Here is a 57,671-nt window from a genome sequence, read left to right as displayed (position 1 = left end):
CAAGGTTCTGCGTACTGGGATGCGCGCGCTGAGCGTCGACAATATCGCGGGTGCCTATGACCACTGCCCGGCTGCGCTGGAGCATGTTCTGGGCGGGCATTATTCTGCGGATAACCGGGTTGCGGTCTCTCTGTTTCTGGATGCCCTGACTGTTCATGACCGCGAGCTGAGCCGCGTCCGTCGCGTATTGGGTTTGGACTAAGTCACCAACAGCCCGAATTAACATATCGGAGGAGAAGACACATGGCCTTTCAGGTTTATGCACTCGTACATACCCGCTCTGGTCGGTTTCTGATGTTTCGTCGACCTATCTTGACCTTTTTCCAGCGCGGAAATGGGGGTCAAATTTTCCCCGAAGGTCAGAAACTGCAGGGCGGCGGGCGCTATGCTCTGCCATATGCTCAGGTTGATCCTGAAATCGCGATTGAGCTTTGGGAGGATGATAATTTCATTGCCGAAGCCGGGCAGCAAATTCTGATTGATTGTTGCGGTGCGCTGATCGAGTTTCTTCCCCCAGAAGCGGCAGACAAGGGGCCTTTTTCAATCGAGGGTGAGCATGAGATATTGCTCGCCCCGGCGACCGAAGTCGTGACCCGTTTCGACGAAGATGGCACGCGATCCGCGGTTTATTTCGCCGAAGTGTCCGACGCGGATCTAGACCGCATTCGCGACTATATGGTTGAGGTGTTGGCCGAGGCTCGCGCGGCGATGTTGGCCGTGATTCAAGACAACCTGTATGAATACACCGAGATCGAGGCCTTCTTTCCGCATGCGCCTTTTGACAATATCCATACCGGTGTTGATGTCTGGCAACTCGACATCGAGCGTCTGGAAATCAGTGGCTTGAAATCCAGCAAGCTGACCAAGGGTTCACTGCAGGCGATCAGCGAGCTTGAGGTCGTGTTGGCGGTGGAAGACGCTTAACGGGCATGACCAGCCAGGACCCCAAACTCATTTGGATGGATGCGCCGTTCGAGGATCTGCGTAACCAGTTGGTGGCCAATTTCGAAACCCATCCGCATGGTGCCGATCCCCCGGAATTCGTGACCGTCCAGTTCTTTTTCACCAAAACACCGGGCAAGGCCGTGCGCGGCCCTGTTCTGAGGTACAAGGAAAGAACGCCGCTGAATGTGCTGTTCGAAACCGGTGAGCGGTTGACCGGTACCCTGACCTGGCAAAGCGGGTTGAGTACACCGTTGTCTCAGCAGGTCCTTGGGGCATTGGCTCTGCAAGAACCCGAGACCGGTCGTGTCTGGCGCTTTCAGGGTTTCATGTCTGAATTTGGCAAGCCAAGCCATATTCCATCGCCCGATTCCGGGGCAGGGGGCGGGGCCGATGATGGCGGGAACTCTGGCACCGGGCAAAACGGTTCAGGCGGACATGACGGGCATGACCCAGATCAGCCAAGCCACAATCACGCCGGAGATGGCAGTGATCCCTTCAGCGATGATCCAGATTCCGAAGGGCTGAGCCCGATCACCCAAGGGGCCAACCTGCGCTGGGATGAGCTGTTCCCCTTCATCTATATGAAACACTGGCCGTCGATAGCGCCGGGCGCGCTGGATGCGGGTTTCATGGAGGTTCCGCAAAAGATCCTGGTGAACAGCGTGTTCCTGCAAAGCCTTGTTTCAAAATCCCGGGACAGGTCAGGGCAGGAGGCTTTGGCGGTTACTTACGTGGATCCAAGCTCGAACACCGACAAAACACCAGGTGGGGATAGTTCGCCCAATCCGGCATCGGATGCGGGGCAATCCGGCAAGGCTCAGCCTGCGGCTGAACCGAACAAACCCAAAGGGTACATCTCCTCGATTGAAACGCTTGGCCCGCCATTCAGTTCTTACCCTGAACTGTGGCCGGCTCTGCGAGAGCTGCCGGAATTTTCGCTGGCCCAGATCACAGATCTGATCAAGGCCCGTCTGGGCGGATGGGCCGCATTCAAGGTTCTGGCAAATGCACCGGATGCGCAAAAGGAACTGGCCCGCATCTGGGAAAGCATTATTGCGCTGAACCTTCTGGCTGGCTGGCAAAAAGACGAACTTGCAGTTCTGATTCAGGTGTTGACTACCCATCACGTTCTGACCCGTGCGTTGGCTGCAACCGAAGGAGGGCAGGCCAGTTTGATGACCGATCCGGTCACCGGGCAACAGATCAAAGCTTGGATGCATGCGACGCTGGTTTTGCCTGGCTCCATATTCGAGCCGAAAAAGCCTGCGCCGGTTGCGGCAAAGGATACAGATCATCAGATCCCTTTGAAATTGACAAAGCCCGGCTGGGTGCGCGCCTATTCATACGGGCTTGCCCGTTCGATCCGGTATCAGCCACTTGGGTATGAATTGGGCGACGTGCAGCGTATCGAAAATGTCTTGCGCGGTGAAATGCGCGAGACGCGAAACCGGAGGTTGCAGCGCCGCGAAAGCCATGAGGCACATTCCGATGTGACCACCAAAATTGCACGGCGGGACGAGGATACCTCGGTCTCGGACCTAATCAACCAGGTGCAAAAGACGTTGGCCGACCATGTCTCGACCACGCATGTCAACTCCTACGACACCCAGTACGGAATGCCGACAGATGGCAATAAGATGAGTGTTACCGGGAATTGGTGGGTGCAAGAGCAGCCCGCCGGGGGCTTTGCGAAAAACGACCTGAAATTCGCCCGCGATATCGTCGAGAAAACGGTGCGAAACCTGTCGCGCGAAATGCGCCATACGCGCGAGGTATCCGAAGTTGAAGAAACCGAATACTCGGATGTGACTCGCTTTGACAATCGGCGGAACGGCACGGATATCCGCGGCATCTATCGCTGGGTGAACAGAAGCTTCCGCCTGCGCACGAAAAGCCTGGGCGAGGTTCTGATTTTTGAGATCATGGTCCCCAGCCCGGGCGAGAATCTGGTCAGGCACATCCGCCGGTCCTGGCAGCTTGATCTGCGCCCACCGAAATCGCCAGCTGAGTTCGGGATTGCCGGGTTTCAGAATCTGACGGACACGGCAGGCTCGACTGACGATGGCAAGGTTTTTTACCTTGATGCCTTTCAGGAATTCGGGGTGGAGGCGACCCGCATGGCGCCGCCATCCCAGCTTGTGGTGAGCCAAACGGTGCAAAGCCACACGCCAGTGGCAGAAGGCGCCCTGTTGATCCCAGGCGGCTTTGAGCCGATCAGTGCAACAGCCTCGGTGATGAGTGTCGGAACCCCCGCAGAAACCCATGTCATCGTCGGGTCGGTCGCCCTGCAACCTCAGCAAGCGGGGGGCAAATCCGCCCCGCCCGGTTCAAACGGCCATGCGGACAAGTCACCGCAGCCACTGCGCCTGCCTGTCAGCCAAGCCTCGGGCGCGCAGGTGCTGAGCGCCCAGCTGGATAAAGGGTTCGGAACCGGAACCTCTCCGGCGGATGAAGGCCATCCGCTTGGGTTCACCATTCTGTGCAGCCTCAAGCAAACCGCAGCCACACAATCGTCCGAGCCCAACTCTCCGCCGGATATGCCGGTTCCCGATCCTGCACCAATGCATCTGCAATCCGAATTGACCGGTTTCTTTGCGGCAACTCTTGAAGTGACGTGCCAACGGTCGGCGCAGACTTATTCCGATTGGCAATTCGAAACCTATAGGCTGATCAAGGAAGCGTATGCGCGGCAGCTAGAGGGATACCGTCGCAAACTGGAACAACAGGTGGCTGCGATTGAGGCTCAGAACCCTGCGTTCCTGAACAAGGCGGTGACGACGGAAATCCTTTCAGCGGCCCAGGAGCAAATCTTGACCCTCAGCGGGTCCGAGAAAGATGCCGTGGCCCCGGATTATGCCAAGCCGCGTATCCGGCACTATCTGCAACAAACGGTCGGGTGGTCCGACATCGCCACATTCATGGATATCGAGGACGAAGTCAGCGATCTGACAGGCGACCCCGCGGATCTTGCCCTGCGCGAGACCGTACCCGACCTGCGGTTCCGAGATTTTCTGCGCGCAGACCGTGTGCGCATTCTGGCACCGGTCGACAGAAAGCACGCGCGCAGTTTCCTGTATTTCCTGCGCACCGGTCGGATCTGGTCGGATGCAGACCATCTTGCCCCTTGCTTGCCCGAAGACGCCGAGATTGTGGCCCGGATTAAATCGGAACATACACAAGACGATGAAGGCAATGCGCAATCCTGGACGGTTCAGGTGCCCACGCATATGTGCATGCTGAGTGCGGATAGTGATCTGCCAGGTCAGGTGGATTCAGAATGAGACCGCCAGGCTTTCCGACCCCGCCCCGACCAAATGCTCCTGGCGGACCGCTTGAGCCGCAACAAGGCTGGGGTCCGTCTCCGGGCCGGGTATTGGGGATGCCGGTTGGCGCGGTGATCGCTTTTTCCGGGGAGCTTCTGGGACAATCCAAAAAGCTGGCGGGCGGGACCACTGATCTGCAACATTATGGCTGGAAGGTTTGCGACGGCTCACCTCTGTTGATTTCCGCTTATCCGGAATTGTTTGCCGCCATCGGATATCTGTTTGGTAAAGGCAAGGACGGAGAGTTTCGACTGCCTGATTACCAGGGCTATTTTCTGCGCGGCGTCGACCCCGGCGGGAAAGTCGATAAGGATCAGGACCAGAGGTACCGAACCGACAAAAAGAACCAGAAATATGCCGGGGTAGGGTCGCTGCAACTGTCTGCGCTCCAGCAACACCAACATGTGCTGGAACAAAGCGACAGCACGGTTTCAAACGGAGTGTTAGGCCCGGAACCGGTTATCGCCCCCACACCCCAATCCAATTCGGGCAACGTCGTTAAAGGGTCGGCCCTGACCAGCGAGACCGAGACCCGCGCAATCAACATCTCGGTCTATTGGCTGATCAAATGTCGGTTGGATGCGGTGTTATGACAGATAGAAAAGGCCGATCTGATGGCATGTAGGCTGGGCAGAATTGTAAGGTCGTTTCGCAAACCATCGGGTCAGATTCCCAAAGCGGCGCCAGATAAGGCGCAGGCAAAAGGGATAGATGTCAGTGATCATCAGCGGGATATCAACTGGCCGCAAGTCGCAGCCTCGGGTGTTTCTTTTGCGCTGATAAAGGCGACCGAAAGCGTCAGCATCAAGGATGCGTATTTTCAGCCAAATGTACTGGGCGCGAATGAGGTGGGTATCCTGTGCGGCGCCTACCACCTGCTTCACATCAGCCACCCGGCCAAGCCACAGGTCACGAATTTTGTCGATGCAGTGCAGGCTGTTCTTTCGAAAGGCCCGGTTGGAAAACCCGGCCTTCTGCACCTGCCATTTACACTCGATCTTGAAGGCGTCCCGACGGCACAGGGGGCGACCTATCGAAGCCTCGCGCTGGAATGGCTTACCAGCGTTCAGAGGGCTTTCGGAACGGTTCCGATGGTATATGCCAATCTGAACACCTGGGAGACCGAGCTGACCTCGGGTTTCGGGAACTACCCGGTCTGGCTGGCAGAATACGCAGCCAGACCCGCACCGAATGCTCCGCAATGGGAGTTTTGGCAGCACTCTACGAACGAGCGAGTGTTCGGTATTGCCCCAGAGGTTGATTTGGACGTGTATTGCGGATCGGTTCAGCAACTGAAGGCGCAGTACGGGGTGCAAAGTCGAAACTTATAATTGTCACAGTTCGATTCACCAAAATGTTCAGTTGCTAACTTGGGCAAACCCAAAAAACCGTAGTGCAACTCTGCAAAGGATTTGTGTGATCCCGGTTGGTTAGGATTGTTTTTGACCTGTCGTATGCGTCGAACAAAATGGCCCATCTACCTTATGAATCACCAGTTCTGGCTCGGTTTGGGTGACGTGGCGTAAGTCCCGAAATCAACACAATTTGATCTTGGGCGTTCCACATTGCCACCTGAAAGAAGAGGTCACGTTCGAATGTGGTGGGTTAAATGTGAACAGGGGTAAGGTTAACTGCAATGAGAATGAATCGACGAGTCTTCGTTAACTGCGCATCAGTCGCGACAGTTGCGACATTATTGCCAGTGGGGGGAAATGCACTGGCAATGGCCGCAGGTCAGGTAGCACACCGTATACTGGCCGCGGATAAGCTGAGTTTCCTCACAGAGAAGGTCGCCAAAGCCGTTGTGCTTTTGAGCCTCGGTGCTGAGGTGGAAAAAGATCTTGCAGAGCTGCAACATGCTCATGATGAGTTCGACAACATCCTTTTGGGGTTCCGCGAAGGCAAAGGGTCTTCGGGTGTGGATCGCGAAAGGTTTGTATCCGTCAACAATGCTCTGAAAGAGGTAGAGACGCTTTGGGCGCCCTATCGTACAGCAGTTGAAGAAATCATCGCGGCCGGGTCGGTTGATGACGAACATCTTCATATGATTGTCGACAATGACGAGGTTCTGGAAAAGGCCTGTCACCATGTTGTTCGCAAGCTGGAAGAAGCTTACGGGGACGTGGACATTGATCTGGCGCTTGCGATTGCGCTGGACTTTGCGGGTCGCCAACGAATGCTGACGCAGAAAATCTGCAAAGAGATCGCTCTGGCTGCCACAGGCAAAGACACTGTTGAGCACCACGAGAAGTTCAAAAAGAACGCCAAGAAGTTTGGTAAGATCGTGGATGTGCTGATCGAAGGTGGTAGCAGTTCGATAACAATCGCCAAACCGCCAAGCAAAGCTGCGCGTGAAGCATTGACCGAAGTGCAGACGCATTGGATCAAGTTGCAGCCCGTCGTCGAACAGCTGGACGGTGCTGATGTTCCGAATGTCGCGGATGTAACCCATTTCTGCGCCGAGATGGACGTTCTGGAAATCGAAGCCGAAAGGGCCGCGCTTCTGTACGAAGAGGCCATCAAGCTCGATTCCTGATCACCATCAGGGGCTTGGGCAACGCCTGGGCCTGAGTTCGGGGATATTCGCAATCCAAGGCATTGCAATCACCGAGAAACTGTAAATCGCGCGATTTGGCTCATTCACCTCTGCAACGCATATCCACAAACCGCAGTGCAGCCACATTCGCGTCTTTTGATGCACAAAAACATGCATCAAAAAAACACCAAATGAGTGCTAACTCGAGGAGTTAAGATGTTAAATTCGACATTCCAGCGGCTGTTCGCCGCCTCTGTAATCACAGGTTGTATCACCACAGGTTCACTCGCGCAAGAGGTGCGTCTGGTCGGGAAAGACAGCAATATCGATGTTATTGGCAATCTTTTGTCGTCGAAAGACGGGAAATATCTGGTCGAAACCGATATTGGCGAGTTTGTGATCAACCAAGATCTTGTGACCTGTGAGGGCGAAGCCTGTCCGACCGAGCAGACATACGTCTATGATCTTGAGATTTCCGCACCGGACGAAATCGCCGAAGTTCTGGTTCCGATTATTGCCGAGGGCTATGCCGCGGTCGCGTTGGAAGCCGAAGCCCAGCTGTATGACGAAAACGGTGAACCGGTTGATACCGAGACTGTCGATGTGGGCGACCACAAGTTTGGCGAAGAACATGACTTTGCCTTGGTGCTGAGCGATCTGGAAGGCGACGACGTTGCCACGTTCGGCATTCATACGGCGAATGGTGCGCGCTTGTTCGAGCGGATGGCCAAGAAAGACGCGTCGATCATCTTCTCGGAAACACCGGCCGGTAAAGCGGATCGTTCAATCGTATCCGAAGGCGGCGGTGGAAATCTGCGCGATTTCGACCAGGAACGCGTCATTGCCGTGGACGGATTTGCGATGATCGTGAACCCTTTGAACCAGATCCCTGATCTGAGCGTTAAGCAGGCGCGCGATATCATGTCCGGCGACATCACAAACTGGTCCGAGGTTGGCGGGTCCGATGCACCCATTCACGTGTATTCCTTCGACCCTGACACCGAGGCTTATCACCACATTGAAAAGCTTCTGTTCAAAAAGTCGGACAAATCTCTGACAACTGAATCCAGTATCGTCCATGACAGAACCGAATTGACGACCGCGATCATGGAAGATGTCGCTGGCTTTGGTATCGTGAACTATGCGGCCAAGCGCTCGGCGCGCGCTGTTCCGCTGCGCACAACCTGCGGGATCATTCAGGACCCGAGCACCTTTAACCTCAAGACCGAAGAATACTATCTGCAGGAACGGGTTGTGGTCTACAACCGCGCGGATATCGACGGCTATGCGCGTGAATTGGTTGATTTTCTGGACACTGACGGGCTGGATGGACTGGTTGCAAAGGCTGGATATATCGACCTGTCGATCACAGCGGACAGTCAGGAGCGAGCTTCTGAACGGCTGGCGGCCGAGCTTGAAGAAGGTGAAAATGAATACGAGGCCGAACTGGTCGAGAGCCTTCTGAAAAACATGAATACCCATGATCGTCTTTCGACAACGTTCCGTTTTGCGCCCGGCTCTAAGCGTTTTGACAACAAGGCCGAGCGGGATTTGGCACGGATGATCAAATACCTGGGTGAGAGCAAACCAACCGAGGTCGTTATCGTTGGGTTTACAGATAACAAAGGCCCCTTTGACTCGAACCTGCTGATTTCGCAGGAGCGCGCCGAAGCCGCATTGGATCATCTGATCGAAGTGGCAACGGGTGGCGAGCTTGAAGGCATAACGCTGAAGGCATCCGGATACGGCGAGCTGGAACCCGTGGCCTGCAATGACAGCCCGCGTGGCCGCGCAATCAACCGCCGTGTTGAAGTGTGGATCAAAGAATAATCACATGATTGGAAGCCGCGGCCATTGTGCTGCGGCTTCCGCGTCACGCGTTAAAATTTATCCGGGGTTTTAGACGAGTATGATGAGTTTGTCCAAATACGCAGCTGCAGCAGGCTTTGTGGTCATTGCTTCTTCGGGGCACGCGCAGGATGTCACGCTGACCGCGAAAAACGGGTCCAGGTCGGTGACAGGTGAGCTGGTAGATATCCAGCCAGGGAAATTCATTGTCCGTTCCAATGTTGGTGTGCTTTCTCTGAACACGTCTGAATTTCTTTGTCAGGGTTCAGGCTGCCCGAAAAGTTTGCCTTCGGATACCGACATGGTGGTTTCTGGCGCAGGAGGTCTGGCGGATATCCTCCTTCCTCTTGTCGTAGATGGGTTTGCCTCCGAACGGGAACTGTTCTCGGACACTTTTGATCTGCAGGGTGTACCACTGGGAGAGCAGCACGGATTTGACACAGATGCCGGCAAGGTTTCGACGATCGAAGGACGAAAGGCCTTTGATATCCTGATCACCGATGACTCGGCTGAACCAGTTCACAATATCCTTGTCAAAGAAGCGACCGGGCAGGACTTGTTCGAGTCTCTCATTGCCGGTCAGAGCGATTTGATTATCAGCGAGGAGCCGGTTTCAGCTGAAATGTACCGAAAGGCCAGGAAGAGTGGTCTTGGCGATCTTACAGCTTTGCAGCAAGAGCATGTGCTGGCGGTTGATGGCTATACGGCTTCGGTCAATCCTGCAAATGGCACGAAGGCTCTGACGGTTGATCAGATTTCGCAGATATTGTCCGGTGAAATTACCAACTGGAAACAGCTCGGCGGGCCAGATCAAAATATCAACGTCTACTCGCTGCCCAAATCCTCTGGGGCGTTTCACCGAATTGAGGGTTTGATCCTGTCTCCATTTGGGCGTGAGTTGTCCCCCGGTGCCGAAATCGTAAATTCTGATCGCGCACTTTCCCGTGCAATCGAATCCGACCGGTATGGCTTTGGTGTCATGCGGTATTCTACGATCCGCGATGCGAGGGCGGTGCCTCTGCTCAGCGAATGTGGCATTGTCCATCTGCCAAACCAGTTTTCGATGAAAACCGAAGAATATGGGCTACAAAATCGGGTGACCGCCTATAACGGTCGCGATTCCGGAAGCTTTACCACAGCCTTGGTGTCCTTTTTGGATAGTCCTGAAATTGACGGGCTGGTTTCAAAGTCCGGGGTCACAAGCTTGTCTGTTGTCGAACAGGAAGAGGATGCAAAGTTCGAACAGCTGAAGGCGAGCATCGAAGCCATGGCGGCTTCGGCAAATTCGGCTGAGATACGGTCCTATGTTGCGGAAAAATTAGCGACCAGGCGCCTTTCAACGACGTTCCGTTTTGCGCCCAGCTCGTCCAGCCTGGACAACAAGGCGAAGCGGGATATCGCCCGAATTGCTGAATATATCCGGGATGTCGAACCCTATAAAATCGTTTTGGCCGGTTTTGCCGATGCCGGCGGCAGCTTTGGCAAAAACCGTCAGCTTTCGTTGGCGCGCGCCAAAAAGGTGCTTCAAGAGCTGAACAAAACCATCGAACCAAATGGCACTTTGGTCGAGGTGCGTGGTTACGGGGAAATGGCCCCGGTCGCGTGCAACACCAACTCGATTGGCCGTGCCAAAAACCGTCGTGTCGAAGTTTGGAGCGAACTAGAACGGCCCTATGCCGAAGTAACCGCATGGGGAGAGTAAAGCATCATCCCCAGGTTCCTGACACCACTTTTGTACAGATTTTGTGAGCAACAATCGGCCGGCACCGGAACCAGCTGACCAAGGTAGGGTAAATATTTCCAATGGTACAACCAGTCCACTCAAACGAACATTTCCCGGACGAACTCGCTCCGGGCACCCGGCTATTGGCCGGCCAATACACGATTATTCGATTTCTCAACAGCGGCGGTTTTGGCATCACCTACTTGGCCAAAGACAGCCTTGAGCGCACGGTCGTGATCAAAGAGTGCTTTCCCGAGGCAATCTGCAGACGGAGTCAAACGGCCGTTCGTCCCCGTTCACAGTCTCATACGTCTTCCTATGAGGCACTTGTCAGGTCGTTCGAAACAGAAGCGCGCAATCAGTCGAAGCTTGTGCATCCGAACATCGCGGGTGTGCACCAGGTGTTCCGGGACAACGAAACCGCCTATATGGCGATCGATTTCATCGAAGGAAAAGACCTTCTGGATACGATCGAAGAGCGCGGCATCCTACCTCAGGAAGAAGTGAAAAACCTGCTGCGCACCACGCTCAAGGCGATTGGATTCATACACAGTAAGGGCATGCTTCACCGGGATATCTCCCCGGATAATATCTTGATCGACAAGGATGGCGAGCCCGTGGTGATCGACTTTGGTGCCGCGCGCGAAAGTGCAGCTAAATCCGACCGGGCCATGTCGATGTTGCGTGTCGTCAAAGAAGGGTATTCACCGCAGGAGTTCTATCTGCAGGGCGGTGAGCAGGATCAATCCAGCGACCTTTATGCTTTGGCAGCTACGTTTTACCATGTCATCAAAGGGTCCGCTCCGCAGGATAGCCAAACCCGTCTTGCTGCCTTGGCCCAGAACGGAACGGATTGTTACGATCCACTAGAAGGCGCCGTAGAAGGTTATCGCCCCGCTTTCCTCAGGGCGATAGACCGCGCTCTCAGCATCCCACCCGAAGACAGATTCAAGTCCGTGCAGGAATGGCAGGACGCGATGGAAGAAAAGATGCCGATCGAAGCAAAGCCCGTTTTGGAATCTGCTGTCGAATTCAACGATACGGTCTCAGTCAACAAGAAGCCATCGCGTGGTCGGTCGGGTCCCATTGCCCTGGTCGCGCTTATCGCCATCGGACTGGTCGGAGGCGCCGGCTATTATTTCAGTCAGGGTGGAGAATCCGGGCAGGGTGAAACGATGGTCGCTGAAACCAATGCGCCAGTAGTCGCCGAACAGGCCAAAGAAACTGTGGTTGCGATGGCGGTCGAGGCCACGCCTGCCGCTGTCGAGCCCGTGGCAGAAGTTGAAACTCCGGCCCCGGCTTCGCCCGGCGTAAATTGGATCAGTTGGACTGGCCCCGCCGTTGATTTGCCTTTCACGACTGTCACAACAGCGCAGCCACAGGGAAGCTTTTCCATGGTCACACTTGTGCGCTCTGATCTTGATCAAGCGGCAACGGAATGGCTGAAATCCGGAACAATCATTTATGTGGTAAATGGCAATCTGGTAGTGGATGACGCCTCAATTATTCGTGCGATCCAGTCCAGTCAGACCGCATCGGATAGCGGTCAAATATCTGTGGACATGCGGATTAGAACCGACGCGGACAGTCCGGTTACCGAACAGACCTTAAACGTCCAGATCGGACATGTGGTCGAACTGGCCAATGGCACTCAGTTCATTACCGTCAGTCAGGGAAATGGGAAGTGGATCACCAAGGTTCTGCGCGCACCATCATCCGTCGTGCCTGTCCGCGTCGGCGACATTGTTGTGTCCGAAGCCGCTTCGCAAATCGCGGTTGAAGGTGAAAACGACATAGCGCGCGTATTTGAGGAACTGACCAAAAATGGTGTGGAACTTGCGCAGCTGACAATTGCCCGAGATGGAGAGTTGCAGGCTGTGGATCTGCCGCTCAATCCCTGATGCCTTCATGACCTGTGGTATCGGGTGGTGCCTGATCCGCCAGTAGCGGTCGCATTGGAGCTTTGATTGTCGCCTTTCATGTTTTGGTCCTGATCATTGAGAAGCCCCAGCACTGCAGGAAAGTACTGAATTTATTTGGAAGGGTTTTCTTCTTTCACTTTCGGAGAGATTTCTTATGCAGATTGGAAATGCCTTAAAACATCTGGTACGGGAACGTGCAGTCGAATTGTTTGACGTTGCGACAGCGACCAACCAGGGCGCACGTGACTATCAGGAAGATGCCATTCTGACCGAAATCCCGGCCGGATCCGATTTCGGAATTATTGTTCTGTCCGACGGTATGGGGGGGCACGCAGCAGGTGATGTTGCATCGAACCTCATCGTCCATGCAGTGATGAACTGCTGGAGATCCGCCGGCCTGAGCTGTGAGTCATCGAATGCTGAGGTCACAGATTTCCTTCATCGCGCGACCCAAGAGGCAAATAGCCAAGTTCGCCTCGCCAGCATCAAAGAGCAAAAAACCAAAGGCATGGGGGCGACTTTGGTTGCGCTGGTCTGCATCCAAGATCGTGTGTATTGGCTTTCGATTGGGGACTCGCCGCTCTATCTCTGGCGTGACCAAAAGCTGATGCAGCTGAACGAGGATCACTCGATGGCGCCTCAGATAGATATGATGGCGAAACTGGGAATGCTGGACCCCGAAGCCGCGCGCTGTCATCCCGACCGGAACACGCTTATATCTGTCGTTTATGGCGGGGATATTGCCAAATTGGATTGCCCCGCTGATCCGCTGATACTTTGTGCCGACGATATTCTGATCGTCGCCTCCGATGGCCTTCAATTTCTACGCAATGATGAAATTTTGGATGTTGTCACGCAAGATTGCGAAAAGCGCAGCGCTGCTATCGCGCAGAACCTGATGGAGGCTTTGACAAAGTTGAACCATCCTGATCAGGACAACGTGGTATTTTCGGTGGTGAAGTTCGGCGCGCCGTAAGGCCCAGCAGCTTTGGCGGTGAAGATGGGCCTAGGCAATTTTCGGGCGCTAAATTCGTGTTTCCGATGCACTTTGGCTGCCGACTATTCTCGGGACTATTTCATGTCCAGGCCTGAACCGAAACCACAACTCTGCCGCCGGATTCATCGCTTACCTCAACGCCCAATGCCTCTCCGACGCTCACCAATCCAAGACCGGCTTCTGCTAGTGTGTTTGCGTGCAAAAAACAGTCCCTGCCGTCATTGAAAACATTGACGAACCCATAGTTCTTTTCCTGACTAAACCACTTGACCCTGGCCGGCAGAACCGAGGTCGAGGCTATCTGCCGGGAGGCATTGCCAATCTGCTTTGTCGCTGCGGGGGATGCTTCTGACTGAATGCGCAGGATTTCGACAATTTGAAACCCCTTTGGCGCTTCGCGTGTCAGTGCCTCTACCGTGCATCCAGTGGCGATTGAGGTCTGGCCGAAATCGTGCAGCGCACTTTGATGCAGCAAAGCATCCTTGCCGGTCACAGAGCAGGTTAAAAAGCCATAGCCTTTTTTAGCCGAAAACCACTTCAATGTTCCTGTGATGTGCCCCAGTGAAACATCACCTAGTCTTGATCCGTCCATAACCGTTTACCATTAAGCGTCACAACCTTCGCCTGCAAACCTGATCAGTAAATGTGGTATTTATTAGTCATGTTTAAAAATATCTGCCTGACGCAAAGTCAAATTTGCAGTTGGTATTCCCGGGCGCCGAGTCGGGTGTGATCTGAGTGTCCGAGCCAGAGCAAGCGGTGCAGATATACCGCTCTAATTGGCTCAATCCGATCCCTCGCGGGTTTCAAATGACTCTCTCGCTCCCGGGACACGCAAGGTCATAGAAACTTGCGGCGGTTTCTCTGAAAACCGCTGTGTATAGGTAATTGAGAACGACCCCATTGCTCGGATTACAAAGAAAGTCTCCGGCGTCGAGGTGGCGTGAGGGTCTGGATTTCTGAAGGTGTTGTGCAGAACTGGGCGTCACCTCGACGCAAGTAAGCCGATCCCCCTCGTAGTGGACACCACGGGTCTGAAAATGCGTAGCGGCGACGGTTGGCATGAAGAAAAGCACGGCACCAGGAAAGCCCGCAAAGCCTGGCGCAAGCTGCATATCGAGCTTGATCCGGAAACCGGCGATATCGCCGCAGCGAAGGTGGCCACGGAATATGTGGGCGATAAAACGGCGGCCAGATTTGCTCACCGATGTTGATGCCGATGTGAGCCGGTTTCTGACGGATTGTGCCTACGACGGCCATGGAAATCCGAGAACAACAGCAATCCCTGCATCGAAATTCGCGAAGAAATTGAGCAATAGCGATGAAAACAAACCATAAGAAGCTGGAAGACACCGCAAAATGGTTTGGTAGCAAAGCGTTGTGGCTACACGAAGAAGCATCGTAAGCTAATTTGTGTTTAAATATCGAGATAAGCTGGTGCTTCTCAGTTTCCTGTTTGCAGCCGTACCCAGTTCTTTTACCGAACAGTTACGTGACAACTGATTTTTTCAGTACCAAAAATGTCATCATCTCCAGAGGTGGAAGGGTTCTTTGCTCCTCTACGGCAAGCGCATCCTCTTGCAGAACTGTTTCAATATCGAAATCAGAATGCCAGCCAATCGTATTTGCGACCGGAGCAATCGCGCGTTCCAAGGATGCGAGCAACCCCCGCTTTCGTTGGAAATGGTTGGTAATCACTACTTTTCCACCCGGTTTACAGACCCGCGCTATTTCCGCCATTACCCTTTCCGGTTCCGGTACGACGGATAGCACGTGCATTGCTGCAACCGTATCGAAATAGTTGTCGGGAAAATCAAGCGTGCGGGCATCCATTTGCCTCAGCTCGACAACATGGTCCAGCGATAGGTCTTTTGCTTTGTCGCGCGCCTTTTGCAGCATGTCCTCACTGAAATCGATTCCGGTCACTTGCGTTTCGGGCCCGTAATGTTCCAGCGAAAGTCCGGTGCCGACGCCAACCTCCAGAACTTTGCCTGGACGTCTATTGATAAAATCAACCGCCTGCTGCCGCCCGACATTGGTAACTGCCCCAAACGTTTTGTCGTAGATGGGGGCCCAGCGAGCATAGGAAGTTTGAACGGCTTTGATGTCCATATCGAGTCCTTAACGGTTAGAAGGTATTCCCCTGTCGAGCCACGCCCAGGCGACCGTGCCCACATATCCGAAACAAAGCACAATCAACGTAGCCCAGGCGAAAGTCAGCAATGCGGCCCCCGCAACAGCGACACCGATGAGAAAAAACTTTGCGTTCTCGCGCGAGATTCGCGTCGTCTTGAATGACCAGGTCGGTATTTGGCTGATAAGCAGAAGACCGATGATCACCATATAAAGACAAATCAATATACTGGGCAGCAAAGGGGCATCGGCGAAGGCGAAGGACAGATACATTGGCAACATGACAAGCAGCGCCCCTGCAGGGGCGGGTACTCCTTCGAAATAGGCCCCATCTTGATCGGAGGTTTCGGATTTGCCGCCCACATTGAACCGGGCAAGTCGCATGACGCAGCACACCGCAAAAAACAGAACCGCAATCCAAGCCGCACTGCGTATATCCTGCAAGGCCCAGAAATAAAGAACGAGCGGTGGGGCGACCCCGAAGTTCAAGAAATCTGCAAGTGAGTCCAGTTCGGCCCCCAGTTTGCTGTCACTGCTGAGAAGGCGCGCAATACGGCCATCCAGCCCATCCAGCACACAGGCGGCAATTATCAACTGGACAGCGAGCACATAATTGCCCTGAACGCCAAATCTGATTGCTGACAGGCCCGCGCATATGGCCGTTATGGTCAATGCATTCGGCAACAAATGGATCAGCGCAAACTCGGTCTCTTCCTGTTTGGGTGGTTTTTCCACTGATCCAGTTACCTACTTTTCTTCAGGCGTGGGCAAACTGGCAAGGACGGTTTCGCCCGCAATCATCGTTTGCCCTACACGCACTTGTAGGACCATGCCATCAGGAAGATAAACATCCAGCCGCGACCCGAAGCGGATCAATCCAAATCGTTCTCCAGTTTGCATAGCTGCGCCTGGCTTCACGAAGCAGACGATCCGTCTGGCCACCAGGCCGGCAATCTGGACAACAGCCAGATTCTGACCGTTTTTCATACGAATGCGCAGGCTGTTGCGCTCATTATCAGCACTGGCCTTGTCCAGGGATGCGTTGAAAAACTTGCCGGGGCGATATGCAACAGCGGTAATCTCACCTTCAATTGGCGTGCGGTTCACATGACAGTTGAAGACACTCATGAACACACTGACACGGGTGAGAGGCGTGTCAGGCATCCCAAGCTCGTTCGGCGGCACCGCCGCTTCGATCAGCGAAACTACCCCGTCCGCTGGGCTGACGATCAACCCTTCTCCTTTGGGTGGCACGCGTTCCGGGTCGCGAAAGAAATAGTAGCACCAGATCGTGAGGCCGACACCAATCCAGCCCAGAATGTTAGACAGGATAAACAGACCGAAAGTAATGGCGGCAAAGATCGCGACAAACCGAATACCTTCCGGGTGCATCGGTTTGATGAACGTATCGCGCATGCGCATTGCAATCTTTCCCCTAGGTCAACTGATTGAACTTCATAAGTGGATTGGTAGGGAAGGCAAGTGGGACTATTGCTGTGGGCAACGATTGATGGCGGGGTGTTACAATTTGATGGGTTCTACTGACAGCTTTTTTGATGCCCAGGTATCGGGGGTTGGACTAGGCGCCAGATTTTCGTTGTGGCATTCCGCACCGTTATAGATCCCTGATCCATGCAAAAAGGTCCAAATGCGCCATGCTGCGATCTCTTTAGCGCTCCATTGCAAGCAGCTTTTGGTCAGAGCCACTGTCAACAACCTCAATACCTGATGGCAGGCGGCGCGCCGCCCGCCATCTATCTTCTGAAAGATTAAGTGTTCTTCTTGGCCATAGCGTTATAGATAACACCGCCAAGTATCGCACCGATGATCCAGGCATATCCTGACAGAATTCCCAGTGCTGGCACCCAAACAGTAGCGACCGAGAATACTGAAGCAAAACCAAAGGCAATTAGTGCCGAGTCATTCCAACCGTTACCATAATGGTAGGCACCGCCTTCCATGTTGTAGAGGTCGTCCACATTCAGCTCTTCCTTCCGAATTTTGTAGTAATCTACGATCATGATCCCAAAGATCGGAGCCAGAGTCGCACCCAGCGTGTTCACGAACCCGGCAATGCCGATATTCGAGATAATGGCCGTCCAAAGACCGCCAATTACCAAGGCAAAGACTGAAGTGGCCAGACCTGCCTGACGGAAGCTGATCTTACCAGGGGCCAGGTTGGCTATGCCATTCACCGCCGGAATGAAGTTCGCGACCAGATTGATGCCAACGGTTGCAGCGAAGAAGGTAATCGCTGCGATGATGGCCAGCAGAACGCTGTCGGTCTTCTCGACGATCTCGGTCGGGTTGATGATTTCTTCACCAAAGACCACGGCGGCACCGCCAGTCGTCAAAAGCGCCAATGCCGAAAAAAGGATCATGTTCAGCGGCAAACCGGCAAGATTACCGGCCTTCATGGATGCCTTGTCGCGGGAATAGCGCGAAAAGTCCGAGAAGTTGATCATCACGGCCGAAAAATAGGCAACCATAGTTCCGAATATGGCGATGAAGCCTTTAACTTCAGATCCAAAGGTGCCTTCTGGGTTGGCGAAGATGGTCGCGGTTGCGCTCAGAAGCTGCCCGTCCGCGCGCTGCCATAGCACGATGACCAAGCCTATCATCACCGCATAGACGAATGGTCCGGCAAAGTTCAGAAATGTCTCGACCCAACCCATGCCGCGCCAGAAAATGACGATGTGGAACACCCAAACGAGTAGAAAGGCAAGCCAGTCGATGCCCGTCAACCCTAACATCTCTGCACCACCGCTGATGCCTGTTATCGAACGGATCAACAATGAAAGGGCGGTCGAAGCGAAATAGACCTGAACGCCATACCAGAAGACAGCGACTGTGGCCCGCAATACTGCCGGTAGCTTGGATCCGGTTGTGCCCATACTGGCGCGCGCCAGAACCGGATAGGGGATACCGTATTTTTCTCCGGGCGCGCCGGATAGGTTCACCATCCACATAACGAACAGCCCCGCGAAGATGAGTGCGAGGAAAGCTGTCCAACCCCCAACGCCGTAGGATATAAAGAGCGACGCAACTAGCGAATAGCCAAACAGTGATTGAACATCGTTGGCCCAGATGTTGAAAATCGCAAACGCGCCCCAGGTTTTTTCATTGGGCGTGACCGGATTTAGCGTGTCACCTTCCGGATCTGTAGTACTTGCATTTTTTGCAGTTGTTTCTGCGGTTACCATAATGGTCCTCCCATTTTGCTTTCGGGGGGAAAGCCCCCAAGATTTGCGGCAATAGCCGCCCATCGATTCAGGGTTTGTGGCCTGAACCGTTTCCGTCGCATGGTTGCGACGTTCGTTCCCGTGTCGGCTTGTTGTCTGAGACAAATCAATCCAGTCCGATTGCATGTATCTGCAATCGGTTGCTCTGCCCGTAGGCATCAAACTGGTGGATGTCTCAGCCTATCAGCGCTTTGCAATTGCCCAGTAGAAAACACCTCCAAATCCTGCGCCAATCACCCATGCAAAGCCTGACAGCGTATTCAGCATGGGAACCCAGACTGTGAGTACCGAAAATGTAGCCGGAAGGATGAACGACACGATCGCGGCCAAATTCCATCCGTTACTGTAGAAATAGGGGCCGTCGCGGGCCGCCGAAAAAAGCTGATCAACGTCCAGCTCACCGGATTTCACCAGATAAAAATCTGCGATGATGATCCCATAAACAGGTGCCAGAATGGCGCCTAATGTGTTCACAAACCCCAAGATACCGATCTGGCTGATCGTCGATACCCAAAGCCCGCCAATCACCAGCGCGTAGGCCGAGGTAATTATCCCGGCGACGCGGAAATTGATCCGACTGGGCATAAGGTTCGCCAGATCGTATGCGGGTGGTATGAAGTTGGCGACGAGGTTGATACCGACCGTGGCGGCCAGAAATGTCGCCGCCGCCAGGAGTGTTAGTGGCAAGGAATCGACCCTTGCAATTATAGCGGTCGGGTTGGTTAACGCCTCGCCCCAGATTGCGACAGTACCTGCCGTTACAATCAATGCAATCAGGGAAAAGAAGGCGATATTGATCGGTAGACCGATCAGGTTACCCTTTCGCATTTCATCTTCTGACCGTACGAACCTGGAAAAATCGCCGAAATTGATCACCACGGCCGAAAAATAGGCGGTCATTGTGCCCACGACGGCAGCGAATGCGCCAAGTGAGTTGCCCTTGTAGTCGCCGGTTCCGCGGAAAATAGTGCCGACCTCCAGCCAGAGATCGTTACCGACTTCGACCCAGATCATGATCGCCAGCGCCACCATCACCGCATACACAAATGGGCCAGCGAAATTGAGAAAACCGACAATCGGATCAATACCGTTCCAGAAAAGTGCAATCTGAAAGGCCCAGACTGCCAGAAAGGCACCCCACTCGATGACGCTGAGGCCCAGAAAGATTGCAGGGCCATTTTCCCCGATCAGTGCGACCATGGCCAAGGCAAGTGCAGTCGATGCAAAATATGTTTGTACACCGTACCAGAAGATGGCCACGACAGCCCGGATGAGAGCAGGGAAATTCGCCCCGCGAACGCCCATGCTGGCTCGTGCCATTACAGCAAATGGAATTCCATATTTGACACTGGGTTTGCCGATCAGGTTGACGAGCCCCATGACAATGAATCCCGCCAACACGATACCCGCAAACACCGCCCAGCCATTCAGCCCGTAAGTCAGGAACAGCGACGCCGCCAATGTGTACCCAAACAGCGATTGAACATCGTTGGCCCAGACATTGAAGAGCTCAAACCAACCCCAATCGCGCTTTTCGACAGGAACGGGGGCCAGGTCCTCGTTGTAGAGGCTGGAATCCTTTGTAGCTTCTGTAAGAGAATGCTGCATTTCGTCCCGGTCATTCGCTGCGGCGATTGTCATTGCACAGATTCAGCGCTATTGTCGTGCAGAACTGCGTGCAATTAAACGGTCATAAATGCGTGCAAAAGTCAAGAACTACTGTGATCCAATCCTACGAGACTGATTTAAAATGGTAAAAATCGGATATGCGCGGGTATCATCGAAATGGTACCGAAGTGAGGTTCAACTCAGCGAGCTCAAGCGTCAGGGATGCGACCGCATATGGAGCGATACCGCGCAGGACGGGACCAACCGAGGCGAAACGCTGGAGGAATTTCTGGCGGATGTTTCGGCTGGTGACGTAATCGTCGTGTCTCGTCTGTCTGCGATTGCTGACTCGATCGCAGAGCTATTCAATCTATTAGAACGGCTTCACGAAAAAGGAGCCGCATTTCGGTCAATGTCTGAACCCTGGATCAATACCGCAGACGGGCGCGCGAGTATGGTCTTGGAAGTACTAGGCGGAGTCATCGACTATGAGCTTGGGCTGGCTGACTTGGAAAGCCGTGCAGTGGAAGATCGGCCCAAATCCTTCGGCCTGAGTAAAGGACGACCGCAAAAACTGAGCGCAACGGAACGCGAAGAGGCGATTTCCCTGCTATCGATGGGCAAGACTGCGGCAGAGATCGGTCGTATGCTGGGTGTGAGCAGATCCACAATCTCTCGGCTCAAGACTGCGCAAGCCGAACCCGGGTAAGAGAAATTATGTGTAATTTGCGCCTCTGCGCTTTTTCAATGCGAATTCAAAGATACCTGACCCACAATCTTTGATCACGGTTACACCCAAGTTCTTCGACCATCTTTTTTGAACTCAAGTTGAACTCTCTTGCGAGGTCTGTGATTTGGGCGGACCGAAAACTATCAGTGTTTCGAGCGAGTCTGCCGTCGTCAAAGGCGATCAACTCATGGGACCTGCCGCCCCAACGGACGATCCCACAGCACAGCCGCTGACGTTCTGGATTGACTATTTCTGCCACGGGGTCGGCAAAGAAATCGCTCCATTTGAGGATACCGGTACTGACAGCTCGGGCAACCGCCTGTTCGATCGTCCGACTCTTTAGCTTGGTAGTGATGGAGGCAGTCAGAACATCGATCGTTCTCGAAGCGTGCCCTGTTTTCCTGGCAATGACAGTCGGTTTCAAACCCGACGCGAACATCTTCAACACATCCAGCTCATCCGCAGACAGGGAATCCGATGGAAAGTTGAATACGGTTTCTATGACATCAAGGGCAAGCAGATGCAGAACCTGCGCTTCCTGGCGTAGGGCAGGGAGCTTTTTCGCGATAAAGGCGCTCCACTCAGGACGAGGCATATTGGACGTGACGGTAAACACGCCGCGCTCGCCAAAAGGGTTGATCACTGGAATGGAAAGACCGTTTTGTCCCACTCCAAACCTTCTGGCCGCTTGAAAAAGCGCTGCATAGTCGGCTTGGTCGTCGAACACTGCCCAGTCGATTGGTGCGATCATTTGGGCGCCGAAACGAATGAGGGGATCGGCCAGAACGAGATTGTTGTCGACGTAATACTTGACCCATTCCTCTGGAAATGTAGTGCAGCCATGAACGACATTATGATGCTTGTCGATGTGGGCGTAGGAGGCGTTTTCAAATCCAAACTTTTGGCAAATTTTCTGAATAAGAGCTTCCCCAGATTGCCAGAGATCCAGTTCAGAATTGCCAATATCTGCAATTTTCATAGATCGTCTTTCTGTCCTGTGTTGCCGTCGGGGCGGAGTAGCAACCTAAAACTGAACTAACTATTCGGGAATTCCCGTAGCCAACCGCACATTTGAATACGGGCCTGTTATGGGGACGGTAACAGAGCGGAAACCCGCTGATGAGACACATGAAATTGACTAGCTGGCAGCGCAAAACTCGTCACGGCAATAACCGTTTTTGTGGTCTTGCGCGGTTCAGTTTCCGTAGGTCGTGGGCATCTTGAGCGTGTGATCTTAGCCCATCCGGCGTCATGTATTTCATCTTGTCAGCACGCGGCCAGGAACGAAATTCAGCCTTCAGCTCGTCGACGTCTGCAGCAGGGCAAGGGAGCGCAACAAGCGCCGCCAGGGCTATGTGTCAGATAGCGATAAAGCCGTGAGCGATCACTGCGCAGCCATCATGCTTTTTCTTTTCAGCTCTGCTCTGCGCTTCGGCATCCAGCATTACAGATATGAGGTTCAGGGCAGGGGTCAATAAGTGGCCGAGTCCCTTGTGTTTGCAGCGCGCCTCATTGGCGCCAAGCCATCGTTCGATGAGACCTATAGCGTCCAGCTCCTGCTCGTGATTGTGGATTGCCCAAACCTTCAAACCGCGTCCAGAAATGAGCGTTTCCTGGCGCGTAGCAAAAAGGTTCCTGAGACGGAACGCAGATGGTGAGATCATGTCGATGGTGATCCGCGTGCGGCGCAAGATCGTAGATTGGCTTGAAATAGCTTCGCAACTTATCCGTGATCACGACACGGGGTTTGCCGAACTGCGAGATCAATCGCTTTTAAAACGCCTTGCCGCCTTGGCGTTTCGCTGTGGTTAGACAAGAATATCAAGGGTATTCCCATTCGCATCCACTGCCCGCCAGAGCCGGCATTTCCAACCGTTGATCGGTAAACAACTCCTTGCAAATGCCATTTGTCGGTCGCCTTTGGCCGGTCCCGCTTGATGCAGTCGGCGAAATGACGGCCAAAGCGGTTAACCCATTGCCGGACAGTTTCCGGGCTGACGATTACACCGCGCTCAGCAAGCAAATCCTCGACTTCGGCCGTTCTGTAGGCGAAACGGTGATAAGCCCATACGGCTTAGGCGATGATCTCGCGGGGAAAGTGAAAGCCCTTCCGGCGCGGCATTGTCCGTGGCGTTTTCATGATGATCAGTTATCCCGGAGCAATCCCACGATCATCTTTGCAATGCCCTATGAAGCTGTAAACTATCAAATAATCTCTTGTGTTGCCCGATCTCGAGAGGCACGCGATACTGGAAAGCAAGACAGTTTCGAATGGTCGAAAATGTATAGACGCCAGGCAGATAGATTGGTGAAACAGCATGCGACAAGATAAAGAGCTTACTTTTGCAACGGCCCTGGCTAGTCATTCCAGAGAACGGGGTTTCCAATCGGAAAAACATGCACATGAGTATTATCAGGCTTCGTTGCTGAGCGCAGTCATGCAAGGCGTTTACGACGGGACCGTTTCCATCGAACAGCTGCTGGAACATGGAAACTTCGGCCTGGGTACGTTCAATGCGCTCGACGGAGAAATGATCGTGTTGGATGGCGTTGCCTATCGCCTCGACGGGAATGGCAATGCTTCGGTCGCAAGCGACAAGGCTCTGACACCTTATGCTGCCGTCATCAATTTCGAACCAGCGGTTTATCGATCTTTGGACAGAGAAACACAAAAGGATGCTCTTGAGGCCCAGCTTGATGCATTGGCGGAGGCAAGAAACCTGTTCTATGCCGTTCGATTTACCGGCGACATTAAACACATAAAGTACAGAAACGTTCTACGGCAGGAGAAACCATACAAACCTCTGCTGGAGGTCGTAAAAACGCAGGCTGAGTTTGAGCTGAACAACGTCGAGGGGACAATTCTGGGGTTTCGGTGCCCGGATTATGCCGTCGGGATCGGCGTCCCGGGTTACCACCTACACTTTATTTCCAGCGATCTGAGCAAAGGAGGACACGTCCTGGATTACACTCTGACCAACGGTCGAATAGAAATTGATCATACGTCTTCTCTGCATCTTGAACTTCCAGAAACCAGATCATTTTCAGACGCCAATCTGTCTGCAGGCGCTTCGGCAGACAGCATCCTAAGTGCTGAGAGTAACAATACTTAGGCACTTCTATGCAGGATGATTAAATGCAACCGTGCTCTAAGTTCGTTGCAATTGCCGTCTTATAATGCTGACTTTACTGGACGTCGCGTGCAAACAGTGCGTGCCGATCCGAAAGGGTAACCTATGGTCGATTCCGGTCCTGTAAATTTACAGTATTTGACAAATCCACTCCTGAATAAAGGTACTGCCTTTTCTCTACACGAACGAGAAAAGCTCGGATTGCTAGGCCTTCTTCCGCCACACATCGAAACGCTCGAAACCCAGGTAGATCGTGCCTATGCCGCCTTTGAGCGCGAAGAGACACCGCTGGACAAGCATGTCTATCTGCGTGGCCTGCAGGATGATAACGAGGTTCTGTTCTACGCTCTGTTGGTGCGGCATCTGACCGAGATGATGCCGATAATTTACACACCCGTTGTGGGTGACGCCTGCAAGCAGTTCAGTGAGATCTATGATCACCCACGCGGATTTATCATTTCGTACCCAGAGCGTGACCGGATCGATGACATACTTGAGAACGCCATCCTGGCCTCTGCCGAAGCCATTGTCGTTACCGACGGAGAGCGGATTCTGGGTTTGGGTGATCAAGGCGCGGGCGGTATGGGAATTCCGATCGGAAAACTCTCGCTTTATACCGCTGCAGGCGGGATAAGCCCGTCTGTTACGCTTCCGGTGGTTTTGGACGTCGGCACCAACAATCAGGAACGGCTGGAAGATCCCCTTTATATCGGCTGGCGTCATGAGCGCATCACCGGGGATGACTATTTCGAGTTCGTCGATCTTTTTGTGCAGGCGGTAAAGCGCAAGTGGCCGGATGTGTTGCTGCAATTCGAGGATTTTGCACAGCAACATGCTGCACCTCTGCTTGCGCGGTATCGCGATCAACTCTGTACATTCAATGATGATATTCAGGGCACGGCGGCAGTAACGGCGGGCACTTTGCTGGCTGCCTCAAATGTCACTGGCATTCCGCTAAAGGACGCTACCATCGCGTTCCTCGGCGCCGGGTCAGCAGGAGTGGGTATCGCAGAACAATTAGTTCAACTCATGATCCGGCAAGGACTATCCGAAACCGAGGCGCGTGAGCGCATCTACATGGTGGATCGGAATGGCCTGTTAACCGATGCGATGACAGATCTTCTGCCGTTCCAGAAGCAGGTTGTCCAACCCTTCAACAGAGTGGGGAGCTGGTCCAGTGGTGAAATTTCCCTGTTGGATGTGATTAATCAGGCCAAACCCAATATTTTGGTGGGTGTCAGCGGTCAGGCAGGCTTGTTCTCGGAAGAAATCATCCGTGCAATGGCGGCTCAGACTGATCATCCTGTCGTGTTGCCGCTGTCGAACCCGACATCACGAATTGAGGCCGCGCCCGCAGATATTATCGACTGGTCAGGTGGCCTTGCAATAGTCGCCACCGGAAGCCCGTTTGATCCCGTTGTCTACAACGGCAGGACGCACCATGTCGCGCAATGCAATAATTCCTACATTTTCCCGGGTATGGGCTTGGGTGTGCTGGCGGCAGGCGCGCGCCGCGTCACTGACGGAATGTTCATGGCCGCCGCCGAGGCGCTCGCCACGTTGTCACCTGCGAAGACTGATCGCACAGCCAGCTTGCTACCCAATGTAGAAGATATTCGCCAGGTCAGCAAAGCTATTGCATTTGCCGTTGGTCAACAGGCGCAATTGGACGGGGTTGCGCCTAAATCCTCAGAAAATGATCTGAAAGCGGCGATAGAGGCGAAGTTCTGGATCCCGCACTATGAGACAATTGCCTGAAGCAGACCCGCGCTGGAGTGACCAGAGAGCTATTCTTCGCGCAGTCAGAACCCACCTAGTCTGTTGTAGTGAATGAGCGCAGTTCGGAACAGGACGGTTACGCCACCGCACGCCCGAGTGGTTTTTGCATCGCAGCACAAAGGGCACCCACCAGCAAAACGGCAGAAGCCACTACAAGGCTATCTCCAATTTCTCCGGTTATGTCTCCGATGACGCCGGCTCCGATCGGTCCAAGTGTTTGTGAGATAGCGAAAACAACTGTAAAAAAGCTTACGGTTGCACCCCAATCCTGCTGATCCAGATTCTGGCGGACAAAGCTGGTGACAGCAGTGGGCGGCATAAAGACCGACAGCCCAAACACGAGCGCCGACATGATCAATCCATATCCGTTTGGAACAAGGATCGGCAGGGCTGAACCACAAGCGACGCCAGCTAAGATCAACGCCAATGGCGTCCCAGAAGCGAAGCGGGCTAATATCCCACGCCAAACAAATGGCGACGCCATAATGCTGAATCCAAGGATCATCCACGTTGCCGTGGTCAACAGGACACTGGATTGCTGCTCCTTCATCCAGACAGCGATGAAAGTTACGTAGACTATGTAACCCAACCCAAACAGCGCGTATCCGCCGAGTTCGCCTAACATCCTGCGCACTGGAGGAATGGAAGGAAGCGCTGCGTCGTGTTCGGCTTTGTTCAGCTTTGTGGACGCCCAAACGGAAAATGGACAAATGATCAGAGCTGCAATCCCAACTCCGATCCACGCCCAGTCCCAGTATTGCGGCCCGAAAACGTCCAGCATAGTCGGAAGGGTTGCGCCACATAAGGCGATACCAAACCCACCGCCGCCGCCAAAGTACAAGGCGATAGCCAGTGCATTCCTTCGGGCGCAGTTCTGGAACAGAGATGCCGCCAGAACGCCGCCTGATACAAAGGAAAGAGCGCCGAACAACCCCACCAATGTACGACAAGCGGTTTGAAATACGAGGTCCTCATTTAACCCGGTCATTAACAGACACAGTGCGGTCGCCACAGTGCCGCCAGCAAACAGCCGTGACGGCGAAATATAGCGGATCAGGAAAAGTGTTAGGATTGCACCCATTATGTAACCAATCGAATTGGCGGTGTTTAGCCAACCAGATTGAGTGAGGTTCCAGCCGAGGCTACTTTTCATTGATGGCAGAATTAGGCCGTATGCAAAGCGGCCAAAGGCGTTGGATATGCTGACGCCAAGCGCAAGGCCCAGCAATATGAGCCAAGGGGTAGTAGTTTTTGCCGAAGTCATGAATATTCTTCCAGGTTGAACAACACCGTGCCCCATTGTGGGTGGCTGTGCAATCTCAACAGATCCTAGTCAGCCCCGTGCGGCTTAACCTGAGAAACAGCAGATTGAATATTCTCAACAAGCTGCCGCGCTGCTTTCGTCTACGCTATGTGAGTTCAACTGAGCAACGACCTGCCAGTTTGGATGGCCGGGTGTTGAGCTTGCTTCAGAGGTCGCTCGACTGCGAGACGACATTCTGCTTCGTCGCAATCGTCTGTCGGCTTTTCAGTCGACACCTCCGAGTTACCTGACTCCTGGTGAAACGCTGTACGTTTGTGGCATTTCGACGAGCATATGTGTGTCGTCGACGGCCATTGCGGGCGAATATATCAACAATCTCTTACAATAGCACACCGCCATGACCGGGAACCGCCCGAGAAACGCAAATCTTGCGAATGCTGCGATCGGTTGTCAACGTCCGCTTTTGGGAAGCTGCACTGCGGCGCTAACCAAGCTGACGAACGGCAGGTATGTGCCCGTCCGGGAATTCTGTTTGAGGTGGGGCGGGGGATAATGCTGCACCGGCTGTGACGGCCGCTCTGCGTCCAAAGTCACGAATGCTGCGCTTTGCGCGAGCGTCCGCTTTTCACCGGTTGTCCAAGAAGCATAACTACAGAAATACAAATCTTCCAACTGGCATCGCGATGTTGGATCGGCTACGGGACGGCTATGTGCGGATTCTCTTCCAAACTCTCTCAGTGGTGTATCGTGACTGCTTTGACAGTCGCACTCATAGCTGTGGGCTTTGCGCATCGGACAGTCCCCACGTCTACAACCCTGGAACTCACCGCCTATCTCGCAGCAGGCGGGCAGTTGAGCGGCATCTGCGGAAATATAGATGGCGACAGCGCACCAGTGACCGTTGATTGCGAAGCTTGCCGCATCAGCAACACGTCCGTTCTGCTTCAAGACAGTTGTCCACGCTTCGTACAGACCACAGCAACGCGAACTTTTGAATTTATCGCCAAACGCGTTGCCGAGCGCAATGATCTCGATCCCGCGCGTTTGACCCGCGCCCCGCCTCACGCCTGATTTCATTACCTTTTATTGAAATCGAAGATGCCCGTATCCCGCTGGATGCGGCACGATAGTGCTTGGAGGCCACTAAATGACTATTACCGATACACCTGCGCAGTCCGAGGGCAGCGCAAACAAACTCTACTTCGCGGCATGGCGCTGGCATTTTTACGCTGGTCTTTATGTCATTCCAATCTGAGCTAATTGATTGTGACACATCCTACTGCCTGAGAATCAGGGCCTGACGGTTCCTGACCAACCCGCAGCCTTCATTGCACTGATCAGCTCTTGAACTGGCAGTGGGTCTACAAACACTCGAGCCTTCAGTGCTTCGAGAGGGAAGCTTGGCCAAGTGTCCGAAAACACTTTTGCAAGCCGCTGTGCCTCTGCTTGTTCTCCGTTCCTCCAGTGGGCTGCCATAAGGTAAGCTGCGGAAATTGGTCCGAACGGCCCACCACGCGATATTGTTTCATCAAACGTCCTGATTGCGGCGGCATAGTCTCCCGTATGGAACTGAGCCGCACCCAATGCATTGTCAAATACAAGTCCCCCTCCTTGTGGGGCCAGGACTCTATATCGCGCTGATTGAGACAAAACTCGTTCAAAATCAGATGTATAAAGGGAAATCAAGGCGTCGAATTCAGCAACATGTGAATCATCGGGTGCCAAACCTACGGCCCGTTGGGATAATCGAACTGCGCTATCGTAATTGCCCACCCCAAATTCAAACCAGGCTCGCGCTGAAAGCGGCCATGCTGCATCCGGAGCCAATTCCAAAGCATAAGCACTATTCTTGTCGGCTGCGTGCAAAAACTCATCAGAACCGGGATCGCCAGATTTCATGATGGCGAACATGGTTTCGACCTGAGAAGCGCCAGCATGCCCCCCGTAATAAAACGGATCTCGTTCAATTGCTGTTTGGAATATCAACAACGCAGGTTGAAGGCGTGCCAAATCTGTAACCGGAAAAATCAGATCCCGGCCTGCGTTGCTTAGGTTCATTGCTTCGACGCGGGCTGGCGATACGTCGTAGATCGCAGTATTGCCAGTTATTGGAGCAACAGATTTCGAACCGCGGCCGATCAGAACACCGACTAGAATACCGGCTACTAGAAGTGAAAGCGAGATAACGACTGCGTAAGCCTGTCGCCTTCCGCGTAATGGTTGTCTGCTTCGATTGGAGCCCGGCAAAAACTCGGGTGCGTAACTTCCGACAGGCAATGAGATTACCAATTCGTCAGCAATCCCATTGCTTTCATAATAAGCTTGGAGTTTTCGCCGAACACGTCCCGCATCCACGCGTACGACGCCTTCGCGTTTCAATAGCTCATCCGCGTCGTATCCATAAACATCCATCGCAATGGTTTTGGCGCGTATCTCGTTGGAACGACCCTCGAGCGATTCCATCACAACATAAGACAGAAAAGACCGCATGCGGGCGGACCCTTTGAATTCATCTGACTTCTGAACCCTATCCAACGCATCGCGCACCTGCTCGGCCGAGAACTGTTGAGTGTCATTCTGTTCCTGATCGTCCATGCTGACGGTCAAAGAACTATCCTTTCGCAATAAGGGTTTGTCGCCATGGTGCTACGGTAGCATGCGGCTTTATACGTTCAATACATATTCTGTTGGATGCATGCTTGGCAAACGAATGCCTGAAGGGCGCTGCCAATGACGGATGATGAGTTCTTTGAATCCCAATTTCCCGAAGCGGGTCGCCTGCTGCAGGACCTGCGGGCAAAAGACCAAGAGTTTGATCGAATTTGCCGCGACTACAAAGAGGTCTTCGCCGAACTGGCGGTGCCGCCAAGGTCGCAGTCTGTTCTTCAGATGCGCTATCTCGCCGATCTGGCAGAAAGCCTTTCGGACCTGCGCAGCAGTATTGACGGACGGCTGCAGGCGCATGGCCTTGATTCGGAATCGGTACGGAACAAAGATTTGGAGGTTTGACATGAGACATAGATACATTTTGCCTGCGTTGTTGATTGGTGCCGGCTCCGCGCTTGCTCAGGAAACCCCGATTGTTCATGACGGCGAGTTCGAATTCCTTCGCGCGCAGTTTGGTGAGTCATGGGATGCGCAAGACGTTGAAGTCGACGCCAAGCTGACCGAAATTCGTGCGGCCAATGGCGGCAAGCCTCCTAATTTCCTCTACATCTTGATCGATGATGTAAGCTTTGGTCAGATGGGTGACCGCAAGATGAATTACGTCATGGGGATCGAGACACCCAGCATCAATCAGTTGGCTACCGAAGGCATGTCGCTAATGCGCATGTATACCGAACCCTCTTGTACTCCCACACGTACCGCAATGCTGACAGGGCGCCACCCAATACGCGCCGGTGTCGAAGAGGTCAAAGTGGCTTTGGTCGGAGAAGGTCTTCCGACCAGCGAAGTGACATTGCCGGAGATACTGAAACAAGTCGGCTACAATACGGCGCATATCGGCAAATGGCACCAAGGTGACATTGAGCAATCGTACCCACACAATCAGGGATTCGACTGGGCCGCATTTCCACTACACCAGCAAGTGCAGCTGAGCCTCATGATCCCCGAGGCAATGAGGTCCAACGCCATGCTCGGCTACGTGCCCGAGGGGCAGAACAATCAGTTCCTGCTGGATGAGCGCTTCAAGCCATATGGTCTTGTCACCGGTGTCGAGGCCGAAGCCGGTGGGCCCGCCCTGGAAGTAGACATGTCAGCCGGTGAGGTTTGGACGCAGGCCAAATATGAAGAGATGAACGAACGATATCAACGGCAGGCGCTGGAGCAACTCGAACGTGTAGCCTCCGAGGATGCGCCGTTCTTCTTGCAATACTGGCCGCTGTACCCGTTGAACTTCGTCTATCCGGATCAGGCAATTTCACGAAATGGCGGGTTTCATGCGGACAAGCTGCAACTGCTTGATGGATGGATCGGAGATCTCTTGGCCAAGCTTGAAGAAACCGGCACGGCGGACAACACAATTGTTGTTCTGATGGCAGATAATGGTCTGATGTATCACTATGAAGGCTCATCCGGCCTGAACCAACTAATCTATCGCGGAGGCAAAACTCAGCATCTTGAAGGCGGAGTAAGAACCGATGCGTTCATTCGCTGGCCCGGTGTGATCGAACCCAACACTGCAGCTGGCGACATCGTTCATGTTTCAGATATCTTCACCACAATGGCGCGAATTGCCGGAGCCACCGCCTTTATCCCAAGGGACCGTGTGATAGACGGCATTGACCAGACGGCGTTGCTGTTGAACGGCGAGGGGAACGGTCGGCGCGACTATGTCTATGTCTACGAAGGTCCTGTCTTGCGCTCGGTCGTTAAACAAGAATTCAAGATGCACCTTCCTGCCCCTGGTCAACCCGGCGCGGCTGCTCCAACCTATAACATCTATCGGGACCCTCGTGAGGAACACCCGTTGGTTGGCTACTCGCTTTGGGCCGGTGCATCTTTTCAGGATATGATAAAGCGCCACCAGAAAATGATCGCCAAATATCCACATTCAGAGATCGGCAAAGGTACCCCTTATGAGGGCATCGAAAACCTGCGTCCGGAAACTGAACTGACCCGTGATGTATTCATGAGTTGGCAGTGACGTCGCAAATTTAAGTAAATATTTGAATATAACGATGTTACAAATGGTTAACGCATCTAAGATCAAACACCGAAGCTCGGCTTCAAACCTGGGGGAGACGGAATGAAACTACAATGGCTTCTGGTTTTTTGTGCAGGCGTTACGGCACCACCCTTGCAAGCGCAGGAAGGCCCAATCCAACACGATGCTGAGTTTTATGTTTTGCAGGCACAACACGCGGATAAATGGGTGCAAGATGACATCGCTGTTGATGAGGCTCTGGCGGCTTTTCGAGATAGGAACAAGGGGCAACCCCCAAACATAGTCAGTGTCTTGATCGATGATCTTGGCTTCGGAGATATGGGAATACCCGAGTTGAATGCCGTCCGGGGCTATGAGACGCCCAACATCAATGATTTCTCTGATGAAGCGATGCGTATGGTTCGGATGTATACCGAACCGTCCTGCACCCCGACCCGCGTTGCCCAAATGACCGGGCGGCTACCCGTCCGTATGGGAATGGGCAACACACAGGTTGATATCGCCGGGGAAGGCCTTCCAGGGGAAGAGGTTACACTGGCGGAAGTACTAAAACAGGCTGGATACTCTACCAGCCACGTTGGCAAATGGCACATGGGGGATATTTCAGAAAGCTGGGCGATGAATCAGGGGTTCGATTATGCCCAGCATGCAATCCACCAACAGGGGCAACTAACGATCTTCCATGATGACGCGATCAAGGAACAGGTTTCGGTGGCTATTCGGGACTACGATGATAAGTACACCATCGACCAGTGGTTCCGTCCTGATGCCTCGGCCATGATGACCGTTATTGAAGGCGAAGCTGGCGGCCCGATCCGCGAAATCCGAATGGAACCTGGCGAGCGCTGGAACGCCGCAAAGTATGACGAGATGAACCAAGCCTTCCAGGACAAGACCATGGAGGAGTTGGAGCGTTTGGCTGGCGATGAAGAACCATTCTTCCTGCAATACTGGCCCATGATTCCGCTAGACAACACACGAACCGGCAGAACGGGTCCTAAAAGCGCTAACGGCGGACTTTATGTCGACAAGATGCAGTTGCTGGATCAATGGCTTGGTGATCTGTTCACCAGAATTGACGAGCTCGGCTTAGCTGAGAATACAATCGTTATAGTAATGGGCGACAACGGTCATTTCACCAAGTACTCACCGCAATCAGGGTTCACTCCGATGATCTTTCGTGGCGGTAAAGCCGATACCACCGAGGGCGGTGTACGGGTTGATGCATTTATCCGGTGGCCCGGCATGATCACAGCAGATGGCCTTCTCAACAGCATCATCCACATCTCCGATCTCTATACAACGATGGCTCGCTTCGCCGGTGCCGATCAGTTTGTCCCACGCGATCGCTTGATTGACGGCGTGGATCAATCTGCTGCATTGCTTTTCGACGACGAAGCAAAATCGCGCCGCGACCACGTGATCATCTATTCAGACAAAAAACCCGAAGCCGTCGTCAAAGATCAACTCAAACTCATCTTGCCGCCACCTGGCAAAAACCCCATCGCCGCCGAATTCTTTGACCTATATCGCGACACTCGCGAAGAATTTTCAGTCTCAACCGAGGTTGGCGCCTGGGGTGGACAGGAGTTTGTGCGAATTCTGGGCCGACACATGGCCCGTAAAGAGAAATATCCAGATAGTCCGCCGGCCTATGGCGTGCCCTATGAAGGGATTGAAAACACGCGCCCAGAATCGCGACAAGCGGTTGAGGCGTTCCTGATCAAACGCCAAGCCCCGCAGCAATAACACCGATAATGGCAGCGACGCACCAAAGCCTTTAGGATCATCACATGATTGGACTACTTTTCTTTGCACTGGGTTTGATCACATCCCTTGGGATCGGCTTTGTCTATTTCAGAGACCTTGGCGACGTCTCTCAAATGCTGCTGAAGGTAAAGCGCGAGAATATGGTGCGCTTTATCCGCAATGAATATCGCCTGATCGGTATCGGACTTGGCGGGTTTGCAGCGGCAACACTTGCGCATTTCCTTTTGGGCGGTGGCCCTTTCTGGCTTTGGCTCATAGCGGCTGTGCTTACTCTTCTTCTTTATGGGTTTCCCTACGTTTGGGTGCATTTGGGTCTAAGGAACCAGCTCAATGACGCACAGTACTTTCCAATTGAAGAAGCCCGCAAATATGTCGGACCAACTGCGCCCGTCATAGTCATCGAAAACAACGGCCAAGCCCGCGCGCACCCGGATGCGCAGATTATGCGCCCTCATCTGGCCGGGAATGTAGATGGCTTGGGTGGTGAAGACGTGGTCATGACCTATTGCGCTATGGCCAATCTGGGTCAGGGTTACATTCCGCGAATAGAAGGACGACGGTTGAATCTCGAGGTTTTGGCCCAGCATGGCAATAACCTAATCCTGCGCGATAACGACACGGGCGAGCCGATCCAGCACATCTATGGTTTCCGCGAGGCGGACCGCGACCCTAACTCCGACGGTCCTGCCTGCCCTCTTCGACCCGAAGCGCAAATGGAGCCCTGGCCAACCTTTCGAATGACGTTCCGCGGGTTTCAGAAGGCCTATCCTGACGGTGAGGTATTTCTGAACAAGCCATCCCCGAACCCATTTTTGCGCCTGCTGGATATGATGACCGAGATCACGTTTGGCTGGGGCATCGGACGCCAGCATCAGGAAGACGCGCCCGTGATGGACAACATGGATCGTTCAGACGATCGGTTACCAAATAAAACCTACGTTTGGGGAATTACGATCGGTAAGGATGCGGTTTGCTGGACTGATGATTTCATCGTCGAGAACGAGTGGATCGTGAATGCCAATGTCGGCGGACGAAATGTCGTGGTCAGCTTGGATCCAAAGTATGAAAGCCTAGGCGTTTGGTACAACGACTTTGGTCAACCTGTGAGCCAATGCGATTTTTGGGGCCATTCAGATCAGGGTCAGCTAAAACGTGTCGAAACCCTGCGCGCAGGCACATTCTGGCATGTCTGGTCCGAGTTCTTCCCGAACACAGATATTAATCGTGTCGGCAGCGGTTCGATGGCAACCGAAGGAGCTGTAGAATGAGGCCCATAGCCAAACAACCACAAACCAAAGACCATTTATTCAAACTTGATTGTTTGACGGGAGGGACAGAATGATTTCGTCAATTTGGGTGAAAAGCTACGCTTGCGGAGTAGCTTTTTTTGCATCTGTGGCCACAGCGGCTTCGGCACAACAATCAGATTGGTCATATGAGGCCACAATCTACCTGTTCATGCCGGAAACAGAGACTACATTGGACACACCTTTGGGCACTCTGGACGGTACGCTCAGCTTTTCGGATGCGTTGGAAAACCTCGATTTTGCCTTTATGAGTGCGTTCTCGGCCACCAACGGACGTTGGCTGATACTTGCAGATTACAACTACACAGACTTATCTTTCAGTAACAGCGCTCCTGGACCTGTCGGCTCGGGTCTGGAGACATCATTTACCACACAATACCTGAGTGGCTATGTTGGCTACAGAGTGTATGAAGCGCCAACTATCACCGTTGACGTCGCCGGGGGTTTCCGGTGGTTCAGCACCGAAACGGAATTTACCCTTCTACCCGGCGCGGCACCGGGGCGCACAACAACGGCAGACGATAGCTGGACCGACCCTGTCATCGGCGCCAGAGCACGGGTACAGTTCTCGGATAAGTGGTCGGGCTCCGGTTTTGTCGACTACGGAGGCTTCCGCAGCGACAGTGAAACCTGGCAGATTCTGCTGACGGCAGATTACGCAATCAACGACAGATGGCTGATCCGCGGTGGCTATCGCTATATCTCATTCGATCATGAAATCGACGGCAACGATTTTACATTTGATCAGTCGGGGCCTGTGCTAGGCGCGACTTATCGGTTCTAAAATTCTTTGTTGGCGAACCCGAGACAAGGTTGTGATGTTACGAACGTCGTTTGATTGGCGCGATTCAATTGAAAAAAGGTTTAGAGAATCAAATTCGCATGTGCCCTCAGATTTGCTTTCGTGCCTGGCCCCAGATCTTGACCTCCGGCATCGATAGCTGGCTGGAGTTTGTTGTAGCCTTCGAAACCTAGCAATGAATGAGACAAGTCTGAGGTAGCGATGCCACTTTCGACCGCGGAGTGAGAATTCACCTAGGCTAGCTTTCGCAATCGCAGCGAATGTCTGAAATGCGGGTTGCTAACGCAATATTTCAAATGGCTGAGGGATGTCGGCTAAGGGCCGTTCAAATCGATGGCGGGTGGTTCTTGAGCCGAAATGCTGCGCTGCACCCAAGGTCTTGAAAGAGCCCATAGCGTGAATACGATTTTCATGCTGCGCGTGCTCGCAACGCCAATTTCACTCCGTCGTCTTTGTGTCCCATGCTGGGCATCCAGCATTCGACTTGGAGCACCTGCCACAAAACGACTCAGCGGATCACGTGGACAGAACAATTGGCGTGGTGAACGACCCGGTTCGCAGTCGACCCAATAAAGATGTTCTCGATCCCCGGCTTGTGTGAGGCCAGCACTATGCAATCGATGCCATTTTCATTTGCGAAATCAACGATCGCTCGGCCAGCGCTCCCCGAGATAAGCCGCGGTTTCGCACCCGGTAGCTCTGCAGCGTTCCGATGTAAGCCCTCCTGAAGCTCTTTTCGCGTGTTTACCAGAACTTCCTCGGGTATCTGGGATGCCACATATGCAGGGATCGGCTCCTGCACATGGAGCACTGTGAATTCCGCATCGGCATTCGCTAGCAAACGAGCAGCTTCAAAAGAGGCCTGTGTATCGTGATCTTTGTCCAGCGCGACTGGAATCAGAATGTTCTTATACATGTTAGTGACCTTCGATTGCTCCAGCTACGATCATTCCGGCCTCCGCGGTGATACGGCACTCTAAACCGGTTCGGATTTCGAAGACTTACCCGCTTTCTTTGCTGTGCTTGCAACATCATCTATTGTTTTTTCCACAGCTTCGGCTTCGGTTTCCGCTGCAAATGCTGCACATCGGGCAACTGTTTCGAACCATTCCTGAGCGTCAGCCACGAGGCGTTCGGCTGAATGCTTTTGCCACTCTGCTATCGATTGCAGTGCTTTCGCCGGATCAGTCGGGTCTACAGCAGACGCCGAGCGCGCAGCTTCTAGCGCGGTTCGAACAGCCTCGTGACGCCTCTCAAACCAATGTTGAGCAAAGGCCTCTGCCTCTTTCAGTGATTTCTCCTGCGTGTCCCAGAATTGCTCAAGCTGAGCGCCTAAAAACGGATTGGCCGTAGTAGTCGGTTGCATCTGCTTGAAAACATCAACAAGTGGGTTGGAGTAGCTTGATTTTGGCTTCTCTTCAGGCATCGGAGATTCCTCCTCATCTTCCCAATGCTGAATGTTACCAAATCCGGTAGAAAATAACCTTAATGTAGATCAACCGGCGTCAACAAACGTGGGCGGTGGTGCTCTACAATCTAATGGCAGCATTTGTACCAACCTACTCGATTTGTATGGACTCAAGATAATAAATCACATTTGCCAACGGCACACCTGCGAACATCGGCTGGCCGTCAGGCATAGTCAGCGCAACTTTTTGGTCCGAATCCAAAGCTGGTCCAAAAATGGGCATTTCTCCGCCATGCGCGAGCAATGGTGCGCGACCATCAATTTGACGCGCCACCTCCTCAATCGGAAAAACACCGTCGTTTTGGGCCGCAAGCCTGGTCAGATCAGGCGTCCTTATTGCCAGCATCTCCGCCATTGGACCATCTCCAGTGGCCTCGAAACCATGGCATTGCCAGCAATAGGTTCTGTAGAGATTGTGCCCGTTTTGAAGGTCAATATCCTGCGCCAGTGCAGCACTTGCAGCAAATATTGACAAAAGAAGTCCGCGATAAACTGGCATCTGTTCCTCCTCGAACGTCAGCATTTCGCGTTTAGACTACGCGGTATTGAGCGAACGCTTCATTGATCTCGCTCATATTCAGCCTTTGAGTACCAGCTGGGAAAAACTGCGACGAAAGTAAGTACACTGCAGTCGGTTCCGCTTGGCTGGTCGGTTCTTGGCGACCAATGACATAGATCAATTCAAAAAGGTACATTACATAGTAAAGCATGAATGTTTCAGCGGGATTGCCGTTCATCGCCTGCATCCAAATCAAACATGGTGATAAGCGGAATTGCAAAAGCGTGGAAATTCCACCGCAGGGGCTCGGAATGAATGGTGGCGAGCCCCTCGTTAGTGACTGGTGTACTTAACCGCGCTGTAGCTTCGGTACACAGGCGTTTGTTCATTGAGGAGTGAAGCCAATGCATACGGCCGATCCACCGACACCTAAACTCCGACGCGCGCTTACTGCCCCGTTGCTTACGCTTTACGGGCTCGGTGTCACCGTTGGTGCGGGAATCTATGTGCTTGTCGGTGCTACCGCCGAGGTCGCTGGTCCTTACGCCGCTTTTTCGTTTCTCATTGCAGCGCTCGTCGTTTCGTTGACGGCTTTGTCGTACGCCGAACTCGCGACACGTTATTCCGTAAGCGCGGGAGAAGCGGCATACGTCGAAGCGGGGTTTCAAAGAAACTGGATTGCCGTGTTGGTGGGTCTCGCCGTCGCTGCTTCGGGAGTGATATCGGCTTCGGCCGTTGCGATCGGAGCGGCCTCTTATCTTCACACCCTGACCAACCTTGGCACCACGTTGCTTACGATCGGCATCGTGTCGGTTATGGGACTGATTGCACTCTGGGGCATTGCGCAATCAGTATTTGTGGCGGCAGTGATCACGATCATCGAGATTTCGGGGCTTCTGTTTGTGATTGGCTGGGGCATGTCCGTGCAGGATCCGCAAGGCTTTGCGTTCAGCGAGACGATTCCAGGCTTTGAGATCTACGCTTGGCGGGGCATTTTCGCGGCGTCGCTTCTGGCTTTCTTTGCCTTTGTTGGATTCGAGGACATGGCAAACGTCGCCGAAGAAGTAAAAGACCCAGTTCGCACAATTCCTAAGGCAATTCTGCTGACGCTCGTTCTGGCGACGGGTCTGTATCTGGCGACCTCAATTACGGTCCTGCTTGTTGTTCCTATCGATACCTTGTCGACTTCGACTGCCCCGCTTGCTTTGGTTTTTTCAAATGCACCCGAAGTAATCAAACAGGGGTTTGCCGCAGTCGCAGTCGTTGCAACAGTCAATGGCGTCCTGATCCAGATGATCATGGCGTCGCGGGTAATCTACGGCCTTGCCGACCGGGATCATCTGCCAAAAATACTGGCGAGTGTCCCACAGGTAACCCAGACACCAGTCGTCGCAACCCTGCTGGTAGTGGCGCTAATCCTTCTACTGACCCAAACACTGCCGATCGGCACCCTAGCAGAACGCACATCTCAGATCGTCTTGGGGGTGTTTGTGCTAGTCAATTTCTCGCTGATCTTTTTGAAGTTGAAACCGGATTCAACCCGACAACATTTCCACGTACCTCTTGTCGTGCCAATCCTTGGTGTGCTGACCAGCACCCTGCTTTTCGGCGCCGGGTTTCTTTGAGAGAAAATCCGACGGCGTTAGGTCGCCAGAACGGGATCCGAATGACGTATGAACACTGATCGACCTACACTTGGAAGGCGGCTATCTGAATGGTGGCACCGGACATTCGTTGATCTGGTCGCGCAACTACAGTGGTCCTACATGCCACCGTTGATGGTGTACTTCGCGGCCGGAGTTTCGGGACTGACATCCGTCGTTGGCGCGTTTTTCCTCAAGGACTATCTGAATCTATCTGCTGCTTTCGTGGCGGGGTTGGCATTTTGGGCCGGGCTGCCCTGGATTTTGAAAATGCCGCTTGGGCATCTGGTGGATCTGTTCTGGCGTTGGAAATCGCTGCTGATATTGGTTGGCGCGTCTCTTATCACGGCCTCGTTGCTTATCATGTATGGACTTGTGACCGCGCCTGCCCAGATGGCCGGGGCCATGCTGCCTGAGCATTGGTATGTCGTTGCCTTGATCCTGGCACCTTCTGGTTATGCCATTCAGGACGTCGTGGCAGATGCCATGACGGTCGAAGCGGTACCACAAACCAACCAAGACGGGTACGCGTTTACGCATGAAGAAGTTCGTGCCCGCCACACTACCATGCAGACACTGGGCAGGATTGCGATCATATCCGGGTTTGCGGGAGTCGCAGCGGTTAACATCTGGATTTTTTCGGGCGCGGAGGATCTGGATAAAAGCGATCGTTTGGTTCTTTATGGTCAGGTCTATCTCGTCGCTCTGGTTGTCCCCTTACTGTCGATCAGCGGAGTGGTTCTTCATGCTCTGATACAGCGTCGCCTCGTTAGTCTTGGGCACCTTCCACACAAACCGGATCAAGCTACCGAAGTAAGGTGGCAAATACTGCTGGGAGGTCTCGCGTTTGTTGTACTCAGCGTTGTGTTGGGAACCGCAAATTTTGCGTTTGCGCAAGAGACTGTTTTTGCGGTTTCGCTCACGGTCATTCTCTATCTCATGTCACGGCTGCTAAGGGAACTGGAGCCGAAACATGCCAAGGTTCTGATCGGGACGGCGACAATTATTTTCGTTTTTCGCGCGGTCCCGTTGCCTGGTCCGGGATTGACCTGGTTCGAAATCGACGAGCTAGGGTTCGACGAACAGTTTCTGGCAATTCTGGCGCTCCTGACCTCACTACTAGCGCTGCTTGGCCTGATCATCCTCAGGCCGTTTATGGCCAGTCGTTCCATCGCGCAGGTGGTGGTACTGCTCACCATTGCCGCCGGAGTGCTGGCCCTGCCTAACCTTGCTTTGTACTACGGAGTGCATGAATGGACGGCCGCGCACACAGGCGGGGTTGTGGATGCAAGGTTCATCGCCATACTCGACACAGCCGTCGAGTCACCGCTGGGTCAGATCGCGATGGTCCCGATGCTGGCCTGGATCGCACGTAACGCCCCGACACATCTCAAGGCGACCTTTTTTGCTGTCATGGCCTCTTTCACCAACATGGCATTGTCGGCAAGCAGCTTGGGCACAAAATACCTAAACCAGGTATTTGTCGTGACTCGTGTCGTGACCGAACCCAGAACGGGTACAGTTGCATCCATCGCTGACTATAGCCACTTAGGGAATTTGCTGATTACCGTGGGCCTGATCTCTGTCATAGTCCCACTGATTATGGTTCTTCTTGTGCAAAATTCACCATATCGGACAGGCGAATGAATACGCGGATCAGTCGCTTTCATTGAGAAGTGTCTTGAGGTGCGACACCGGAACGCCAATATTCGAACCACCAAACTCGGGTAAGATCGCGGCGTTGATCGCAACCACCTTACCGTTTCGGTTCAACGCAGGTCCCCCGCTTCCTCCAGTTGTGGTCTCTGCATCATAGACAATGGCGCCGGGACTGGTCTGGGCTACGATTCCCCGGCTGGCCAGGGGCCGGATTTTATTTTGTTCCGAAAGATGGGTCGCAATTGTCCAGAAATCCACGGCGCCTTTATTCTCTAGCGTTTTCAGAAAACCCGGACCGGCCTGCGCGATAAGAGCCTTCAGGCCGGTTGGATATCCAAGCAGGAAAACTTCCTCTCCCGCTCGCGGCGGCTCATCTGCAAGTAACAGCCCAAGTCCCCGAACGCGTGTGGAGTCGATAGAGAGAAGCGCCAGATCTGCGGTTTCGCTTGCTTTATGCAAGACAGCCTTAATTGGTACAGTTTGATCAGGCAAATAGACCAGCAAACTCAGCATCTCGGCCTCCAGCGCTGCGGCCTGAAGGGCTTGTGCACGGTCGCCAGTGGTCCAGGGCAAGGCGACATGACGGTTGGTCACCAACAGAGGCGGGTCCTGTAGAAGAAACCCGGTTCCGGTAAACTGAAACTCAGCAGGTTCGCCCATCGCATCTGGTTCGAGCCACGGTTGTCCAAATGGCGTTTGCAGATTCTTTCCATCGGGGCCAACCACATGCCGCAGCAATTTCCCGCTTTTGATCTGCCGCAATCCATAGGCGCCCTGGACGAACGCGACGGAACGTGTAGAGGCTGTGATAATCCGCGTTGATGCGCCTGCGCGTTCCTCCAGCGTGCCAAGACGCTGCTCAGTGGACAGCACCTGACTTTCGAAAGCATCTTTGAGTGCACCCAAATCCTCTGGCGTCAACGAGTCTTCCCGGGTCTGTGCCAGCATAACGGCAACCGCTTCGATCTTATGGGATTCTCGTTCCAGGCTGTCCGCCAGCTTCCTGTCGTTCTGAAACAGTAAATACCCAAATACGGCGATCAGAAGGATTGCGCCAATAACGGTGATCCTGAAGAGAATTGTGGTTTGTGATGCTAGCCGACGCCCACTGTCGCGCAGTGCACCGGAAATTTTTCTTGGAAAGGGTCGACGGCTTGTTCTCGCATATGCGTACGCGTCGCTTAGGATATCCTCGACCGTGCGATGTGCAGGGAATGAGTGGTCGCACACCCTGTAGCGGGACATCGGGCCTTTTTCGCCGAATTCGATCATGTCGCCGTGCCTGAGGTCAACCGAAGCGACCTTGTGACCATTGACCCAGATATTCCGATCAGACAACGCGTTTAACGTGTAACCGTCATTTGACCACTGAAGAGTCGCAATGTCTTCGTCATAAGCTGGCACATCTTCTTTCGGTCTTAGCCTCAAGGTACGGTCCGGACTAACCGAGGCTGACACAGCGTTGTCGGCAAGCCAGACTACAGTCCCACGAGACGGGCCGGTCAAGCTCTCCAGGAATGCACGGACATTACCTGTATCAACTCCTGTGTCGCCTTGGTCCGGTGTCCGCATGGCCCATCTCTGTTTAATAGCGCTATACCCACTCTATCATGGGCAACCTCGAAACTTCCACGTTTGGCAATAAAGCACACAATCAGAGTATGCCCGGGCGCGGTTCTCCGGCGGTTAATTGTTACCGTCGAGTTGATTGCAAATAGGTGATGCTATCAGGAGAGGTCCAATGACCGACCGGCCTTCTATACATGTTGACCCGATCATGGTGAACGTGCGTGATCTTCTTCTGGCCACGTAGTGTCATTTGATGGTCCTTGATTTGGATGTTTTGCTGGGTCTGTTTGCCTTCAAGCGCCTGAACCTCCTCCTTTAGTGCTATACCGGCGAGGCAGTATTGTGCCAAAATACGGGCGCGGCCATTGATCTTACGCAAGCGGGTGTTCTGTCAGCCGCCTAGTTTTGCTCAGGTGCAAAAACTTATTTAGGTCTCTTGCGCAACCGAGCGTCTAAAAAGCAGCAGACTTGTTGCCAGAAGGATCGCGCCCAAGCACGCCATCCATACGAACTCTGCCCAGACCGTCTCGATCCCGGCACCTTTGAAAATGATGGACTGACTGGCTGACATGTAGTGGCGGGATGGGAGGATAGATGTTCCGATCTGAAGCCAGCCGGGCTGCCCTTCGATTGGCGTCTCTCCTCCTGACAGCATCAACATTGGAAGCACCGTCAGCATAACCAAAAGTGCGAATTGAGCCATTGAGCGCGCAATCGTCGCAAGAAACACCCCAAGCGCCGTCGCCGTGAAGAGAAAGAGAGCTGTGCCAATTAAAAACAACACCTTCGATCCCGCGATGCTGATCCCCAGGAAGTCTTGCATAACAAAGGTCAGCGAGAGAGCGGTCGCTACCAGAACCACCGCCGCGTTTGCCCAGATCTTGGCGACCGCAATGTCAAATGGAGTAAGCGGCATCGCCAGCAGGTGTTCGATTGTTCCATGCTCGCGCTCACGGATCATGGCAGCACCGGTAAGGATTGTGGTCAGCCACATGATCTGGCCGATCAGCGCGACGATACCTGCGAAACGAACAGTGTCGCGATTTGGATTAAATGCGCTGCGCACAATGATATCGATGGGCGGCGGGTCTAACAATTCTGCTCCGATGGCAAAGCGCCGGATCTCGGCGCTCAAGATATTGATGATGTAGTTCGCTCCAATTCCGGCCTGCTCCATCGCTGTCGCATCGATCAAAACCTGAATTTCAGGCGCGCGCCCGGCTCGAACATCTTTCTCGAACCCTGGGGGTACTGCGACTACAAACAGGAAATGCCCTGCATCCATCTTTTCGGCCCCGGTACCCGGTGCGATCTGGATAACGGGTTGGAATTCAGGCGGAAAAACCGCTGAGGCAAGCGAGCGCGAAAGCGGCGAGCCATCCTCGTCGGCAAATGCAATGGATGCATTGTTGACCGAGTTTGAAACGCCCGTAGCCTCCATTACGGGCGCCAGCGTGAATGACCAGACAAGCAGCGCCATCATCACCCAGTCGCGCCGGAGGCTCATCATTTCTTTCAAACCAAGCCAGAATATGCGGGACAATCGTTGCATTCACTTCTCCTGCGCTCGGAGTAACAGTGCAGCGATCAAGGTTAGCGTAGGCCCGAAACAGGCTAGGGCCAGAAGGTCGGGGGCAAGTGCATCCCAGCTAAGACCTTTGGTGAACGCGCCGACGTTTAGATGCAGGAAATAGGAAGAAGGCCAAAGCGATCCAATTGTCTGGGCGCCGCCTTCCAACGTCGAGATCGGTTGTAGCAGCCCGGAGAATTGAATGGTCGGCACCACCGACGCGATAGCGGTGGCAAAAGTTGCGGCCACCTGGCTCGACGTTATGGTCGCAATAAGCAATCCATAAGATGTGGTTGCCCAAACATATAGGAAAGCACCAATTGCAAGGGGCACCGGATTTCCTTTTAGGGGCACGCCAAAAATGAAGATCGTCATCGCTGCCAAAAGTAGGAAATTGACGAACGCTATCACAATGTAGGGGATCTGTTTGCCAACCAGAAATTCGAGCCGCGTCGTTGGCGTTGCGTAGAAATTGGTGATCGTGCCCAACTCTTTCTCCCGCGCGACACTAACAGCCATCAAAACGGCTGGCAGCATTATCAACAGGATCGCAGGCATAGCAGGGGCCATTGCAGCGATACTTTCAAAGCTTTGATTGTATCGGAAGCGCGGTTCGATGCGGGCGATTTCGACCGACTGCTCACCACTTTGGCGGGCCAGTACTTCCAGAAACGTACTGTGAAGCCCGGCCACATAGCCCTCTATTGTCTCACCCTTGAACGGTATCGCACCGTCCACAATTGCCAAGACTTCAGTTGGCTCGCCGGCGCGCAGCTTGCGACCAAAATCGGGTGGGAGTTCGACAACCAGCGAGATGTCTCCTTTGGCCAACCGCTCGCGGCCGTCTTCAAAACTGGCCAGAGGCACCGTGGGGTTGAAATAGCGCGAACCAGAAATCTCGGCGATATAGGTACGACTCTCAGGCGATTGAGACAGGTCGAGTACCGCGAAATCCAGGTCTTCTATGTCCAGAGTGATCCCATAGCAAAAGACCAACATCAGGATCACCGAGCCAAGGAAAGCAAAAGCCAAACGGACGCGATCGCGCAGAACCTCGGTTGTTTCGCGCCGTGCATAGGCCAGTATGCGCCCGATACTTCCGGCAGCGCCCGGGTTGACAGCATCAACCGAAACATTGGGTGCTGCTACCGGCGCGGGCGGCTCGACGGCCTCCAGGACAGCGATGAACGCACCTTCCAGACTGTCCGACTGCGCCGTTGCGATCAACTCATCTGGTGTACCTTCAGCTAATACCCGGCCTGCATGCATGAAAGAAACGCGATCACAGCGCTCCGCTTCGGTCATGAAATGTGTCGAGACGAAAATCGTTACATCATCGTCTCGCGACAGCTCGATTAACAGCGCCCAAAACGAGTCGCGCGCCTCGGGGTCCACGCCCGAGGTTGGCTCATCCAGGATCAACACCCGAGGCTGGTGGATCACGGCGACGGCAAGGGAAAGACGCTGCTTGATACCCAGCGGAAGCGCCGACGCCAGCGTGCCCATATGTGCCTTCAGGCCGAAACGTTCGGCCAATTCATCAATGCGTTCTACACGATCCTTGATCGCAAAGATGCGAGCGTGCAACTGGAGGTTTTGTTGAACGGTCAGCTCGCCATAAAGCGAGAATGCCTGGCTCATATACCCGATCTCGCGGCGCATCCTAAGATCGCGCGCATCCACCGGTCTGCCGAACAGCAGCGCCTCTCCCTCACTTGCTGGCAGAAGACCTGTCAGCATTTTCATGGTGGTTGACTTGCCGCAGCCGTTTGATCCGAGGAAGCCAAAGATTTCGCCTCGGTGGATCGAGAATTCGACGTTGTCGACGGCAGTAAAATCGCCAAAGCGCCGGGTCAACCCACGCGCCGTGATCACCGGGTCTGCACCTTGATGATGCATGGGTACCTTGTTCGGCACAAACCGGAGTTCTCCTCGCGCCTGTAGCTGCCTGTAAGATGTTTCAAGATCCCGGGCTTTACCCTTCAGCTTGGCAGGGGGGCCGTGAAATATCACCCGACCGGCATCCATCGCTACGATAAAATCGAATTGTTCGGCTTCCTCCATATAGGCTGTTGAAACCAGTATGGAGAGACCGGGCGTTTCTTCTCGGACCGCGTCTATCAGCGCCCAGAATTGGCGCCGCGACAGGGGATCAATTCCGGTCGTCGGTTCGTCCAGTACCAGAAACTTAGGGTCGTGGATCAGCGCACAACACAGTCCAAGTTTCTGCTTCATTCCGCCCGAAAGTTTGCCCATAAGCCGGTCCGAAAAGGGCGCAAGTCCGGTCGCTGACAGCAAGGCCGCGATCCTGATTTCACGTTCCTGTTGCCCCTGTCCGAAAAGACGTGAAAAGAACTCGAGATTCTCACGCACAGACAGTTCCGCGTATAAGTTGCGGCCCAATCCCTGCGGCATAAATGCGATCGCCGGGCACACGCGGTGACGGTGCGCGTGGTCACCTATCGATCCCCCGAGAACATCAATTTCCCCGGACTGAAGTTGCTTTGCGCCGGTAATCAATCCCAGCAGCGTTGACTTGCCAACCCCGTCCGGCCCGATCAATCCGATAAGCTGGCCAGTTGGCAGAACCAGCGAAAGGTTATCCAACGCAACATGCTGTCGGTACGTGTGTGTGACACCGTTGATGCAGAAACCAGATGAGCCCCCCTCGGCGCTCATTCGAACAGCTCGGGTGGAATTCGTCTATCCAGATCGTCTGGCCACGCGCCATCGGAAGTAAGTCGGATCATTGCAATGCCGCGAAGGCCGGTCTTCACATGCTCAATCCGCGCCGTAACCAAATCCCTGGGAATGCGAACCCGAACGCGAAACACCAGCTGCTCCCGTTCGCTCAAAGTTTCTACCTGCTTGGGAGTGAATTGAGCTTCGGGAGAGACGAAGGTTACGGTTGCTGGGATGGCAAATTCCGGCAACGCATCAAGCACGATGCGCGCCTCGGCACCGATGGGCAATAGCCCCGCTTCGCGTGCAGGCAGGAAGACCTCCATATAGACGTTTTCCAAACTGAGTAACGTCAAGATCGGTTCGCCCGCTCCAACGACCTCACCGGGCTCGGCCAGTCGATACAGAATACGCCCCGGCATGGGAGCGATGAGGGAACCATCCTCTATTTGTGCCGCAATCCGGCGCACCTCGGCTTCTGCGGCGGCAATCTGGCTATCCGCCGTTGCAACCCGGGCCTTGGCCGCGCCCAGCACGGCATCCGCAACCTGAAACGCGGTTTCACGATCCTCAAAGACAGTCATCGAGATATTCTGACCGGCCAGCAACGCCTTTGCCCGGTCAAGCTCCTGCGAAGCGCGACGCTGCTGGCTTTCTCGCTGGATGACCACGGCTTCGGCTTCGGCCTTGGTTTGGCGCGCCAGCGCAACCTCGGCACTGGCACGGTCAAGGGCTGCAGATAATTCATCTGTATCCATTTCAACCAGCAGTTCACCCGAAGCAACCAGGCTGCCCTCTGCTGCCATGACCCGAGCAACGCGCCCGGCAAATGTTGGAGCGATTTCTACTTGTTCAGCCTCGATCCGCCCATTGCCCTGTACAAACCCAGCCGGCAATTCATCACTGTCTTCGGCGACGAAAAAGTAAACAGCTGCACCTGCAAGTAGGAGCGCTATGGCGATCAGAATTGCGCGTACGTTCTTTCTCATGGCCCCGCGCACATTAGTTAATTTTCTAATCTAATTTAGCTCGCTCTCGAAGTGATGCCTTGAGTTGGATCAAACAGGTTCTATCTGATGATTGTCCAAGTGCTTATCGGGTACGAAATTGCGGCACAGGTCTGGTTGTTGGCCCACATCCATGGCCCAATGAGGCTTTCGGGGTGTGAATCTCTATGACGGCTGCGCCGAATTGGTCGCAATGATGCGCAAGGGCAAGCATCCCATAGTCGAAATAAATGCCCAGTTGTCCATCTGTCGTGTCAAAGCTCTTACGAGTCACGCTTCCAACGTGCAGATAAAACCAACACTGCGTCAGCGTTGCTGGCTGTCGTTCCTACTTCGGCAACATGAAGAACTCTTCTAGTACAATTTTCCCATCTGCTACCGAATAAACTGCGATCTCGCGCAAGGTCATGTGTTGCCCTGTAGCCTTCTGCGTTACGTTGACCTTATATCGTACACCGAAGCGGTTTGGGGGATGAACATAGGGGCCATCCACGTCGAATTCGACGATTTCATGAGCTGCCAGCCAATCCTCTCTTTTTCCTTTGATAGCATCCCGGCCCTTGGTGATGCGAAACTGTCGAACCGGAGGCACAACCGCCTCAATAGATTGAGCGTTTTCTGCATACATTTCACCAACGTTTGCAAGACCTCTGCGATCACGCATTGCCTGAACGAATGTTCGTCCAATCTCGACTAATTCTTCCATAATAGCCCTCCAATTTCAGCCTCAACTGTATCACATCTTACCTTTGCCAATCTTGACAGGGATCAATAAAATTAGATGTTCGCGAAGGATTCAGATCAGGATCGAGAGGACGACTTGCACAGTGGAAATGAGCGGTCCAATTCCCGGCGCCGTCTTCAGCCAGTGCGCTATTAGACAACGCCTTCAGAACCATCTGTTTCCGTTCATTCCGCTCCGGTGGGTGCTTAAATCGAAGAAGCAGATCTTACCGTTTGGATCCGCCAAGATAAGCAAACCAATAGGCCAAGGCAACTCCTCCCGCCCCGCCGACAATGTTACCCAGAGTGACCCATAGCAGATTGGCCGCCGCTGCGAAAACCGGCACTGTTGCTCCCGCTGCCCAGCCCTGCGGGAAGAAATACATGTTCGCAATCGAATGCTCGAGCCCCAGCAGCACAAATGCAGAGACGGGCCACAAGACCGCTAAAATTTTTCCGGCGACGCTGCGGGCTGCGAAGGACAGCCATACGGCAAGGCAGACCAGCCCGTTGCACAATGCGCCGCGGGCGAAAGCCTCCATCGGTTCCAACCCCGCTTTGGCATTGGCTACCCATATAGCAGTGCTACCCATCGGCCCCTCGAGCAAGCCGGTCAGGGCGAAGGCCAATGCAAGCCCAACGGCACCCACGAAGTTACCAACGTAGACGATGCCCCAGCTTCGGAACAGCAGCCGCAACGGTATCTTGCGATCGACCGCTGCTATCACCATCAGAACATTGCCGGTGAACAATTCTGCACCACCTGCGATCACCAGGATAAGGCCCAGGGAAAACACTGCTCCTCCCAGAACGCGGATCGGCCCTGAAGCGCTGTCTGCCCCTGTGACCGCCATCGTATAGGCCGCTGCGCCAAACCCTATGAATGCTCCAGCCAGCATCGCAAGAACGAACATGGGTGCTAGTGGCAGCTTTGCCTTTGCGACCCCGGCAGTCTCAACTAACGTTGCAATTTCAGCGGGTTTATGAGCATCGAACAGGGCCGGGGGGTTCATGTGGCGCTCCAGAGTTGGCACGAGTTTACGTAGCAGGTAGTTTAAGCCTGTCTTCTGACTTTGAACTAACGCGCAAATAAAACCGGAAGCCTACCTGTTCCCTCTGAGTTCGGATAGTTCCACCTAACACAGTTTGGCGCGCGGTCATGGCCATAGGTACCCATGAGGTCTACTTCAGCTTCCGCTTTCGCGAGATCTCAACGCAGAACTTTTCGATCCTCATCGTTTAGCGCCGATTGGGGCCAAGTTTGAAATTCAGGCAACGGTTAAAACAGCACAAGTGGCATTCCGACTGATGCCTAGAGAGGTGCTCCCTTGAATTAGGCTACTAATGCTTCCCAATCCACGGCGGCCCGTCACAATCAGGTCAGCTTTGCATTGCTCGGCACATGCGATGATCTGGTCTACGGGATCACCGCGTTGGGTATACGTTTGCGAAACCGTCTGATTGTACTCTTCGGCGATCTCTCTACCAGAGGAAATAATCTTGTTTGCTGCCTGCTGCACCTCTTCGTCTGAAGGCATTGTCGTGACGGCGTGATAGCCAGCCAATGCGCCCATTGCGAACGCCACGGTTTGGGGTTGAGGTGTATGAACAAGGTGAATCTGGGAGCCATATTTGCTTGAAATATCACAGGCAACGCGCAGAGCTGCTTCTGACGCCTCAGATCCATCCAAGCCAACTACGATCTTTTTGAACATGTTGCACTCCCTCCTTAGTGAGGGGTTAGTATGGGCGAGCTTGCAGTAGTTAACTTTGACTCAAATCAACACATTTCACTGCAGGTTCGAGCGTAGTCGTCCGTCTATTTCCAGAAGATATACGGTAACTGAACCAATTTTGAAAAATGTTAGGAGTTGCAAACGGGTCATCTCAAAGGGGTAACAGCGCATAATTATTGCGAAAAACCTCGCGCAGACGCTACATTTTTTCAAAGGGTATCAAGTTAAGCCCAATGATAAAGATCAAGGGAAATGGCGAGAAGAATTGCTATTAGGGGCGTGCGTTTCAGTTCGTTTGGTAGATTGCCCACGACACGAGATTCAATCTTATTTCTGAGGAAAACAACGATGCCTTCCTCTCCGCCTTGGGTTCGCCCAGTTACGATAGCCGCAGCACTCTTTGGTCTCCTTACCATTTTCTCGGGAGGAACAGCCCTGTTTGGGGGCGCTGCTGCCAGTGCTGCAGTCGGAGATGCAGTTCCATTCGTGCTTTGGTTCAATTTTCTGGCTGGATTTATCTATTTGTTAGGCGCTTTTGCGCTCTATAAATCCACAATCTGGGCACAACGAATTGCCTGGTTGCTTGGCTTATCTACACTATTGGTGTTCGTTGTTCTGATACTAGTGGCACTTAGTGGAACGCCGTTTGAATGGCGAACGGTCGGCGCAATGACCATACGCAGTGCATTCTGGTTAACTGTAGCTTTCGCGCTTTCCAAAACCGCATAAGCCAGCCAACGGGTGCCTCACCCGCGCCCAAATAACTTGGCAAGACAGGCACTTTTGATTGGGATCAAGGGCCGAAACGAGCAGTTTCGACATAGTTGGTGCGTTTTTCGAACCGATTTGCAGGAGGATCGGAATGACTGTGCTGATTGCCTACGGTACCCTAGAAGGCCAAACGGCTAAGATTGCGTATTTTATCAACGATGTAGTCAGAGAAGCCGGCTACGAAACGAAGCTGATCAACGCCGGCGGTCACCCCCGCTGTCTGTCTCAGCGGCAGCTTGAATAGCACTTTGGTCGACAGGCAGAATTGGATCGTCGCATTCGAAAAGACCGGCTGTGACAAGGCCGACCTTCGTGCGCCGCGAGCCAGGTCATGTCCTTGTCCTGCCAGACAAGAAGTGAGCCGCGCTCCTTAGGCGCAGCATTGTAGTCGGACCAATTCGTGACGCGTTAACGGGCGGAAGATGGCTTACTCATCCACACCGTTTAACCTTATGGATTCGCGTTGTGAATCCCTCGCTGCGAAAGATATGCAACAACGCCCATGTTCGTGAGAACATAGCGGTCAAACTATCAGAAGGTAATTTAAGATGAGATTGATACTCGCAATTTTGCTTCCGTTTGTGGTGTTCTTCACGATCCAACGCCCTTTTCAGGGCTTTTTCTGCCTGCACTGCGTATTCCCAGTGAGTTGCCGCGTGAATCCCAATAAAGCTGCCGCCCAATCTTGTTGACAACGTTCATCCAGACCGATGGCCTCAAATCGACGTACCACAGGCTACTTGGCAGGAAGGCCACAGGGCAGACCTTCGCCGCGCTTGCATCAACAAGCCCTACAAACGGCGGCAATGCACTTGAAGCAGACCCTTAATCCAAGATGCAGTGTTGTGGAGCTTTGGACAGTGGCTATACGGACAAAGCTGCCATCGGGAAATAAAACCAAAATGGCAGCATTTTCTTATATGGCGGTCAATGCCCCCCAGTTTGTCCACTCATACGCAACAACATTAACCGAACGTGAACAATGTATTCTCAGAGTGTTCAACCGTTATCGTTCATACTTCCTTACTCAGGGCCGATCAATGCGTGCCCGGATGCACTGAAGGGGAACAGCATGATCAATACTGCCAATGAGGGTGCGCCTAGCATTCCTACAGCAATGCAATCCTCGCGCACCGTCTCAGGCGGTGAATTGTCAAGCATCACGAATTCGAGCAACGGTCGCTTCCCTCCTATCGAAAATGCACTGTCTGAACTATTCAACAATGAGCGGCTAAAAGAGGCGAAACGAGGCGTCTGATCTCTCAACAGAACGTCTGCGTATATCCCAAGTCACGTGGTGTTGTCTGGGATGTAGTGAAACCCGCTCCGGATCGGAGCGGGTTTTTTTATTTGTGATGTTGTTATGCCTGCTGGCTCGGGTCTATTTGACCTGGTGATTGATTGGACAATCAGCAATCAGCTTTCAAGACCAAGCAGAGTTTTTACGGCAGCTTCGACCTCATCCGTCACAGGCTTGTTGGCGGCAGCCTCCAACGCTTCACGCTCGGTCTGCGGTTGATTTTCTACAGCCTCAGTCAGCGCATCGACTTCTGCCACCGTATCGTTGTAGTCGACCGCAGCCTGCCGTTCGGCGCCTAGGTCTTCGGCCGTATCGAGGGCTCCCTGAAGTTCGTCATTGGCTTCCTTAAGCTCTGCTTCTATATCCGGATCTGTGCCCCCGGCATCGGCAAGAGCGTCCTCAAGCTCGTTCACGCGATCCTGTTTGTCCTGAACATCTGTCAGAGCCGCATCAAGGTCCTCTTCGATCTCAGAGACCGGGCGGTCCGGCGGGGTCATGCCATCCAGCTGTGCCTGTGCTTCCGCAAGCTCGTCACGCAATTCATCTCCGGCCAGAACCGCGTCACGAAATGCGGCGATGCGGCCCACACGGGAATTAGGAGAGGCGTTCTTGAGAGCATTCTCATTAGCGTTGGCGGCGTTCAGTGCGCCTAGTTCAGATGGGTGCACGCCCAGCAGATCCGCCATCTTGTACCCTTTTGGTTTCGGGGCGGGGCGAATTGCTTTGGTCACCTGATCCACTGGTTGACTTTTGCGAACGGTCTTTACGGCTGTGGTTTTGGCTTTGGTCTTTTTACCCCCAAACAGGTCTTTCAAGGAAAACTTGTTTTTTCCCGATGACTTTGACTTACCAGCGTTGGAAGATTTCCGGTTAGATTTTCCGGCCGCTTTATCACTATCGCTAATGGACGCACCAGATCCGCCATTACCGTTTCCACCACCATTGCCGTTTCCACCGCCATTGCCATTGCCGTTACCGCCGCCGTTTCCGTTACCGCCGCCGTTGCCCCCTTTGGCATAAGCAGCATCAGGAAACGCGACAGCTCCGACAATCGCGGTCGAGCCCAACAGGGCGATGGCAATAGCAGAGGCTTTTAGCAGGCTGATCGATTTGGTGTTCATAATGGTCCTCGTTCATCAGGTGCGATTCTCGTCTGTCACGGTAATCAGCGGCGAGCAGACGCAAAAACTGGGTGCCGAAAACAGAATTCGACACACCTGATCTAAACCCATCATCGTTGAACCCACGCGTAACTGGCTGTTCACCGTAGGTTCACATAGAAGTCGGTAGATTGAGCCGGCGTTTTCGCAGTAATGAGTGACAAGGATGAAAAAGCTTATTGCCATTGCCTGTCTACTTGCCTTTCTCCACCCCGGAGAGGGACAGGCCGCTGCACGTGAGTTGACGCAATCCGAGTTGCGCAAGGCGACAACCTCAGGCAGTGCCATTCGTTTGAAAAAAGTAATCAAAGGCGTTGAAAAGGTTTTTGGTGGAACGCCAGTTGACGCGCGCGCCTTTCAGGCTGACAGGCTATATTACCGTATTCTCGTCAAGAAACCCGATGGTATAATCGTCAGTGTCATCGTCAACGCTCAAACGGGTGTTGTTGTGTCCAACCGATCCGTTGTTGGCCGCCAGATTTCTGAAGCTGCCCGCGCTGCGCCGGGTAAATCCGGCAAGGGCGCTTCGCAGGGGAAATCTGCAAACAAAGGCAACAGCGGCGGTAACTCCGGTGGCAATGGTGGTGGTAATTCCGGTGGTAACGGTGGCGGTAATTCCGGTGGTAACGGTGGCGGTAATTCCGGTGGTAACGGCGGCGGTAACTCCGGTGGTAACGGCGGGGGCAAAAAGTAATGGTTATACTTCCATTTGCTCGCCTATAGTCCCTAAGTATGAGAGTATTGCTGGCAGAAGACGAACCGCACCTCTGCGAACAGATCAAAAAACTCCTGAACGCAGAAGGCCGCGTTGTGGATGTCGCCAATAGTGGGCTCGACGCCCTGCATCTGGGTGCGACCGAACCATATGACATGATCATCCTTGACCTCGGCCTTCCAGAGCGCGACGGCATTTCGATTCTGCGCGAATGGCGCAACGAGGGTGTCAAAACACCGGTGCTGATTCTGACTGCCCGCGATGGCTGGAGCGAAAGGGTCGACGGCCTGGATGCGGGCGCAGATGACTATATGACCAAACCGTTCCACATGCCCGAACTGGCCGCGCGTGTTCGCGCCATCCTGCGACGGCAAAGTGGACAGCTGAATCCCGTGATTGAAATGGGAAACGTCATTCTAGATACCCGTAACGGCCGGGTGACAGCCGATGGCGTGCCGGTTGACCTGACTGCTCAAGAAATCGCGGTGCTGACTTATCTGGCGCATAATTCTGGTCGGATGATTTCACGATCAGAACTTTCAGAGCATATCTATGAATACGATGGAGACCGGGATTCGAACACTATCGCCGTATTTGTTACCCGTCTGCGCAAGAAGCTTGGCACTGACCTGATCACAACGGTTCGGGGTCGTGGATATATGATCGATTCGGCCTGATGTTATCGCTGCGACAACGGGCATTGCTGGGGGGAATTGCATCTGGGGCAGTGTCTGTGGGCGTAGGCACACTGGCGGTTTTCTCATACATTGATGCACGGGTGTCCAACCGGTTCGACTCCGCGCTGCTGGATCGTCACACACAGCTGGTTGTCGGGCTGAATGTCACAACCGAAAACCCGGAGGCACTACGAGATCTGATATTTGACCCGGCTTATGGCACCCCATATTCCGGACGATACTGGCAGGTCAGAAGCGCCGACGGTGTGGTCTTCACCTCTCGCTCGCTGTTTGATGAGGTCATCGCGGAACCCCCCGATATTCCTGACATCCCCACACTCTGGGACACAAGCGGTCCGGAGAATGAAGTGCTGCGCAGCGCTTTTCAGAAGATCACTTATGAAGATGGCACGGTATGGGGCGTCAGCGTCGCCGAAAGTCAGGCTCAGCTCGTGGCCGAGCGGCGCGCGGCGCAGAAAAGCCTGCTGCCGGTGTTTGGCCTAGTTGGCCTGATCGGTTTAGCCGGCTCGTTGTTTCTGATTTCAGTTGTTCTGGGACCATTGCGAAAGCTGCGTACGGATGTGGCCCATCGCTGGGATCAGGACGAAGACCTTAGGCCAACAGATTACCCCGAAGAGGTCTCGCCATTGGTCGAGGACCTGAACCAGCTGCTGCGTCGGAACCGCGAGATCGTCTCGGGTTCGCGCCGCCAGGCCGCAGATCTGGCACACGCATTGAAAACTCCTACAGCCATATTGCGCAATGAACTTGTGACATTGTCCGACGCCGGAGCGGTGACAGATACCGCACAAGAGGCGCTGGACAGGATCGATGCTCAACTTGGTCGATCTCTGGCCAGGCTGCGGGCTTTGAACGCTGCTGACCTGACCCATTCGCGGACCGATCTGTCTAACTCCATCGAGCGCCTGGCGCGGCTGTTCTCGGCCATGGCGGACCGCGAAGGCAAATCGCTGCAGATCGATGCCGATCCGGGTCTTTGGGTGCGCATGGATACGCAGGACATCGAAGAGATTTTGGGCAACCTTCTGGACAATGCGGTCAAATGGTGTCGAAGCGCGGTACGGCTGACCGCGAAACGTAAGCAGAAATGCATCGAAATCAGTATCGAGGATGACGGTCCCGGAATTCCAGAAGACGCCCACCGCGAAGCCTTGCGATCCGGCGGACGACTGGACACCTCGGTCGTTGGTAGCGGGCTTGGGCTGGCGATCGCGGTCGACTTACTGAAAGCCTACGATTCCAGACTAGATCTGGACCGCTCTGAATCGCTGGGTGGGTTGTTGTGTCGGATTGTGATCCCGACCTGAAGTCGCCCGGAATCTGATCTGCAAAGTGTCGTTTGAACAATTCGCAACTTTAACTACCAATGGGCCCGAACCTGTCGTCTGACGATCTCAGTAGGTCATCGGGTTGGTTCAGACCGCACAAAGTCGGCCTAATGGACGAAGCAGGCGTTCGACTGGGTTCACATTTTCAGAAAATGAAGGCACTTTTTTTCTGCGCATTGGATAGGGCGATCAAAAGTTACAGCCAAAATACTTCTGTGAAGGTAAACCGATAGGAAGAACTGCCGAAGACAATGTATTCAGTCAAAAAGCCAAATTGCTTAAGTGAGGGACTCTGTGACTTCTGAGAACGCCTTAATTTATCTGTCTGACGACGACCTCGGGGGTTTAGGCATCCAACCTTCGGAAGTTGCCGATGCCATCGAGGCTGCTTTAATAGCCAAGGCAGACGGAAAGCTTCACACTTCTCCCAAGACAGTCATTTTGCCCGGCGATGGGCGCTACGCAATGTCTACATTGGCAATGGGAGATGATGGATTCATCGTGACCAAGCAGGTTACAGTGTGTCCGGAAAATCCGGCGAGGGGTCTTCCCGCGATAAACGGTGCCATCATGGTTATGGATGCGCAAACCGGACTGCTTCGCGCGGTCTTGGGAGCGAATTGGATTACGGCAAACAGAACTGCGGCTCTGTCAGTGGTGGCAGCGCGTCGGCTTGCTGACCCTCATGCCGAGACAGTGGCTTTTGTGGGCGCGGGCGTGCAGGCTCACTCCCATCTAGCTGCGTTTTCAGAACTGTTTCCCTTGAAACGAATCCGCGTGTTCGGGCGAGGTAAAGAGAATGCCGACAAGCTTTGTCGTTATGCTAGGGGCATGGGTCTCGAAGCTGAAACATGCGCCGATGCCAATGACGCTTTGAGTGATGCCGATCTGATAGTGACATCGATAACGTTGGACTACTCCATTGAACCCTTCTTGGATGCCCGATGGCTGAAGCCGACTGCCTTCGCCACCATAACTGATGCGTGCATCCCGTGGGTGCCGGCGCACATGATTGGTTTCAAAACGGTAATTGTCGACGACCGTTTGCAGGAGCTGGAAAGCGACAAGCCGATGTTGCCATACGAGCAAATTGCTGGCGACTTGACGGAATTGGTCGCTGGTAAAGTCGACGTCCGAGCACGCAATAAACCGGCGGCTTTTGCTTTCAGAGGGATTTCATTGGGGGATTATGCTGCTTCGGTCCTCGCAGTTCGCCGGTTCACCGAAAAACCCGTGAAGTGAGCCCAAAGACATGAACACCCACTTTGTAATTAGATACCGGAATGGTCGCTTTGGGCGCAGATACGCCATTCTCTGCGATCAGTTCAATTAGTTGGTCGCAGCCCAAAGCGGGCATTTGCCACTGAGCTTTGCAAATTCAACTGCGCGGGACGGGAGTTACTATTGGTGCTGA

Annotated in this window: 50 protein-coding genes and 3 pseudogenes (1 of these 53 cut by a window edge); 29 read left to right on the top strand and 24 right to left on the bottom strand. The window is 53.7% G+C overall.

All coding sequences use genetic code 11. The annotated features are described in order from the left end of the window. The 10 genes from AC2FIP_RS17070 to AC2FIP_RS17025 all read left to right on the top strand — a co-directional run. On the top strand, positions 1-202 hold the 3' end of the coding sequence (locus AC2FIP_RS17070) for a hypothetical protein (RefSeq protein WP_496787383.1). 1,106 nt of this gene lie to the left of the window's left edge; only the last 202 of its 1,308 coding nucleotides appear in the window; its start codon lies off the left edge, out of view; its stop codon occupies positions 200-202. Between the two features lie 41 nt (positions 203-243). Then, positions 244-924 (top strand): hypothetical protein, encoded by a 681-nt coding sequence (locus AC2FIP_RS17065; protein ID WP_496702476.1) that lies wholly within the window; start codon positions 244-246, stop codon positions 922-924. Positions 925-929: 5 nt separating this feature from the next. Further along, positions 930-4,226, top strand: a complete 3,297-nt coding sequence (locus AC2FIP_RS17060; protein WP_496787381.1) for a hypothetical protein — start codon at positions 930-932, stop codon at positions 4,224-4,226. Next, positions 4,223-4,861, top strand: a complete 639-nt coding sequence (locus tag AC2FIP_RS17055; protein ID WP_496702403.1) for a tail fiber protein — start codon at positions 4,223-4,225, stop codon at positions 4,859-4,861. The genes AC2FIP_RS17060 and AC2FIP_RS17055 overlap by 4 nt, the downstream gene beginning before the upstream one ends. Positions 4,862-4,882: 21 nt before the next feature. After that, positions 4,883-5,599: a glycoside hydrolase family 25 protein gene (locus AC2FIP_RS17050; RefSeq protein WP_496787379.1), complete on the top strand. Its 717-nt coding sequence runs from the start codon at positions 4,883-4,885 to the stop codon at positions 5,597-5,599. A 305-nt stretch (positions 5,600-5,904) separates the two neighbouring features. After that, positions 5,905-6,804, top strand: coding sequence for a type IV pili methyl-accepting chemotaxis transducer N-terminal domain-containing protein (locus tag AC2FIP_RS17045; protein WP_496787377.1), 900 nt, complete (start codon positions 5,905-5,907; stop codon positions 6,802-6,804). A gap of 216 nt (positions 6,805-7,020) precedes the next feature. Continuing rightward, positions 7,021-8,634 (top strand): phosphate ABC transporter substrate-binding/OmpA family protein, encoded by a 1,614-nt coding sequence (locus tag AC2FIP_RS17040; RefSeq protein WP_496702397.1) that lies wholly within the window; start codon positions 7,021-7,023, stop codon positions 8,632-8,634. Positions 8,635-8,716: 82 nt separating this feature from the next. Beyond that, positions 8,717-10,354, top strand: a complete 1,638-nt coding sequence (locus tag AC2FIP_RS17035; RefSeq protein WP_496787376.1) for a phosphate ABC transporter substrate-binding/OmpA family protein — start codon at positions 8,717-8,719, stop codon at positions 10,352-10,354. Between the two features lie 101 nt (positions 10,355-10,455). Continuing rightward, on the top strand, positions 10,456-12,276 hold the full coding sequence (locus AC2FIP_RS17030; protein WP_496787374.1) for a serine/threonine protein kinase: 1,821 nt from the start codon (positions 10,456-10,458) through the stop codon (positions 12,274-12,276). A gap of 175 nt (positions 12,277-12,451) precedes the next feature. Continuing rightward, positions 12,452-13,273: a PP2C family protein-serine/threonine phosphatase gene (locus AC2FIP_RS17025; RefSeq protein WP_496787372.1), complete on the top strand. Its 822-nt coding sequence runs from the start codon at positions 12,452-12,454 to the stop codon at positions 13,271-13,273. 100 nt (positions 13,274-13,373) lie between these two features. On the opposite strand, the gene AC2FIP_RS17020 is transcribed toward AC2FIP_RS17025, so the two are convergent. After that, entirely contained in the window at positions 13,374-13,886 is a 513-nt protein-coding gene (locus AC2FIP_RS17020; protein ID WP_496787370.1) for a cold shock domain-containing protein, read from the bottom strand. A 373-nt stretch (positions 13,887-14,259) separates the two neighbouring features. Here AC2FIP_RS17020 and AC2FIP_RS17015 point away from each other — a divergent pair, with 373 nt between their 5' ends. After that, positions 14,260-14,508, top strand: a complete 249-nt coding sequence (locus tag AC2FIP_RS17015) for a transposase (protein ID WP_496787368.1) — start codon at positions 14,260-14,262, stop codon at positions 14,506-14,508. Positions 14,509-14,782: 274 nt separating this feature from the next. On the opposite strand, the gene AC2FIP_RS17010 is transcribed toward AC2FIP_RS17015, so the two are convergent. The 5 genes from AC2FIP_RS17010 to AC2FIP_RS16990 form a co-directional block, all read right to left on the bottom strand. Next, the gene (locus tag AC2FIP_RS17010) at positions 14,783-15,406 is read right to left on the bottom strand and encodes a class I SAM-dependent methyltransferase (RefSeq protein ID WP_496787367.1); all 624 of its coding nucleotides are present in this window, start codon (positions 15,404-15,406) and stop codon (positions 14,783-14,785) included. Between the two features lie 9 nt (positions 15,407-15,415). Continuing rightward, positions 15,416-16,162 carry a CDP-diacylglycerol--serine O-phosphatidyltransferase gene (pssA, locus tag AC2FIP_RS17005; protein ID WP_496787365.1) on the bottom strand — a complete coding sequence of 249 codons (747 nt, stop codon included), beginning with the start codon at positions 16,160-16,162 and terminating at the stop codon, positions 15,416-15,418. 12 nt (positions 16,163-16,174) lie between these two features. Then, on the bottom strand, positions 16,175-16,849 hold the full coding sequence (locus AC2FIP_RS17000; protein WP_496749711.1) for a phosphatidylserine decarboxylase: 675 nt from the start codon (positions 16,847-16,849) through the stop codon (positions 16,175-16,177). A gap of 347 nt (positions 16,850-17,196) precedes the next feature. Then, positions 17,197-18,630: an NCS1 family nucleobase:cation symporter-1 gene (locus AC2FIP_RS16995; protein WP_496691416.1), complete on the bottom strand. Its 1,434-nt coding sequence runs from the start codon at positions 18,628-18,630 to the stop codon at positions 17,197-17,199. Between the two features lie 222 nt (positions 18,631-18,852). Further along, positions 18,853-20,310: an NCS1 family nucleobase:cation symporter-1 gene (locus AC2FIP_RS16990; protein ID WP_496787363.1), complete on the bottom strand. Its 1,458-nt coding sequence runs from the start codon at positions 20,308-20,310 to the stop codon at positions 18,853-18,855. 109 nt (positions 20,311-20,419) lie between these two features. Between AC2FIP_RS16990 and AC2FIP_RS16985 the strand changes: the two genes are divergently transcribed. Continuing rightward, positions 20,420-20,986, top strand: coding sequence for a recombinase family protein (locus AC2FIP_RS16985; protein ID WP_496691418.1), 567 nt, complete (start codon positions 20,420-20,422; stop codon positions 20,984-20,986). Positions 20,987-21,032: 46 nt separating this feature from the next. Here AC2FIP_RS16985 and AC2FIP_RS16980 read toward each other — a convergent pair whose 3' ends face one another. The 3 genes and pseudogenes from AC2FIP_RS16980 to AC2FIP_RS16970 form a co-directional block, all read right to left on the bottom strand. Further along, the gene (locus AC2FIP_RS16980; RefSeq protein ID WP_496787361.1) at positions 21,033-21,986 is read right to left on the bottom strand and encodes a helix-turn-helix transcriptional regulator; all 954 of its coding nucleotides are present in this window, start codon (positions 21,984-21,986) and stop codon (positions 21,033-21,035) included. 379 nt (positions 21,987-22,365) lie between these two features. Then, positions 22,366-22,671, bottom strand: a complete 306-nt coding sequence (locus AC2FIP_RS16975) for a hypothetical protein (protein ID WP_496787430.1) — start codon at positions 22,669-22,671, stop codon at positions 22,366-22,368. Beyond that, positions 22,670-23,147 (bottom strand): annotated as a pseudogene (locus AC2FIP_RS16970) (IS6 family transposase); the annotation flags it as partial. The gene AC2FIP_RS16975 and the pseudogene AC2FIP_RS16970, both read right to left, overlap by 2 nt. A gap of 178 nt (positions 23,148-23,325) precedes the next feature. Here AC2FIP_RS16970 and budA point away from each other — a divergent pair. Both budA and AC2FIP_RS16960 read left to right on the top strand, forming a co-directional pair. Beyond that, positions 23,326-24,120: an acetolactate decarboxylase gene (gene budA, locus AC2FIP_RS16965; protein WP_496787358.1), complete on the top strand. Its 795-nt coding sequence runs from the start codon at positions 23,326-23,328 to the stop codon at positions 24,118-24,120. A gap of 123 nt (positions 24,121-24,243) precedes the next feature. After that, the gene (locus tag AC2FIP_RS16960) at positions 24,244-25,896 is read left to right on the top strand and encodes an NAD-dependent malic enzyme (RefSeq protein ID WP_496787357.1); all 1,653 of its coding nucleotides are present in this window, start codon (positions 24,244-24,246) and stop codon (positions 25,894-25,896) included. Positions 25,897-25,993: 97 nt separating this feature from the next. Here AC2FIP_RS16960 and AC2FIP_RS16955 read toward each other — a convergent pair whose 3' ends face one another. Continuing rightward, complete coding sequence (locus AC2FIP_RS16955; protein WP_496787355.1) at positions 25,994-27,217, bottom strand: YbfB/YjiJ family MFS transporter; 1,224 nt, start codon at positions 27,215-27,217, stop codon at positions 25,994-25,996. 145 nt (positions 27,218-27,362) lie between these two features. Here AC2FIP_RS16955 and AC2FIP_RS16950 point away from each other — a divergent pair. Next, positions 27,363-27,569, top strand: a pseudogene (locus AC2FIP_RS16950) (cysteine hydrolase family protein); the annotation flags it as partial. Between the two features lie 359 nt (positions 27,570-27,928). Beyond that, positions 27,929-28,252 carry a hypothetical protein gene (locus AC2FIP_RS16945; RefSeq protein WP_496787354.1) on the top strand — a complete coding sequence of 108 codons (324 nt, stop codon included), beginning with the start codon at positions 27,929-27,931 and terminating at the stop codon, positions 28,250-28,252. A gap of 219 nt (positions 28,253-28,471) precedes the next feature. Here the strand turns inward: AC2FIP_RS16945 and AC2FIP_RS16940 are convergent, their stop codons facing one another. Continuing rightward, positions 28,472-29,776, bottom strand: coding sequence for a tetratricopeptide repeat protein (locus AC2FIP_RS16940; RefSeq protein ID WP_496787352.1), 1,305 nt, complete (start codon positions 29,774-29,776; stop codon positions 28,472-28,474). A gap of 135 nt (positions 29,777-29,911) precedes the next feature. On the opposite strand from AC2FIP_RS16940, the gene AC2FIP_RS16935 reads away from it, so the two are divergent. The 5 genes from AC2FIP_RS16935 (at position 29,912) to AC2FIP_RS16915 (ending at position 35,711) form a co-directional block, all read left to right on the top strand. Continuing rightward, on the top strand, positions 29,912-30,190 hold the full coding sequence (locus AC2FIP_RS16935) for a hypothetical protein (protein ID WP_142639695.1): 279 nt from the start codon (positions 29,912-29,914) through the stop codon (positions 30,188-30,190). Position 30,191: 1 nt separating this feature from the next. Beyond that, complete coding sequence (locus AC2FIP_RS16930) at positions 30,192-31,829, top strand: sulfatase-like hydrolase/transferase (protein ID WP_496787351.1); 1,638 nt, start codon at positions 30,192-30,194, stop codon at positions 31,827-31,829. 102 nt (positions 31,830-31,931) lie between these two features. Further along, the gene (locus AC2FIP_RS16925) at positions 31,932-33,599 is read left to right on the top strand and encodes a sulfatase-like hydrolase/transferase (RefSeq protein ID WP_496787349.1); all 1,668 of its coding nucleotides are present in this window, start codon (positions 31,932-31,934) and stop codon (positions 33,597-33,599) included. Between the two features lie 44 nt (positions 33,600-33,643). After that, positions 33,644-34,888, top strand: coding sequence for a DUF3179 domain-containing (seleno)protein (locus AC2FIP_RS16920; RefSeq protein ID WP_496787348.1), 1,245 nt, complete (start codon positions 33,644-33,646; stop codon positions 34,886-34,888). A gap of 70 nt (positions 34,889-34,958) precedes the next feature. Continuing rightward, positions 34,959-35,711 (top strand): outer membrane protein, encoded by a 753-nt coding sequence (locus AC2FIP_RS16915; protein WP_496698882.1) that lies wholly within the window; start codon positions 34,959-34,961, stop codon positions 35,709-35,711. 526 nt (positions 35,712-36,237) lie between these two features. Here the strand turns inward: AC2FIP_RS16915 and AC2FIP_RS16910 are convergent. From AC2FIP_RS16910 to AC2FIP_RS16895, 4 genes are all read right to left on the bottom strand, one after another. Further along, positions 36,238-36,645 (bottom strand): universal stress protein, encoded by a 408-nt coding sequence (locus AC2FIP_RS16910; protein ID WP_496787346.1) that lies wholly within the window; start codon positions 36,643-36,645, stop codon positions 36,238-36,240. A gap of 60 nt (positions 36,646-36,705) precedes the next feature. After that, positions 36,706-37,155 (bottom strand): phasin family protein, encoded by a 450-nt coding sequence (locus AC2FIP_RS16905; protein WP_496787344.1) that lies wholly within the window; start codon positions 37,153-37,155, stop codon positions 36,706-36,708. Positions 37,156-37,288: 133 nt separating this feature from the next. After that, positions 37,289-37,696, bottom strand: coding sequence for a c-type cytochrome (locus AC2FIP_RS16900; RefSeq protein ID WP_142636019.1), 408 nt, complete (start codon positions 37,694-37,696; stop codon positions 37,289-37,291). Positions 37,697-37,727: 31 nt separating this feature from the next. Then, on the bottom strand, positions 37,728-37,934 hold the full coding sequence (locus AC2FIP_RS16895; protein WP_282021709.1) for a hypothetical protein: 207 nt from the start codon (positions 37,932-37,934) through the stop codon (positions 37,728-37,730). Positions 37,935-38,100: 166 nt separating this feature from the next. On the opposite strand from AC2FIP_RS16895, the gene AC2FIP_RS16890 reads away from it, so the two are divergent. After that, the gene (locus tag AC2FIP_RS16890) at positions 38,101-39,321 is read left to right on the top strand and encodes an APC family permease (RefSeq protein WP_496787342.1); all 1,221 of its coding nucleotides are present in this window, start codon (positions 38,101-38,103) and stop codon (positions 39,319-39,321) included. A gap of 48 nt (positions 39,322-39,369) precedes the next feature. Continuing rightward, positions 39,370-40,986: an MFS transporter gene (locus AC2FIP_RS16885; protein ID WP_496787340.1), complete on the top strand. Its 1,617-nt coding sequence runs from the start codon at positions 39,370-39,372 to the stop codon at positions 40,984-40,986. Between the two features lie 9 nt (positions 40,987-40,995). On the opposite strand, the gene AC2FIP_RS16880 is transcribed toward AC2FIP_RS16885, so the two are convergent. The 7 genes from AC2FIP_RS16880 to AC2FIP_RS16850 form a co-directional block, all read right to left on the bottom strand. After that, positions 40,996-42,570 carry a trypsin-like peptidase domain-containing protein gene (locus AC2FIP_RS16880; RefSeq protein WP_496708952.1) on the bottom strand — a complete coding sequence of 525 codons (1,575 nt, stop codon included), beginning with the start codon at positions 42,568-42,570 and terminating at the stop codon, positions 40,996-40,998. A 424-nt stretch (positions 42,571-42,994) separates the two neighbouring features. Further along, positions 42,995-44,119 (bottom strand): ABC transporter permease, encoded by a 1,125-nt coding sequence (locus AC2FIP_RS16875; protein ID WP_496787338.1) that lies wholly within the window; start codon positions 44,117-44,119, stop codon positions 42,995-42,997. Then, entirely contained in the window at positions 44,120-46,816 is a 2,697-nt protein-coding gene (gene rbbA, locus AC2FIP_RS16870) for a ribosome-associated ATPase/putative transporter RbbA (RefSeq protein WP_496787336.1), read from the bottom strand. It abuts the gene before it with no gap. Continuing rightward, a complete protein-coding gene (locus tag AC2FIP_RS16865) occupies positions 46,813-47,808 on the bottom strand; it encodes an HlyD family secretion protein (RefSeq protein ID WP_496787334.1) in 996 nt (331 codons plus the stop codon). The genes rbbA and AC2FIP_RS16865 overlap by 4 nt, the downstream gene beginning before the upstream one ends. A gap of 346 nt (positions 47,809-48,154) precedes the next feature. Further along, positions 48,155-48,532 carry a SnoaL-like domain-containing protein gene (locus AC2FIP_RS16860; RefSeq protein ID WP_496787333.1) on the bottom strand — a complete coding sequence of 126 codons (378 nt, stop codon included), beginning with the start codon at positions 48,530-48,532 and terminating at the stop codon, positions 48,155-48,157. Positions 48,533-48,776: 244 nt separating this feature from the next. Next, positions 48,777-49,562: a formate/nitrite transporter family protein gene (locus tag AC2FIP_RS16855; RefSeq protein ID WP_496787332.1), complete on the bottom strand. Its 786-nt coding sequence runs from the start codon at positions 49,560-49,562 to the stop codon at positions 48,777-48,779. A 255-nt stretch (positions 49,563-49,817) separates the two neighbouring features. Beyond that, positions 49,818-50,264, bottom strand: coding sequence for a universal stress protein (locus AC2FIP_RS16850; protein WP_496691984.1), 447 nt, complete (start codon positions 50,262-50,264; stop codon positions 49,818-49,820). A gap of 369 nt (positions 50,265-50,633) precedes the next feature. On the opposite strand from AC2FIP_RS16850, the gene AC2FIP_RS16845 reads away from it, so the two are divergent. Further along, positions 50,634-51,014, top strand: coding sequence for a hypothetical protein (locus tag AC2FIP_RS16845; protein WP_496705689.1), 381 nt, complete (start codon positions 50,634-50,636; stop codon positions 51,012-51,014). A 133-nt stretch (positions 51,015-51,147) separates the two neighbouring features. Further along, positions 51,148-51,300 carry a hypothetical protein gene (locus tag AC2FIP_RS16840; protein WP_496693808.1) on the top strand — a complete coding sequence of 51 codons (153 nt, stop codon included), beginning with the start codon at positions 51,148-51,150 and terminating at the stop codon, positions 51,298-51,300. Here AC2FIP_RS16840 and AC2FIP_RS16835 read toward each other — a convergent pair. Continuing rightward, positions 51,244-51,491: pseudogene (locus AC2FIP_RS16835) on the bottom strand (transposase); the annotation flags it as partial. The gene AC2FIP_RS16840 and the pseudogene AC2FIP_RS16835 overlap by 57 nt on opposite strands. A 981-nt stretch (positions 51,492-52,472) precedes the next feature. Next, complete coding sequence (locus tag AC2FIP_RS16830) at positions 52,473-53,477, bottom strand: hypothetical protein (RefSeq protein WP_496787330.1); 1,005 nt, start codon at positions 53,475-53,477, stop codon at positions 52,473-52,475. A 205-nt stretch (positions 53,478-53,682) separates the two neighbouring features. On the opposite strand from AC2FIP_RS16830, the gene AC2FIP_RS16825 reads away from it, so the two are divergent. The 4 genes from AC2FIP_RS16825 to AC2FIP_RS16810 all read left to right on the top strand — a co-directional run bounded on the left by AC2FIP_RS16825 (position 53,683) and on the right by AC2FIP_RS16810 (position 57,499). Continuing rightward, a complete protein-coding gene (locus tag AC2FIP_RS16825) occupies positions 53,683-54,210 on the top strand; it encodes a PepSY domain-containing protein (protein WP_496787328.1) in 528 nt (175 codons plus the stop codon). A 38-nt stretch (positions 54,211-54,248) separates the two neighbouring features. Continuing rightward, positions 54,249-54,908 (top strand): response regulator transcription factor, encoded by a 660-nt coding sequence (locus tag AC2FIP_RS16820; RefSeq protein ID WP_142636050.1) that lies wholly within the window; start codon positions 54,249-54,251, stop codon positions 54,906-54,908. Positions 54,909-54,964: 56 nt separating this feature from the next. Further along, the gene (locus tag AC2FIP_RS16815) at positions 54,965-56,236 is read left to right on the top strand and encodes a sensor histidine kinase (RefSeq protein ID WP_496787327.1); all 1,272 of its coding nucleotides are present in this window, start codon (positions 54,965-54,967) and stop codon (positions 56,234-56,236) included. Between the two features lie 315 nt (positions 56,237-56,551). Beyond that, the gene (locus AC2FIP_RS16810; RefSeq protein WP_496787326.1) at positions 56,552-57,499 is read left to right on the top strand and encodes an ornithine cyclodeaminase family protein; all 948 of its coding nucleotides are present in this window, start codon (positions 56,552-56,554) and stop codon (positions 57,497-57,499) included. Positions 57,500-57,671 lie beyond the last annotated feature (172 nt).

The organism is Ruegeria sp. CDSB114 (genome assembly GCF_059611025.1).
The sequence above is the reverse complement of the archived record's forward strand: the minus strand, read 5'-3'. Positions and strand labels throughout refer to the sequence as shown.

Coding starts and splice junctions, on each gene's coding strand:
- AC2FIP_RS17065 (WP_496702476.1), top strand. CDS start 244: ATGGCCTTTCAGGTTTATGCACTCGTACATACCCGCTCTGGTCGGTTT.
- AC2FIP_RS17060 (WP_496787381.1), top strand. CDS start 930: ATGACCAGCCAGGACCCCAAACTCATTTGGATGGATGCGCCGTTCGAG.
- AC2FIP_RS17055 (WP_496702403.1), top strand. CDS start 4,223: ATGAGACCGCCAGGCTTTCCGACCCCGCCCCGACCAAATGCTCCTGGC.
- AC2FIP_RS17050 (WP_496787379.1), top strand. CDS start 4,883: ATGGCATGTAGGCTGGGCAGAATTGTAAGGTCGTTTCGCAAACCATCG.
- AC2FIP_RS17045 (WP_496787377.1), top strand. CDS start 5,905: ATGAGAATGAATCGACGAGTCTTCGTTAACTGCGCATCAGTCGCGACA.
- AC2FIP_RS17040 (WP_496702397.1), top strand. CDS start 7,021: ATGTTAAATTCGACATTCCAGCGGCTGTTCGCCGCCTCTGTAATCACA.
- AC2FIP_RS17035 (WP_496787376.1), top strand. CDS start 8,717: ATGAGTTTGTCCAAATACGCAGCTGCAGCAGGCTTTGTGGTCATTGCT.
- AC2FIP_RS17030 (WP_496787374.1), top strand. CDS start 10,456: ATGGTACAACCAGTCCACTCAAACGAACATTTCCCGGACGAACTCGCT.
- AC2FIP_RS17025 (WP_496787372.1), top strand. CDS start 12,452: ATGCAGATTGGAAATGCCTTAAAACATCTGGTACGGGAACGTGCAGTC.
- AC2FIP_RS17020 (WP_496787370.1), bottom strand. CDS start 13,886: ATGGACGGATCAAGACTAGGTGATGTTTCACTGGGGCACATCACAGGA.
- AC2FIP_RS17010 (WP_496787367.1), bottom strand. CDS start 15,406: ATGGACATCAAAGCCGTTCAAACTTCCTATGCTCGCTGGGCCCCCATC.
- AC2FIP_RS17000 (WP_496749711.1), bottom strand. CDS start 16,849: ATGCGCATGCGCGATACGTTCATCAAACCGATGCACCCGGAAGGTATT.
- AC2FIP_RS16995 (WP_496691416.1), bottom strand. CDS start 18,630: ATGGTAACCGCAGAAACAACTGCAAAAAATGCAAGTACTACAGATCCG.
- AC2FIP_RS16990 (WP_496787363.1), bottom strand. CDS start 20,310: ATGACAATCGCCGCAGCGAATGACCGGGACGAAATGCAGCATTCTCTT.
- AC2FIP_RS16985 (WP_496691418.1), top strand. CDS start 20,420: ATGGTAAAAATCGGATATGCGCGGGTATCATCGAAATGGTACCGAAGT.
- AC2FIP_RS16980 (WP_496787361.1), bottom strand. CDS start 21,986: ATGAAAATTGCAGATATTGGCAATTCTGAACTGGATCTCTGGCAATCT.
- AC2FIP_RS16975 (WP_496787430.1), bottom strand. CDS start 22,671: ATGATCTCACCATCTGCGTTCCGTCTCAGGAACCTTTTTGCTACGCGC.
- budA (WP_496787358.1), top strand. CDS start 23,326: ATGCGACAAGATAAAGAGCTTACTTTTGCAACGGCCCTGGCTAGTCAT.
- AC2FIP_RS16960 (WP_496787357.1), top strand. CDS start 24,244: ATGGTCGATTCCGGTCCTGTAAATTTACAGTATTTGACAAATCCACTC.
- AC2FIP_RS16955 (WP_496787355.1), bottom strand. CDS start 27,217: ATGGGGCACGGTGTTGTTCAACCTGGAAGAATATTCATGACTTCGGCA.
- AC2FIP_RS16940 (WP_496787352.1), bottom strand. CDS start 29,776: ATGGACGATCAGGAACAGAATGACACTCAACAGTTCTCGGCCGAGCAG.
- AC2FIP_RS16935 (WP_142639695.1), top strand. CDS start 29,912: ATGACGGATGATGAGTTCTTTGAATCCCAATTTCCCGAAGCGGGTCGC.
- AC2FIP_RS16930 (WP_496787351.1), top strand. CDS start 30,192: ATGAGACATAGATACATTTTGCCTGCGTTGTTGATTGGTGCCGGCTCC.
- AC2FIP_RS16925 (WP_496787349.1), top strand. CDS start 31,932: ATGAAACTACAATGGCTTCTGGTTTTTTGTGCAGGCGTTACGGCACCA.
- AC2FIP_RS16920 (WP_496787348.1), top strand. CDS start 33,644: ATGATTGGACTACTTTTCTTTGCACTGGGTTTGATCACATCCCTTGGG.
- AC2FIP_RS16915 (WP_496698882.1), top strand. CDS start 34,959: ATGATTTCGTCAATTTGGGTGAAAAGCTACGCTTGCGGAGTAGCTTTT.
- AC2FIP_RS16910 (WP_496787346.1), bottom strand. CDS start 36,645: ATGTATAAGAACATTCTGATTCCAGTCGCGCTGGACAAAGATCACGAT.
- AC2FIP_RS16905 (WP_496787344.1), bottom strand. CDS start 37,155: ATGCCTGAAGAGAAGCCAAAATCAAGCTACTCCAACCCACTTGTTGAT.
- AC2FIP_RS16900 (WP_142636019.1), bottom strand. CDS start 37,696: ATGCCAGTTTATCGCGGACTTCTTTTGTCAATATTTGCTGCAAGTGCT.
- AC2FIP_RS16895 (WP_282021709.1), bottom strand. CDS start 37,934: ATGAACGGCAATCCCGCTGAAACATTCATGCTTTACTATGTAATGTAC.
- AC2FIP_RS16890 (WP_496787342.1), top strand. CDS start 38,101: ATGCATACGGCCGATCCACCGACACCTAAACTCCGACGCGCGCTTACT.
- AC2FIP_RS16885 (WP_496787340.1), top strand. CDS start 39,370: ATGAACACTGATCGACCTACACTTGGAAGGCGGCTATCTGAATGGTGG.
- AC2FIP_RS16880 (WP_496708952.1), bottom strand. CDS start 42,570: ATGCGGACACCGGACCAAGGCGACACAGGAGTTGATACAGGTAATGTC.
- AC2FIP_RS16875 (WP_496787338.1), bottom strand. CDS start 44,119: ATGCAACGATTGTCCCGCATATTCTGGCTTGGTTTGAAAGAAATGATG.
- rbbA (WP_496787336.1), bottom strand. CDS start 46,816: ATGAGCGCCGAGGGGGGCTCATCTGGTTTCTGCATCAACGGTGTCACA.
- AC2FIP_RS16865 (WP_496787334.1), bottom strand. CDS start 47,808: ATGAGAAAGAACGTACGCGCAATTCTGATCGCCATAGCGCTCCTACTT.
- AC2FIP_RS16860 (WP_496787333.1), bottom strand. CDS start 48,532: ATGGAAGAATTAGTCGAGATTGGACGAACATTCGTTCAGGCAATGCGT.
- AC2FIP_RS16855 (WP_496787332.1), bottom strand. CDS start 49,562: ATGAACCCCCCGGCCCTGTTCGATGCTCATAAACCCGCTGAAATTGCA.
- AC2FIP_RS16850 (WP_496691984.1), bottom strand. CDS start 50,264: ATGTTCAAAAAGATCGTAGTTGGCTTGGATGGATCTGAGGCGTCAGAA.
- AC2FIP_RS16845 (WP_496705689.1), top strand. CDS start 50,634: ATGCCTTCCTCTCCGCCTTGGGTTCGCCCAGTTACGATAGCCGCAGCA.
- AC2FIP_RS16840 (WP_496693808.1), top strand. CDS start 51,148: ATGACTGTGCTGATTGCCTACGGTACCCTAGAAGGCCAAACGGCTAAG.
- AC2FIP_RS16830 (WP_496787330.1), bottom strand. CDS start 53,477: ATGAACACCAAATCGATCAGCCTGCTAAAAGCCTCTGCTATTGCCATC.
- AC2FIP_RS16825 (WP_496787328.1), top strand. CDS start 53,683: ATGAAAAAGCTTATTGCCATTGCCTGTCTACTTGCCTTTCTCCACCCC.
- AC2FIP_RS16820 (WP_142636050.1), top strand. CDS start 54,249: ATGAGAGTATTGCTGGCAGAAGACGAACCGCACCTCTGCGAACAGATC.